The organism is Paenibacillus cineris (assembly GCF_018333335.1).
GTDB lineage: Bacteria > Bacillota > Bacilli > Paenibacillales > Paenibacillaceae > Paenibacillus_AQ > Paenibacillus_AQ favisporus.
The window spans coordinates 3,570,614-3,628,284 of the sequence record NZ_BORU01000001.1 but is presented as its reverse complement, the minus strand read 5'-3'; the positions used below and the strand labels follow the sequence as shown (position 1 = coordinate 3,628,284).

General features: G+C 52.4%; 58 protein-coding genes (2 of these 58 running past the window's edge). 51 read left to right on the top strand and 7 right to left on the bottom strand.

The genetic code is table 11. The annotated features are described in order from the left end of the window. Nucleotides 1-579 carry the 3' portion of a type I glutamate--ammonia ligase gene (glnA, locus tag KI379_RS16810; protein ID WP_076171222.1) on the top strand. 750 nt of this gene lie to the left of the window's left edge, so the window shows 579 of its 1,329 coding nt (coding positions 751-1,329); its start codon lies off the left edge, out of view; its stop codon occupies nucleotides 577-579. A 154-nt stretch (nucleotides 580-733) separates the two neighbouring features. After that, on the top strand, nucleotides 734-859 hold the full coding sequence (locus KI379_RS16805) for a sporulation protein YjcZ (RefSeq protein WP_143811875.1): 126 nt from the start codon (nucleotides 734-736) through the stop codon (nucleotides 857-859). Between the two features lie 115 nt (nucleotides 860-974). Here KI379_RS16805 and KI379_RS16800 read toward each other — a convergent pair whose 3' ends face one another. Further along, nucleotides 975-1,328, bottom strand: coding sequence for a DUF1259 domain-containing protein (locus KI379_RS16800; protein WP_212984260.1), 354 nt, complete (start codon nucleotides 1,326-1,328; stop codon nucleotides 975-977). Nucleotides 1,329-1,548: 220 nt separating this feature from the next. Here KI379_RS16800 and catA point away from each other — a divergent pair, with 220 nt between their 5' ends. The 6 genes from catA (at nucleotide 1,549) to KI379_RS16770 (ending at nucleotide 8,760) form a co-directional block, all read left to right on the top strand. After that, nucleotides 1,549-2,199, top strand: a complete 651-nt coding sequence (catA, locus tag KI379_RS16795; RefSeq protein ID WP_212984259.1) for a type A chloramphenicol O-acetyltransferase — start codon at nucleotides 1,549-1,551, stop codon at nucleotides 2,197-2,199. 227 nt (nucleotides 2,200-2,426) lie between these two features. Then, on the top strand, nucleotides 2,427-3,779 hold the full coding sequence (locus KI379_RS16790) for an extracellular solute-binding protein (protein ID WP_076171230.1): 1,353 nt from the start codon (nucleotides 2,427-2,429) through the stop codon (nucleotides 3,777-3,779). A 134-nt stretch (nucleotides 3,780-3,913) separates the two neighbouring features. Next, nucleotides 3,914-4,804 carry a carbohydrate ABC transporter permease gene (locus tag KI379_RS16785; protein WP_076171233.1) on the top strand — a complete coding sequence of 297 codons (891 nt, stop codon included), beginning with the start codon at nucleotides 3,914-3,916 and terminating at the stop codon, nucleotides 4,802-4,804. 15 nt (nucleotides 4,805-4,819) lie between these two features. After that, nucleotides 4,820-5,698: a carbohydrate ABC transporter permease gene (locus KI379_RS16780; RefSeq protein WP_084203932.1), complete on the top strand. Its 879-nt coding sequence runs from the start codon at nucleotides 4,820-4,822 to the stop codon at nucleotides 5,696-5,698. Between the two features lie 67 nt (nucleotides 5,699-5,765). Then, the gene (locus KI379_RS16775) at nucleotides 5,766-7,595 is read left to right on the top strand and encodes a sensor histidine kinase (protein ID WP_212984258.1); all 1,830 of its coding nucleotides are present in this window, start codon (nucleotides 5,766-5,768) and stop codon (nucleotides 7,593-7,595) included. Then, complete coding sequence (locus KI379_RS16770; protein ID WP_212984257.1) at nucleotides 7,570-8,760, top strand: response regulator transcription factor; 1,191 nt, start codon at nucleotides 7,570-7,572, stop codon at nucleotides 8,758-8,760. Before KI379_RS16775 ends, KI379_RS16770 begins: the two co-directional genes overlap by 26 nt. Nucleotides 8,761-8,855: 95 nt before the next feature. Here the strand turns inward: KI379_RS16770 and lexA are convergent, their stop codons facing one another. After that, nucleotides 8,856-9,482: a transcriptional repressor LexA gene (lexA, locus tag KI379_RS16765; protein ID WP_076171240.1), complete on the bottom strand. Its 627-nt coding sequence runs from the start codon at nucleotides 9,480-9,482 to the stop codon at nucleotides 8,856-8,858. A gap of 239 nt (nucleotides 9,483-9,721) precedes the next feature. Here lexA and KI379_RS16760 point away from each other — a divergent pair, with 239 nt between their 5' ends. The 5 genes from KI379_RS16760 (at nucleotide 9,722) to KI379_RS16740 (ending at nucleotide 12,632) form a co-directional block, all read left to right on the top strand. After that, nucleotides 9,722-10,102, top strand: coding sequence for a LysM peptidoglycan-binding domain-containing protein (locus KI379_RS16760; protein WP_076171243.1), 381 nt, complete (start codon nucleotides 9,722-9,724; stop codon nucleotides 10,100-10,102). 101 nt (nucleotides 10,103-10,203) lie between these two features. After that, complete coding sequence (locus KI379_RS16755; protein ID WP_212984256.1) at nucleotides 10,204-10,386, top strand: DUF896 domain-containing protein; 183 nt, start codon at nucleotides 10,204-10,206, stop codon at nucleotides 10,384-10,386. A gap of 253 nt (nucleotides 10,387-10,639) precedes the next feature. Continuing rightward, entirely contained in the window at nucleotides 10,640-11,155 is a 516-nt protein-coding gene (locus tag KI379_RS16750) for a hypothetical protein (RefSeq protein ID WP_076171250.1), read from the top strand. Between the two features lie 39 nt (nucleotides 11,156-11,194). After that, complete coding sequence (locus tag KI379_RS16745) at nucleotides 11,195-11,989, top strand: HAD family hydrolase (protein ID WP_212984255.1); 795 nt, start codon at nucleotides 11,195-11,197, stop codon at nucleotides 11,987-11,989. 229 nt (nucleotides 11,990-12,218) lie between these two features. Further along, nucleotides 12,219-12,632, top strand: coding sequence for a FixH family protein (locus KI379_RS16740; RefSeq protein ID WP_076171256.1), 414 nt, complete (start codon nucleotides 12,219-12,221; stop codon nucleotides 12,630-12,632). Between the two features lie 90 nt (nucleotides 12,633-12,722). Here the strand turns inward: KI379_RS16740 and KI379_RS16735 are convergent, their stop codons facing one another. Further along, nucleotides 12,723-13,262, bottom strand: a complete 540-nt coding sequence (locus tag KI379_RS16735) for a 1,2-dihydroxy-3-keto-5-methylthiopentene dioxygenase (protein WP_076171258.1) — start codon at nucleotides 13,260-13,262, stop codon at nucleotides 12,723-12,725. Between the two features lie 205 nt (nucleotides 13,263-13,467). Between KI379_RS16735 and metH the strand changes: the two genes are divergently transcribed. The 22 genes from metH to KI379_RS16625 all read left to right on the top strand — a co-directional run bounded on the left by metH (nucleotide 13,468) and on the right by KI379_RS16625 (nucleotide 37,966). Then, a complete protein-coding gene (gene metH, locus KI379_RS16730; protein WP_373309592.1) occupies nucleotides 13,468-16,884 on the top strand; it encodes a methionine synthase in 3,417 nt (1,138 codons plus the stop codon). A 102-nt stretch (nucleotides 16,885-16,986) separates the two neighbouring features. Next, on the top strand, nucleotides 16,987-17,919 hold the full coding sequence (gene rnz / locus KI379_RS16725; RefSeq protein ID WP_212984253.1) for a ribonuclease Z: 933 nt from the start codon (nucleotides 16,987-16,989) through the stop codon (nucleotides 17,917-17,919). Between the two features lie 461 nt (nucleotides 17,920-18,380). Then, nucleotides 18,381-19,169, top strand: coding sequence for a TIGR01457 family HAD-type hydrolase (locus tag KI379_RS16720; protein WP_076171769.1), 789 nt, complete (start codon nucleotides 18,381-18,383; stop codon nucleotides 19,167-19,169). Between the two features lie 72 nt (nucleotides 19,170-19,241). Next, complete coding sequence (locus tag KI379_RS16715) at nucleotides 19,242-20,057, top strand: Fpg/Nei family DNA glycosylase (protein ID WP_212984252.1); 816 nt, start codon at nucleotides 19,242-19,244, stop codon at nucleotides 20,055-20,057. Next, nucleotides 20,047-20,904 carry a deoxyribonuclease IV gene (locus tag KI379_RS16710; protein ID WP_089547901.1) on the top strand — a complete coding sequence of 286 codons (858 nt, stop codon included), beginning with the start codon at nucleotides 20,047-20,049 and terminating at the stop codon, nucleotides 20,902-20,904. Before KI379_RS16715 ends, KI379_RS16710 begins: the two co-directional genes overlap by 11 nt. A 42-nt stretch (nucleotides 20,905-20,946) precedes the next feature. Then, nucleotides 20,947-21,288, top strand: coding sequence for a cyclic-phosphate processing receiver domain-containing protein (locus KI379_RS16705; RefSeq protein WP_212984251.1), 342 nt, complete (start codon nucleotides 20,947-20,949; stop codon nucleotides 21,286-21,288). Further along, on the top strand, nucleotides 21,285-21,605 hold the full coding sequence (locus KI379_RS16700) for a thioredoxin family protein (protein ID WP_105442235.1): 321 nt from the start codon (nucleotides 21,285-21,287) through the stop codon (nucleotides 21,603-21,605). Before KI379_RS16705 ends, KI379_RS16700 begins: the two co-directional genes overlap by 4 nt. Next, the gene (locus KI379_RS16695; protein ID WP_212984250.1) at nucleotides 21,602-22,375 is read left to right on the top strand and encodes an ABC transporter ATP-binding protein; all 774 of its coding nucleotides are present in this window, start codon (nucleotides 21,602-21,604) and stop codon (nucleotides 22,373-22,375) included. The genes KI379_RS16700 and KI379_RS16695 overlap by 4 nt, the downstream gene beginning before the upstream one ends. 7 nt (nucleotides 22,376-22,382) lie before the next feature. Beyond that, nucleotides 22,383-23,453, top strand: a complete 1,071-nt coding sequence (locus KI379_RS16690) for an SAM-dependent methyltransferase (protein ID WP_212984249.1) — start codon at nucleotides 22,383-22,385, stop codon at nucleotides 23,451-23,453. 217 nt (nucleotides 23,454-23,670) lie between these two features. Next, nucleotides 23,671-25,155: a serine/threonine-protein kinase gene (locus KI379_RS16685; RefSeq protein ID WP_212984248.1), complete on the top strand. Its 1,485-nt coding sequence runs from the start codon at nucleotides 23,671-23,673 to the stop codon at nucleotides 25,153-25,155. 34 nt (nucleotides 25,156-25,189) lie between these two features. Continuing rightward, nucleotides 25,190-26,218, top strand: a complete 1,029-nt coding sequence (locus KI379_RS16680; RefSeq protein WP_212984247.1) for an SAF domain-containing protein — start codon at nucleotides 25,190-25,192, stop codon at nucleotides 26,216-26,218. A gap of 82 nt (nucleotides 26,219-26,300) precedes the next feature. Further along, nucleotides 26,301-27,014, top strand: a complete 714-nt coding sequence (locus KI379_RS16675; protein WP_212984246.1) for a hypothetical protein — start codon at nucleotides 26,301-26,303, stop codon at nucleotides 27,012-27,014. Continuing rightward, nucleotides 27,011-27,856 (top strand): hypothetical protein, encoded by an 846-nt coding sequence (locus KI379_RS16670; RefSeq protein ID WP_143811874.1) that lies wholly within the window; start codon nucleotides 27,011-27,013, stop codon nucleotides 27,854-27,856. The genes KI379_RS16675 and KI379_RS16670 overlap by 4 nt, the downstream gene beginning before the upstream one ends. Further along, a complete protein-coding gene (locus KI379_RS16665; RefSeq protein ID WP_212984245.1) occupies nucleotides 27,857-29,764 on the top strand; it encodes an ATPase, T2SS/T4P/T4SS family in 1,908 nt (635 codons plus the stop codon). Then, nucleotides 29,754-31,826: a hypothetical protein gene (locus tag KI379_RS16660; protein WP_212984244.1), complete on the top strand. Its 2,073-nt coding sequence runs from the start codon at nucleotides 29,754-29,756 to the stop codon at nucleotides 31,824-31,826. Before KI379_RS16665 ends, KI379_RS16660 begins: the two co-directional genes overlap by 11 nt. A 14-nt stretch (nucleotides 31,827-31,840) precedes the next feature. Next, nucleotides 31,841-32,323, top strand: coding sequence for an ABC transporter permease (locus KI379_RS16655; RefSeq protein ID WP_192715504.1), 483 nt, complete (start codon nucleotides 31,841-31,843; stop codon nucleotides 32,321-32,323). Nucleotides 32,324-32,352: 29 nt separating this feature from the next. After that, the gene (locus KI379_RS16650; protein ID WP_212984243.1) at nucleotides 32,353-32,766 is read left to right on the top strand and encodes a hypothetical protein; all 414 of its coding nucleotides are present in this window, start codon (nucleotides 32,353-32,355) and stop codon (nucleotides 32,764-32,766) included. Beyond that, nucleotides 32,759-33,313, top strand: a complete 555-nt coding sequence (locus tag KI379_RS16645; protein WP_212984242.1) for a hypothetical protein — start codon at nucleotides 32,759-32,761, stop codon at nucleotides 33,311-33,313. The genes KI379_RS16650 and KI379_RS16645 overlap by 8 nt, the downstream gene beginning before the upstream one ends. Continuing rightward, nucleotides 33,300-34,292 carry a hypothetical protein gene (locus KI379_RS16640; RefSeq protein ID WP_212984241.1) on the top strand — a complete coding sequence of 331 codons (993 nt, stop codon included), beginning with the start codon at nucleotides 33,300-33,302 and terminating at the stop codon, nucleotides 34,290-34,292. The genes KI379_RS16645 and KI379_RS16640 overlap by 14 nt, the downstream gene beginning before the upstream one ends. 148 nt (nucleotides 34,293-34,440) lie before the next feature. Continuing rightward, on the top strand, nucleotides 34,441-35,994 hold the full coding sequence (locus KI379_RS16635) for an ABC-F family ATP-binding cassette domain-containing protein (RefSeq protein ID WP_076171317.1): 1,554 nt from the start codon (nucleotides 34,441-34,443) through the stop codon (nucleotides 35,992-35,994). A 102-nt stretch (nucleotides 35,995-36,096) separates the two neighbouring features. Next, nucleotides 36,097-37,128: a thiazole biosynthesis adenylyltransferase ThiF gene (locus KI379_RS16630; protein WP_212984240.1), complete on the top strand. Its 1,032-nt coding sequence runs from the start codon at nucleotides 36,097-36,099 to the stop codon at nucleotides 37,126-37,128. A gap of 148 nt (nucleotides 37,129-37,276) precedes the next feature. Beyond that, the gene (locus tag KI379_RS16625; RefSeq protein ID WP_212984239.1) at nucleotides 37,277-37,966 is read left to right on the top strand and encodes a response regulator transcription factor; all 690 of its coding nucleotides are present in this window, start codon (nucleotides 37,277-37,279) and stop codon (nucleotides 37,964-37,966) included. A gap of 43 nt (nucleotides 37,967-38,009) precedes the next feature. Here KI379_RS16625 and KI379_RS16620 read toward each other — a convergent pair whose 3' ends face one another. Both KI379_RS16620 and KI379_RS16615 read right to left on the bottom strand, forming a co-directional pair. Further along, a complete protein-coding gene (locus KI379_RS16620; RefSeq protein WP_089547886.1) occupies nucleotides 38,010-38,528 on the bottom strand; it encodes a C40 family peptidase in 519 nt (172 codons plus the stop codon). A 270-nt stretch (nucleotides 38,529-38,798) separates the two neighbouring features. Beyond that, nucleotides 38,799-39,440, bottom strand: coding sequence for a thiamine diphosphokinase (locus KI379_RS16615; protein WP_076171326.1), 642 nt, complete (start codon nucleotides 39,438-39,440; stop codon nucleotides 38,799-38,801). 178 nt (nucleotides 39,441-39,618) lie between these two features. Between KI379_RS16615 and KI379_RS16610 the strand changes: the two genes are divergently transcribed. Next, nucleotides 39,619-40,272, top strand: coding sequence for a trimeric intracellular cation channel family protein (locus KI379_RS16610; protein WP_212984766.1), 654 nt, complete (start codon nucleotides 39,619-39,621; stop codon nucleotides 40,270-40,272). A gap of 21 nt (nucleotides 40,273-40,293) precedes the next feature. Continuing rightward, nucleotides 40,294-40,758: a low molecular weight protein-tyrosine-phosphatase gene (locus KI379_RS16605; RefSeq protein ID WP_089547884.1), complete on the top strand. Its 465-nt coding sequence runs from the start codon at nucleotides 40,294-40,296 to the stop codon at nucleotides 40,756-40,758. Nucleotides 40,759-40,953: 195 nt separating this feature from the next. Here the strand turns inward: KI379_RS16605 and KI379_RS16600 are convergent, their stop codons facing one another. Then, entirely contained in the window at nucleotides 40,954-41,685 is a 732-nt protein-coding gene (locus KI379_RS16600) for an alpha/beta hydrolase (protein WP_212984238.1), read from the bottom strand. Nucleotides 41,686-41,944: 259 nt separating this feature from the next. On the opposite strand from KI379_RS16600, the gene pdhA reads away from it, so the two are divergent. From pdhA to KI379_RS16540, 12 genes are all read left to right on the top strand, one after another. Then, entirely contained in the window at nucleotides 41,945-43,012 is a 1,068-nt protein-coding gene (gene pdhA, locus KI379_RS16595; protein WP_076171332.1) for a pyruvate dehydrogenase (acetyl-transferring) E1 component subunit alpha, read from the top strand. A 54-nt stretch (nucleotides 43,013-43,066) separates the two neighbouring features. Next, a complete protein-coding gene (locus KI379_RS16590) occupies nucleotides 43,067-44,047 on the top strand; it encodes an alpha-ketoacid dehydrogenase subunit beta (RefSeq protein WP_076171334.1) in 981 nt (326 codons plus the stop codon). 32 nt (nucleotides 44,048-44,079) lie between these two features. After that, on the top strand, nucleotides 44,080-45,399 hold the full coding sequence (locus KI379_RS16585) for a dihydrolipoamide acetyltransferase family protein (RefSeq protein ID WP_105442252.1): 1,320 nt from the start codon (nucleotides 44,080-44,082) through the stop codon (nucleotides 45,397-45,399). 3 nt (nucleotides 45,400-45,402) lie between these two features. After that, nucleotides 45,403-46,824, top strand: coding sequence for a dihydrolipoyl dehydrogenase (lpdA, locus tag KI379_RS16580; RefSeq protein ID WP_116229890.1), 1,422 nt, complete (start codon nucleotides 45,403-45,405; stop codon nucleotides 46,822-46,824). A 296-nt stretch (nucleotides 46,825-47,120) separates the two neighbouring features. Continuing rightward, nucleotides 47,121-47,990: an AraC family transcriptional regulator gene (locus KI379_RS16575; protein WP_181908926.1), complete on the top strand. Its 870-nt coding sequence runs from the start codon at nucleotides 47,121-47,123 to the stop codon at nucleotides 47,988-47,990. Nucleotides 47,991-48,154: 164 nt separating this feature from the next. Then, complete coding sequence (locus KI379_RS16570; RefSeq protein WP_244879314.1) at nucleotides 48,155-49,429, top strand: ABC transporter substrate-binding protein; 1,275 nt, start codon at nucleotides 48,155-48,157, stop codon at nucleotides 49,427-49,429. 63 nt (nucleotides 49,430-49,492) lie between these two features. Beyond that, complete coding sequence (locus tag KI379_RS16565) at nucleotides 49,493-50,380, top strand: carbohydrate ABC transporter permease (RefSeq protein WP_116229893.1); 888 nt, start codon at nucleotides 49,493-49,495, stop codon at nucleotides 50,378-50,380. 16 nt (nucleotides 50,381-50,396) lie between these two features. Beyond that, nucleotides 50,397-51,272, top strand: coding sequence for a carbohydrate ABC transporter permease (locus KI379_RS16560; RefSeq protein WP_212984237.1), 876 nt, complete (start codon nucleotides 50,397-50,399; stop codon nucleotides 51,270-51,272). A gap of 250 nt (nucleotides 51,273-51,522) precedes the next feature. Beyond that, complete coding sequence (gene thyA, locus KI379_RS16555; protein WP_076171348.1) at nucleotides 51,523-52,317, top strand: thymidylate synthase; 795 nt, start codon at nucleotides 51,523-51,525, stop codon at nucleotides 52,315-52,317. 37 nt (nucleotides 52,318-52,354) lie between these two features. Next, entirely contained in the window at nucleotides 52,355-52,843 is a 489-nt protein-coding gene (locus KI379_RS16550; protein ID WP_076171350.1) for a dihydrofolate reductase, read from the top strand. Nucleotides 52,844-53,121: 278 nt separating this feature from the next. Then, nucleotides 53,122-54,609 (top strand): glutamate synthase subunit beta, encoded by a 1,488-nt coding sequence (locus tag KI379_RS16545; protein WP_212984236.1) that lies wholly within the window; start codon nucleotides 53,122-53,124, stop codon nucleotides 54,607-54,609. Nucleotides 54,610-54,722: 113 nt separating this feature from the next. Beyond that, a complete protein-coding gene (locus tag KI379_RS16540; RefSeq protein WP_212984235.1) occupies nucleotides 54,723-55,166 on the top strand; it encodes a GNAT family N-acetyltransferase in 444 nt (147 codons plus the stop codon). A gap of 122 nt (nucleotides 55,167-55,288) precedes the next feature. On the opposite strand, the gene KI379_RS16535 is transcribed toward KI379_RS16540, so the two are convergent. Further along, complete coding sequence (locus KI379_RS16535) at nucleotides 55,289-56,074, bottom strand: TioE family transcriptional regulator (protein WP_212984234.1); 786 nt, start codon at nucleotides 56,072-56,074, stop codon at nucleotides 55,289-55,291. A 214-nt stretch (nucleotides 56,075-56,288) separates the two neighbouring features. On the opposite strand from KI379_RS16535, the gene KI379_RS16530 reads away from it, so the two are divergent. Further along, the gene (locus tag KI379_RS16530; RefSeq protein WP_212984233.1) at nucleotides 56,289-57,260 is read left to right on the top strand and encodes an ATP-binding cassette domain-containing protein; all 972 of its coding nucleotides are present in this window, start codon (nucleotides 56,289-56,291) and stop codon (nucleotides 57,258-57,260) included. Further along, nucleotides 57,257-57,671, top strand: the 5' portion of a protein-coding gene (locus KI379_RS16525; protein WP_212984232.1) for an ABC transporter permease. Its footprint extends 407 nt past the window's final position; 415 of the gene's 822 nt are visible here — the first part of the coding sequence; its start codon is at nucleotides 57,257-57,259; its stop codon lies off the right edge, out of view. Before KI379_RS16530 ends, KI379_RS16525 begins: the two co-directional genes overlap by 4 nt.

Here is a 57,671-nt window from a genome sequence, read left to right as displayed (position 1 = left end):
GGCAACGAGAACGCCTTCTACGACGAGTCCGACGAGCTGGGCCTGAGCGCCACCGCCCGCTATTACATGGCAGGCGTGCTGAAGCATGCCCGCGCTATGGCAGCCATCACAAACCCGACGGTCAACTCTTACAAGCGCCTCGTTCCAGGTTATGAAGCTCCGTGCTACGTGGCTTGGTCCGGCAGCAACCGCAGCCCGATGATCCGGATTCCGGCTTCCCGCGGTTTGAGCACACGCGTTGAAGTTCGTAACCCGGATCCTGCAGCGAACCCGTACCTGGCGCTTGCCGTTATGCTGAGAGCAGGACTTGATGGCATCAGCAACGAGCTGAAGCTGCCGGCGCCGATCGACCGCAACATCTACGTGATGTCCGAAGAAGAGCGCATTGAAGAAGGCATCCCAAGCCTGCCGGCCGACCTGAAGGAAGCCCTCGGCGAACTCATCCGCGACGAAGTCATCATCGACGCGCTCGGCGAGCATGCCCTGGCTCACTTCTACGAGCTGAAGGAAATCGAATGGGATATGTACAGAACACAAGTTCATCAATGGGAACGCGATCAATACATCACGCTGTACTAAGAGTGGACAACCCCTGCACCTGACCGGTGCGGGGGATTTTTTTGAGGCTGACAGGCCCCTGCCCAATCTCACTGTTCTTACCATTTAGCCTATACCTCTTTATGCTTTTCGCCATATGAATATGGTGTACCTTATAAATCAAGGAGGTTATCACATGAGCGATGGCGTTGGAGGCGTTGGAGTAGGATACGGTTATGGTGGTTTGTGGGGCGGAGGCGTAGGAGCAATCCTGGTCCTCTTCATCCTGCTGGTCATCATCACAAAAGCCTTTATTTACTAAAATAAAGGAACTGAAAGCCCGTTGGCATCTGCCGGCGGGCTTTTCTTGTCGTGACCGGCATCATCCTTTCAGCGATGCACACAGATCACTTTTTCAGCACATGTAAAGCCGCTCTTCATTTTCTGGCAAACGTAACGGGGTTCTCGACGGTTTCCAAATGAAGGTACATCAATCTCGGCTTTTCAAAGAGCCAGTGATTGTGGATGGCGGTCACTTTAAAACCCTGCTTGCGGGCGGCACTGGTAAAGCGCTGGACTTCCGACTGAAGCAGCGTGATTTCCGCTGTGTTGAGCGTTGTGCCGTTTTTCAAAGATTGAATCGTGATTTCGTGTTCGGTTTCATAGTTTCTGCCGAGAATTTTGGCATTCAGCTTTCTCTCGATCATGATGGAGCAGCTTTTTCCGTCCGACATGCCTTTTCCCCCGAGAATGGCGGCCAATCGGTCGCACAGCGATTTGGAGATGTTCATAAACGGATTTCTCCTTCCCTCTCTCGTTGCTCTAACTTATGCAATAGAGCGGTTGGAAGGTAAAGCAGGAGTCTATAACTCTATAAAATTGTTTTGTTGTCCTGCGAAATTGGATACAATGGCATAGTAACCAATCCTGTATATGGAGTGAGTGTCGTGGTGAAATCCGTTGATTTACCCTCCTAAAATCGCGAAATACACATTTTAGGAGGGTTCATACATGAAATTTATTCCGATCCAAACCGGGCAGTGGGACAGACAGCCTTATTTTGACCACTATTTCAAACAGAACCGGTGCACCTTCAGCATGACAGCCAACATCGAGATCACCTTGCTGCTGGGCGAGCTGAAGAAAAGGGGGATGAAGCTGTACCCCGCCTTTTTGTACATGCTGTCCAGAATCGTAAATGCGCATGTGGAATTTCGGATGGATATTCGGGAGGAGCAGGTTGGCTACTGGGAGCAGATGAGTCCGTGTTATACGATTTTTCATCCGGAAAACCATACCTTCTCCGCGATCTGGACGGAGTACAGCAGCAGCTACCAGAGCTTTATGGAACTTTACCGGGAGGATCAGCTCCGTTATGGGGAGAGCATGGGGCTGTTTACGAAAAAAGACATGCCGCCTCATACCTTCTCCGTATCCATGATTCCATGGGTCAGTTTTACCGGCTTTAACCTGAATCTGGATCATGGCGGAAACTACCTGCTGCCGATCATCACGGGGGGCAAGTATTTTCGGGAAGGGAAGCACGTTCTGCTCCCGGTTTCGCTGCAGGTGCATCATGCCGTCTGTGACGGGTACCATGCCGGGATGTTTCTGCAAGAGCTGCAGCAGCTCGCCGACACCTGCACCGATTGGATGGATTGAGGGATGTACACGCTATAAATGAGGATGAAAGGATTCTCAGGGGACCCTTACAGGGTTCCTTTTTTTGTCGATTGTTCAGCAATGCCTCGTTTATAATATTGCATTGTCTGGGGCAATCATTTAAGGGGACCTTTAGAAATTAAACCTATTTCCTGAATTTCTCACCTCCCTTTTCGAGTCGAATCGCGGCATAATGAACCCATACCAAACAAAAAGGGGATAACAAGATGGCAAAGATGTCGAAATTATTAAGCATCGTGCTTACAGGCACCTTGGCGCTTAGTCTTACAGCTTGTGGAAGCGGTAACAAGGAGGATTCTGGCAGCAGCGCATCGGGCGCGGCCGGATCCAATAGCAGCACATCCGACACATCGAAGGATAAGAACATTACGATTACTTTCCAAAACATCTATCCGGACCCGACGGATCCGAAGAACAAGATCATGAACAAGATTGTGGACCAGTATGAGAAGGATCATCCGAATATCAAAATCGAACTGGATTCGCTCAACACCGACCAGCAGAAGCTGAAGCTGAAAACGCAGGCGGCCTCCAAGGAAATTCCGGACATTACGGTCGTGAACCCTGCGGCGCAAATGCAGCCTTTTGTCGATGCCAAGCTGCTGGCTCCGCTTGATGATATGCTGGCCGAGAACGGTCTGAAGGACACGTTCCAGGACGGGCTGCTTGACTGGTACAGCTTTGACGGCAGTACTTATGCGGTACCGGACGGCAACAACATCGGCGTGGTGTACTACAATAAAGAACTGTTTGAAAAAGGCGGCGTGAAGGTTCCAAGCACGTTTGAGGAAATGGTCGACGTCGTTAAAACGCTCAAATCCAAAGGCATTCAGCCGATGGCCATCGGCGAGAAAGACACCTGGACGGGTTCGTTCCTGTTCATGAACATGCTGCTCCGCACGAACAACGGCCCTGGATTCCTGAAGGACGTTCTCGACAAGAAAAAGACATTTGAAGATCCAGCCTTCGTAGAGGCGGTAGATGCGTTCCAGAACCTCGTGCAGGCTGGAGCTTTCCAGGAAGGTGCAACATCCTTCGACTACAATGCCGGCGAGAACCTGTTCAAAACCGGTAAAGCAGCGATGTACTACATGGGAACGTGGGCAACGGGCGGCATTGAATCGTCATCCGTTAACGGCAAAGTCGGCGTCTTCAAATTCCCGACGATCGGCGGCAAGGGCAACCCGGACGAATTCATGCTGGCACCAGGCAGTGGTTTCGCTATTGCGGCGGACAGCAAGCATCTTGCCGAAACGAAGGAGTTCCTCAACTACTTCATGCTGAACTTCCCGAAAGAAGCCTTTGAAGCTAAAGGCGCGGTCGGGATCGGCCAGAAAGTGGACGGCGACTTCAAGGCTGCAGGATATTCCGACATGGCTATGGACGTGCTGAACATGTTCAAGGATGTCAAAGGCGGAGACCTGGCGTTTGACAACACGATGAATCCGGGCACGGCCCAGGTTCACCTCTCCAGCATTCAAAACCTGTTCGCCCAGAAGAAAAATTCGGCGGACGTGGCCAAAGAGCATCAAGCCGGGTTCGAAGATAACAATCAATAATCAACGGATACAAATCCAGCTTTTTATAGAGAGAACAGGTATTTAAACATGAAGGGGACGCATTTCGGATGCCGTTCCCTTCAATTCCCATGAGGAATATTGCAGCCAAGAAGGAGAAGGAGGAGAGGTAAGTCGTGAACGTGCTGAAGGTCTCCCGCTGGACGATTGCCGCGTTTGTGCTTCCTTGCTTAATCATCTATATCGGTATTGTGTTTGTTCCCATCCTCGTATCCATGTACAGCGGTATGCTGGACTGGAACGGGATCGGCGAATCGACGTTCGTGGGTCTGGCCAATTTCAAAAAGCTGCTGTTCCACGACTCGGTATTTTGGCCGTCGGTGCGGAGAACGTTGATGTTTGCGGTGTTCTCCATGGCCGAGATTCCGATCGCACTGCTTGTAGCCATACTGCTGAAGCGTTACGTGCGAAAACCGAATTTTTTGGTTTCCAGTTACTTTTTACCGGTCATCTTGTCCGTCGTCGTCGTCGGCCAGCTGTGGAAAACGATCTATAACCCGGCTTCGATGGGCGGTATGCTGAATCAAATCCTGGATGCAGTCGGACTGCATTCCTGGGGCAAAGCCTGGCTCACCGATCCTTCGGTCGCCATGTATTCGCTGTATTTCGTCGCCCTGTGGCAGTACCTGGGTTACCACACCCTCATTCAATTTACAGGCATCTCGAATGTCCCGGACGATGTGTACGAAGCGGCCCGTATCGACGGTGCCGAAGGCTTTAAAGCGGATTGGCACATTACGTTTCCGCTGATTGTCCCGATTTTCAAAATTTCCATCGTGCTGGCCTTCATCGGCTCGCTGCAGGCTTTCGACATGATCATGGTCATGACGGGCGGCGGACCGGCGCATGCCACAGACGTCATTTCCACACACATGTACAATATGTCGTTCACGTCCATGAAATACGGTTACGGCAGCTCGATCGCCGCATTCCTGGTGGTGCTCTGTCTGGCCGCCACGTTCTGCATCAACTTCATTTTCAACAAACTGGAGAAACGATACTCGTAAAGGAGGAAACCGCCAATGAACACAAGCACAGCCGTCGCTTTGAACAAGCAGGTGGCCGTAACCAGACGCAAACGGTTTTCCGTTACGAAGGCCATCGTGTTTCTGGTGCTGGGCATTCTGTTTGTAACCCAGGTGTATCCACTGTTGTGGCTGCTCCTGTATTCCTTGAAATCCAATGAAGAAATTTTGTCGGGCAGCTTCTTTGCCCTTCCACATTCGCCGCAGTGGGCCAATTACAGCGCTGCGCTGGAGGGCAACTATTTCCGCTATTTGTTGAACAGCATCTTTGTCACATCCGTGACGATGATTGCGGTCATTATTCTCAGCTCCCTGTGCGCCTATGCGATCAGCCGTTTCCGGTGGCGCTTTGGCGGGGCGGTCATGGTCGTATTCTTGATCGGGATGATGATCCCGATGCAGGCGACGCTGCTGCCGCTCATGATCATTTTCAAAAACATGCATATTCTGAATACGCATCTGTCGATCATTTTGCCGTATGTGGCATTTTCCATGCCGATCGCCATCTTTATTCTTAGCGGGTTCATGAAAACCATTCCGCATGAAATCGAAGAATCCGCGGTGGTGGACGGAGCGGGGATCGGACGCATATTCTCGAGCATAATCCTGCCGATTTCGGTTCCGCCGGTAATGACGGTGTGTATCCTGACATTCATCAACATCTGGAACGAATATATTTTGGCTGCGACGTTTATCTCATCGGAAAAGCTGAAAACACTGCCGTTCGGCGTCAACAGCTTCGTCAGCCAATACTCGGTCAACTACGGGGCCATCGGCGCATTTCTTGTGCTGGGCGCGCTCCCGGTCATCATTATCTACTTCCTGCTCGCCGACAAGATCACCCAGGGTATGGTAGCAGGTGCAGTAAAAGGTTAGTAGGGCAAAGACGGTTTCTGTGATAGAATGACAAATGGATGACCGGATACGAAAGGGGAATGTATCTGTGGGGCGACATTTTCGTTCGATTCACAGCCGTCTTTTTCTGCTGTTTCTATGCTGCATGACCGGCATATTGATATTGATCAGCGTCGTGTATTATTACCGCACCATTTCCATTATTCATACCAAGGTGAATGATATCGCCGAGAAGAACATTTCGCAGACCGCCGGACTGTTCAACTCGCTGCTTCAAGGCTACAACAGTCTCTCCAAGTCGCTCAACAGCAACTACGAGCTGACCCGGCTGCTTCAAGAGACCCATGTAAAAGAGACCGTCGCCATCGAAAACGAACGAACGATTACGAATATTATCGGGGCGGCTTACTATTCAAGGAACGATATTACAGGCATCCATATTCTGACCGACAGGGGCAAAGTGTACAGCTATGAGCGCCAGTTCGCCGGGGTCATCGACAACAATTACGCCCAGACGTCCTGGTACAACGAGCTGAACGCCTCGTCGGGCAATATGGTCTGGCTCGGGATGATGCCGGGTTCGCCGATCAACACGCTGCAGCAGAAAGAGAACGTCTTTGTGTTCGGCCGGAAGCTGTACGATCTGAACACGCACAAGCAGCTTGGCATCATGGTCATCGAAGCGAATCCTTCGTCCATCATGGAGGCGATGTCCAATGTGACGATCAGCCCGGGCAGCCGCGTGTACCTGATCGATCAGAACAACAACATCATCGCTTCGACCGGTAAAAAAGGGACGGAGGCGCCGCACTTTGCCAGCATTCCGAAACCGGGTGCCGAGGACGGTATTCTGGTGGATGACAGCTCAAGCCAGCTGGTGGTCGCTGCCAATACGCCTATGGCGGGCTGGACGATCTACGGTTTTACCCCGAAGCACGACATTCAGGCGGAAGTGAACCAGACGACCCAATACCTCGTTATCGTTCTAATCGTGCTGATTATCGTCTCGACCGTTCTGGCCACGCTGGTATCGCGCAACATTGCTTCCCCGCTGAAGCTGCTGATCCGGGAAATGAAAAAGGTGGAGATGGGCAATTTCAGCGGTTCGGTTAATGTCGACTCGTTTGACGAAATCAACAGCCTGGTGTCTTCCTTCAACCGGATGGTGCACCGGATGGATGAGCTGATTGAGACGATCAAGGTCACGACCGTCAGCGAGAAAAACGCGCAGCTGCAGGCGCTGCAGTCCCAGGTGAATCCGCATTTTTTGTACAACACGCTGGACATGATTTACTGGATGCTGGATGAAAAAGGGAATGAACGCCTCAGCAGGGTCATTCTGTCACTGTCGCAAATGTTCCGTTACAGCAGCAACTGGGAGGAGGCTTCCCGGACGACGCTGCGTCAGGAATTGGAACAGATCCGGCATTATTTGACGATTATCGAGAACCGGCTGGAGGATAGGCTTGTACCGAAGATCGATGTGGATCCACAGTGGATGGACGTCACGCTGCCGAAAATGACGATTCAGCCGATTATTGAAAACGCTGTAAAATACGGACTGGAGCCGCTGGATCGGCAGGGCATGCTGCTCGTTACGGCGGAGCAGGTCATGGACGATCTCCATGTCGTCGTTCGGGATAACGGGAAGGGAATGAACGAAGACACGCTGATGCGGGTCAGAAGCTTGCTGGAGGGCGGCAACCGCACGTCGCCCGAAGCGGAGGACAGAGACGGCCCCGTGCTTCGCCGTGGCATCGGTTTGAGCAATGTGCATGAGCGGATCCGAATGATGTTCGGCAGTCCGTACGGTTTATACTTGGACAGTCAAGAAGGGGAAGGAACGACGGTAACCATCCGTTTACCAATCCGGCACCAAGGAGGAATGGAAGATGAACATTTTAGTCGTGGACGATGAGCATGTGATCCGTGACGGAATTAAGCGCACCATCCACCGGGCATATCCGCAGCATTATGTTCACTTGGCGGCGAATCCGGAGGAAGCGGTTCAGCAGCTGCGCAAACACCGGATTGATCTGGTGCTGACCGATATCCTCATGCCGGGAATGACGGGCCTTGAATTGATGCAGCTGTGCCAAGGCAGTTATCCGCATATCAAATGGGTCATCATTTCGGCTTATTCCGAGTTTTCCTACGCCCAGGAAGCCGTCAAGCTTGGGGCTAAGGACTATATGCTCAAGCCGATCGGGAAAGAGCTGCTGCTCTCCATGATTTCCGGACTTGCTCAGGAGATGGATCGGGAGAATGAAATCGTGCGCGAGGCGGAGCTGCTGAAGTCTAACCTGAAGTATTTGCGTGAGGCTGTGTTTCAGCGCTGGGCGAGCGGACTCGATACTGGGCGCCTTGACGTCGCGTCTATAATTGAGAGCTACCCCGCATTCCAACTGGTGATGGTTAAGATGGAGAGCGACGCGCCGGTGCATCTGGAGCATTTTATTATTGAAAATGTGCTTGGTGAGCTGATTGAAGCGCACGGCTGCGGATTTGTGACAAGCATGGACGAAACGAGCCTGATCGGCCTCGTCTCCTTGGGAGAAGAGGGAGGCATGAAACGTCTGACGGATGAGCTGCGCGCTAACTTGAAACGATGCGTCAAGGTGCCTTTCCAGATTCAGTCGACGGGACTTATCACAGACATTCACCGGGTGCCGGAGGAAGTGCGGCGGATGCGCCAGGAATCGGCATCGCTGGAGTACGAATACAACAACCCGGGAGGTAACCGAGCGATCGAGGTTGCGGTGCAGTACATCAAAGCGCACTATCATACGGATCTGTCCCTGGAAAAGGTAGCTTCGGTCGTGTTCCTGAATCCGGTCTACTTCAGCCAGCTGTTTAAGCAGAAGACGGGAAGCGGCTTCAAGGAATACGTCACCAATCTGCGGATCGAACAAGCCTGCAAGCTGCTGCTGCAAACGCATTTGAAGCTGGCCGACATTTCGGACAAAGTCGGATATGTGGACGTCAAGCATTTTACCCAGGTATTTCGCAAAAAAACGGGAAAAACCCCGACGGAGTACCGTCTGGAGCAAACGGCGGATTCCCGTGAGGTGTGTCCCACCTGAATCATCCTGCCTTGATCCCAACGCCGAAAAGAGCCCTTGACCTTCCTGAGTAAGGAAGAGCAAGGGCTCTATTGCTGCTTGTCCAGCATCATCTGCTAGTGAATATCGCGGAACAGCCCGACGACTTTGCCCAGAATGGTGACATGGTTCAGACGCAAAGGTTCGTAAGCCGGGTTCTCCGGTTGAAGCCGGATATGGTCCTTCTCCTTGTAAAACGTCTTCACGGTTGCTTCATCCTCATCCGTCATGGCAACGACGATGTCCCCGTTATCGGCTGTCTGCTGCTGTCTCACGATGACGTAGTCACCGTTATGAATGCCAGCCTCGATCATACTGTCCCCAACGACGGAAAGCATAAATACTTTCTCATCTCCAACATAGTGCTGCGGCAGAGGGAAGTAATCTTCAATGTTCTCCGTTGCCGTGATCGGAACCCCAGCTGTAACCTTGCCTACTACGGGAACTCTGGCGATCGTATGCGTGAACAGATTGCTGCTCTCGGATTCTTCTTGTCCCAACAGTTCAATGGCACGAGGCTTCGTAGGGTCTCTGCGGATCAAGCCTTTCTTCTCCAGTCGGTCCAAATGGCCGTGTACAGTCGAGCTGGAAGCCAACCCTACCGCCTCACCGATCTCTCGGACGGACGGAGGATAACCCTTGGCGCGGACTTCATTTCTGATAAATTCCAATATCGCTTGCTGCCGGCTAGATATCTTTGACATTCCCCATCAACCCCATTTAGTAACGTTTGGTAAAATTATAACATAGAACTGCCGTTCGTACAAACATAAGTTCTAAATGATTTTGCTTTGATGGAGCGGGATTTTCGCGGCTTCTGAATGAAGGAAGCCCGCCTCTAAAAACATAGGAACAATTGTTCGAAAAAAGTATTGAACAAAACAAATGTTCGTGTTATATTGTTCTCATAAAACAAGAACAAACGTTTGGAGGCGTAATATTTATGCTGAAACACACTACATACCAAAGTATTTATAATAACTCATCCGTTAACCCATCCATCAATGAAGCTATAGCATCTCCTTGGTTGAAGAAAGTCCAGTCCTTCGTGCCTGGCCCTGCCTTGATCAAACTGATCCTGGCGGCCCTGATTATTTTGGTGGGATGCACAGGTGTCGTTCGCGTATTCGCGGGAACCTCGGATGATGTTCGGTTAGAGAAAAATGTCATCGTTCAGCAAGGCGATACGCTGTGGGGAATCGCTTCTGCCCATAAGCCGGAAGACATGGATATCCGCGCATACATTATGGCGGTGAAGAAGTATAACGATTTAACCAGCAGCGAAATTCAAGCCGGAGAAGTATTGGCACTCCCACAATATTAATAGAAGATAAATGATCAAGAGCTTGGAAAGGTGTGAACCTTGACAAGCTCTTTTTATCATGGCAAAGTTAGGTATGACTTGAATATTGGAGGAGTAATTGTATGGATATCGACAGCGTTGTAGAGAGAATTAATAAGCTTGCGCGCAAGCAAAAGGAATCCGGTTTAACCGAAGAGGAAATCGAAGAACGGGCCAAGCTTCGTGAGAGATACCTTCAGAATGTCCGCAGAAATTTCAGACAGCAGCTGGACTCGATTGAATGGGTGGATGAAGAGAAGAAATAACACCCGCTGCTGGATTAGACTCATACATTCGATTATGGTATAGACTGACTCAAGGTTTTGTATGGCTCACTACCGAGAACAGAATGCTTCTATGTAAGCGCACCAGGTTTCCTTCATTTGCTTTCTATTATATAGAATGTGAAATTACAGGAATAATTGCTGTAAGCAGTATTGGGCCGTTATATATGAGGAAGTTCAACGCAAAACTTTCGTTCAAACTATATAGCCGAAAGCATTTTGAGGAGGTTCGTGAATGGCCCGTTCATGGGAAAGACAGGTAAGAAAAAATTCAGCGCAGCTGAACAAGCAGAGAAAGAAAGAGGGAAAGCCATCCATCTATAGCACGGGAGGTCCATCGGCTGACATTTATAAAGGAAGAAACTATGTACTTCCGATTACGATGGTCGCTCTGGCCGCGGTTTACTTCCTGCTCGGAATGCTCGGACAGGAGGGTACGGCGGGAAACAGCGGCATGACCTGGATCATTATGGCCATGTACGTGTTCCTGGGCTTGATGATCTTTTTGCGCAGACCTTTCCTGCGCGTGGAGAAAAACGCCGTATCGACGATCAAGTTCAACCGGGATCGGCGACTGACCGCAGACAATATCGCCAAGATCAAGCTGGCCAAAGGCTCTGTCGTGATTGAGCCGAAGGGCAAAGGCGGCAACTGGGTGTTCACGCGCCTGATCAACCGCTACGATACCGATGCCATAGGGGAACGTCTGGAGCGTTTTGCGCAGACCCACAATATCCCTTTGGAAAAATAAACAAATATAAGAGATAGCAGATGGAGAGGATGGAAGAGGATGCCGGTACAAGCTGTTTTTTTCGATTTGGACGATACGCTGTTGTGGGATGAGCGCAGCGTGAAGGAATCCTTTGAAGCGGTATGCGAGACGGCCGCCAAGGCGAAGGGCATTGACGCCAAGGAGCTGGAGGAAGCGGTCCGCAATGAGGCAAGGGCGTTATATCAATCCTATGACACGTTTGCCTTTACCCAAATGATTGGAATTAACCCGTTTGAAGGACTGTGGGCCAACTTCAGCGCAGGCGAACAACCTGAATTTCGCAGACTTGAGGAGCTCGCTCCAGGCTACCGCAAGGAATCATGGCGGCGCGGTCTGCTGAAGCTTGGGGTTGACGATGAACAGCTGGCCGGAGAATTGGCCGAGCAATTTGCCGCCGAGCGCCGCTCCCGACCCCATGTATATGAAGAGACCTTCCAAGTACTGGACGAATTGAAAGGAAACAAGAAGCTGCTTCTTCTGACGAACGGCTGTCCTGCGCTCCAGCAGGAGAAGATCGCTGGGGTTCCTGAGCTTGCCCCATATTTTGACGAGATCGTCATTTCGGGTACATACGGCAAAGGCAAACCGGATCCGACCATCTTCGAACATGCGCTTTCATTACTTGGATTAACACCGGAACAGACGCTCATGGTCGGCGACAAGCAGACAACCGACATCAAAGGCGGAAACAGCGCCGGACTGACCACAGTGTGGATCAACCGCACCGGAAAAGTAAAAGATCCGTCCATTGAGCCTGATTACGAAATCAAGCATCTGTCTGAACTGCATCGCATCATCGCCGAACGTTCTTGAGTCGGTCTTATATGCTAGCCTGCCCAGAGGGGAATCCCTTCGTCCGGCAGGCTTTTATTATACCTTGTGTATATGAATGCCCCGTTTGATGAGCAAGCTTGACCCTTTCCGGTCAATTTGTTCCATTTTGTTAACAGATGGATGGTTTGGGTGAGGCGATAATTATGTATAATGATGAAGAATATGGACAAACAGCTTACATAGATAGACGTATAGGGAGTGACTTCGCTTGAGAAAGTACGGTTTTGTTGCTTTGCTGCTGCTGGCGGTATGGAGCATAGCAGGCTGCGGCAGCGGCGGCGGTGGTCATGCGGGCATGGACATGAGTGAGAGCATGATGGATCCGGTGCAGGTGGATCTTAGCTGGACGCCGGAGCAGGCCAAGGTAGGTAATCAAGTTACCATCGAGGTGAACGTAACGCAAAAGGATAAACCCGTCGATAAGGCCGATGAGGTTATGATTGAAATCTCGAAGGAAGGCGACAGCAGCAGCCATGAAAAGGTGGCCGCCCAGAATGCCGGCGGAGGAAAGTATACGCTCGATAAGACCTTCGATCAGGCGGGCACCTACAGCATCACGTCCCATGTTACGGTAGGACCACAGCATACGATGCCGACGAAAAAGCTGACCGTGACGGAATAATCAGCATCATGATTCGTTTGATAACGATAAGCAACCCCCGTTCTTCCTGGCGAAGGCGGGGGTTGCTGCGTATATCGCTATATTTATGGATTAGGACTGAAAGCTTGGGTCCTGAACCGGATGGGCGACCCAGCCGTTTTCCTCGATAAAGAGGCGGACGGCGATAATTTTACGATTGTCCATCAGCGTAAAGAAGTGGTTTGTATTTTCCGGAACGGAGATGACATCACCGGCTTCGAGCTCTACATTGAAGTAGCCGATGTCGCCTGCGCCCTTGATTACGAATATGCCTTTGCCGCCCACGATCGCCCGGATTTCGTCTTCGGTGTGGGTATGAACCTCTTCGAATTTATTCAGCAGGTCTTCCAGGTTCGGCGTAGCGTCGGACAGCGTGATGACGTCCCAGATCTTGTAGCCGCGGCGGGCCGCCAGATCACGGATCTCCTCATCGTAGGTGTCCAGGATTTGCTTTTTCTGCTCGTCGTTCAGTTGAAAATTGGTTTGAAGCTCCAGAGGCAGCTTGGAAGCATCCCATTTTTCATAAAGAACGTTTTGATTGTTGAGGAACTCACGAACATTATCGTCGCCGGTAATCCGTTCGTTCGTATTGCGAATCACGATTTCAGCCATCTCTAAACCCTCTTTTCCACTTGGATTAATTCATATTATAACGAACGATACTTTTGTTGTCGATTATATATTACACGAAAATCAGGAGCAAAACCCTGCCTTAAGGCATTTCTTGCACTTTTCTAATAAGGGCTATTCTGATAAACTAAGATTTAACGTTTGGCAGGGGGGACATACAGTGAACAGACCTGACTTGAAGGAATTAATGAAAGAACGAATATTGATATTGGACGGTGCCATGGGTACCATGATCCAGCAGGTCGACCTTGGCCCTCAGGATTTTGGTGGAGAAGAGCTGGAAGGCTGTAATGAAATGCTGGTCATTACCCGTCCCGATGTGATCGAACAGATCCACGAGAAGTATCTGGAAGCCGGGGCGGATCTCATAGAGACGAATACGTTCGGCGCTACCTCGGTCGTATTGTCTGAATACGATATTCCCGAGAAGGCGCGGGAGATTAATCTGCTTGCTGCGGAAATTGCCCGCAGAGCGGCGGATAAATTCAGCACGCCGGACAAGCCTAGGTACGTGATCGGCGCGATCGGCCCGACGACGAAGACGCTGTCGGTAACCGGGGGCGTAACTTTTGAAGAGCTCGTGAGCAGCTATGAGGAGCAGGCGGTTGCCCTGATCGAGGGCAAAGTCGACGCCCTGTTGCTTGAAACGAGCCAGGATACACTGAATGTTAAGGCCGGCAGCATCGGAATCCGGAATGCCTTTGCAAGCACTGGGATCACGCTGCCGATTATGATTTCCGGTACGATCGAACCGATGGGGACGACCCTAGCCGGGCAGAACATTGAAGCGTTCTACATTTCACTGGAGCACCTGAATCCGATTTCGGTCGGCCTTAACTGTGCGACAGGTCCTGAATTCATGCGCGATCACATCCGTTCGCTCGCCTCCATGGCCAAAACGGCGGTCAGCTGCTATCCGAATGCCGGCCTTCCGGATGAGAACGGGCATTACCATGAATCTCCGGAGTCTCTGGCCCGGAAGATGGAAGACTTTGCGGAGCAGGGCTGGCTCAATATTGCCGGAGGCTGCTGCGGAACGACCCCGGATCATATCCGGGCATTGAACGAGGTCATGAAGGGTTACCAGCCTCGTCAAATGGAAGGGAGCCATCCGCCGGCGCTGTCCGGAATTGAGCCCGTGTACATTGAGTCGGACAACCGGCCATATATGGTGGGAGAGCGGACTAACGTGCTCGGCTCCCGCAAATTCAAGCGCCTGATCGTGGAAGGGAAGTACGAGGAAGCTTCGGAGATCGCCCGGGCCCAGGTCAAAAACGGAGCGCACGTCATCGACGTGTGCGTGCAGGATCCGGACCGGGATGAAGCGGAGGATATCAAACAGTTCCTGGAGCTGGTGGTGAAAAAGGTCAAAGTGCCGCTCATGATCGACACGACCGATCCGAAGGTCATCGACCTTGCGCTCAAATATTCTCAGGGCAAAGCGATTATTAACTCCATTAACCTTGAAGACGGTGAAGAAAAGTTCGAACATGTGGCTCCGCTCATCCACAAATACGGGGCTGCCGTCGTGGTGGGGACCATCGATGAGAGCGGGCAGGCCATTGACCGAAACGACAAGCTGAATGTGGCCAAGCGATCCTACGATCTGCTCGTTCATAAATACGGCATTCCCGCTGAGGATCTGATTTTCGACACGCTGGTGTTCCCGGTTGGTACCGGTGATGAGCAGTACATCGGTTCCGCCAAGGAAACGATTGAAGGGATCCGTTTGATCAAGGAAGCGATGCCGGAGTGCCATACGATCCTTGGCATCAGCAACGTCTCGTTCGGTTTGCCGGAAGCGGGCCGCGAAGTATTGAACTCCGTTTTCCTGTACGAGTGTACGAAAGCGGGCCTGGACTATGCCATCGTGAATACCGAGAAGCTGGAGCGCTATGCCTCGATTCCAGAAGCGGAGCGGAAGCTGGCCGAAGATCTGATTTACAATACGAACGATGAAACGTTGGCCGCGTTTGTGGCGGCGTTCCGTAATAAAAAGGTCGAGAAGAAAGAGAAAATTTCGAACTTGTCGCTGGAAGAACGGCTGGCTACCTATATCGTTGAAGGCACCAAGGAAGGGCTGATTCCCGACCTGGATGCTGCGCTGCAGAAGTACGGCGCCTTGGAGATCATCAACGGGCCGCTCATGGACGGCATGTCCGAAGTCGGTCGTCTGTTCAACAACAACGAGCTGATCGTGGCGGAGGTGCTGCAGAGCGCCGAGGTGATGAAAGCGTCCGTGTCCTATCTGGAGCCTTTTATGGAAAAGAACGAAACGTCCGTCAAAGGGAAGATGCTGCTGGCCACCGTTAAAGGCGACGTGCATGATATCGGTAAAAACCTGGTCGAGATTATCCTCTCGAACAATGGTTACCAAATCGTCAATTTGGGTATAAAAGTACCACCGGAGACGATCATCGAGGCTTACCGGAAGGAGCAGGCCGATTTGATCGGACTATCCGGTCTGCTGGTGAAATCCGCACAGCAAATGGTCGTGACCGCGCAGGACTTGAAAAATGCCGGCGTGAAGGTGCCGATTATGGTTGGCGGAGCGGCATTGACCCGCAGGTTTACCAAAACGCGGATCCGGCCGGAGTATGAAGGCATGGTCGTGTACGCGAAGGACGCTATGGACGGGCTTGACCTGGCAAACAAGCTGATGGATCCGGAGCAGCGCAGTCTGATGCAGGCTGAAATGGACGCGGAGCTCGAAGCGCTTTTGGCGGAAGCTGAAAAACCGGTTGAGCTGCCGGAACTGACCCGTGCGGCCAAGTCCAACGTGTCGACGGATGTCCCGGTCTTTAACCCGCCCGATTTGGAGCGGCACATCATCCGCAACTATCCGATCAGCCACATCATCCCATACATGAACATGCAGATGCTGCTTGGACATCATTTGGGGTTGCGTGGTCAGGTCGAGCAGCTGCTGGAGAAAGGTGACGAAAAAGCGCTGGATTTGAAAGCAACCGTCGATGACGTACTGGATCAGGCCGCCCGCGAGGGGATTATCCAGGCGCATGCGATGTACCGCTTCTTCCCTGCGCAGTCGAGGGGCAACGACATTGTCATTTACGATCCGGAGGATCATACCAAGGTACTGCATACGTTTACGTTCCCGCGCCAGAACGTGGCACCGTTCCTCTGCCTCGCCGATTTCCTGAAATCGGTCGACAGCGGCAAGATGGACTATGTCGGCTTCCTGGTCGTCACCGCGGGACAAGGCATTTCGAAGCTGTCTTCGGAGTGGAAGGATAAAGGGGACTATCTGAAGTCGCATGTCCTGCAATCGGTGGCGCTTGAGACCGCCGAAGCGCTGGCCGAGCGCGTTCACCATATGATGCGTGATACGTGGGGCTTCCCTGACCCGGCCGATATGACGATGAAGCAGCGTCACGGGGCACGGTATCAAGGCATCCGCGTCTCCTTCGGATATCCGGCATGTCCGGATCTGGAGGATCAGGAGCCGCTCTTCAAGCTGATGCAGCCGGAAGATATCGGCGTACATCTGACCGAAGGCTTTATGATGGAGCCTGAAGCTTCGGTGTCGGCGATGGTGTTTGCCCATCCGGAAGCACGGTATTTTAATGTCGACAAGGTAAAATAATATATATTCGGTTCATAGCCGAACCGAAGCAAATGTCAGCAAAACCCTCCGATTGTTCGGGGGTTTTTTGCTGGCGCATTCTTGGAAAGAAGGTATAGCGTTATGGAACTGGAGTTTTTGGGTACCAATGCGGGGGTTCCTTCCCTGCAGCGGAACGTGACATCGATGGCGCTTCGGATGTACGAGGAGCGGCGCAGCTTCTGGATGTTCGATTGCGGCGAAGGCACGCAGCATCAAATTCTGCGGTCTTCATTAAAGCTGAGCAAGCTGGAGAAAATTTTCATTACCCACCTGCACGGTGATCATATATTCGGTCTTCCCGGGCTGCTCTCCAGCAGGTCCAACCAGGGCGGCACCACGCCCTTGCAGCTGTACGGACCGCCGGGGATCAAAAAATACATAGACACGTCACTTACCGTCAGCCAGTCGCGAATCGAGTTTGAACTTGAGGTGAATGAGCACACGGGGGGAGTCATTTTTGAAGACGGGGAGGTCCGGGTTGAATCCCGTCTGCTGGAGCACCGCATTGACAGCTATGGATACCGGATCATGGAAAAAGACAAGCCAGGCAGCTTGGACTTGAAACGGATGGCCGAGTACGGGTTAAAACCGGGGCCGATTTACGGCCGTTTGAAGCGCGGGGAGAGCATCGCCTTGGAAGATGGCCGGGTGCTGACACCGGCAGACGTGCTTGGTGCGCCGAAGAAGGGGCGCGTCGTTACGATCTTGGGCGATACCCGCCCTTGTGCCAACGTTCTGCCGCTGGCCGAACAGGCGGATCTGCTCGTTCATGAGGCCACGTTTCTGCATGAGCTTCATGAGACCGCACACAACTACCATCACAGCACGGCGCTCCAAGCCGCAGAAGCTGCCCGCGACGCGGGGGCCAAGGAGCTCATAATTACGCACTTCAGCTCACGTTACAAGGATATGGAGCACCTGCAGCCTCTATTGGCGGAAGCCAGGTCACTCTTTCCAAAAACGCTGCTGGCCGAAGAATTGGTGCTGTTTCCGGTGACCCGCCACGAAGAATAGTGAAGACATAGGGCAGGCGATAATGGTATGAAGGCTCCGGGCGAGCCTTTTTTCTTTAAGATTATAGAATTTATAAATTTCAGCGAAGCTGAACCATTCTATAATCGCAAGAAAAACTTCAGCTAAACGCGGTCTGTCTTCTTTGAAGGTACGTCGATAGACGTTTTTCTTACTGCAGCGGTTCATTTCCCGGATAATCATTATTTTCCGGGAAAGCGCAGGAAATGACACAACTTAGCACAATTGGACTTCCCGTGATAGGTTTCAGGGTAAACGCATGACGAAATAATGGAGATAAACGTCCTTGTCGTCGTGCTTCCGGTTGCCACATTCCTCCGTTTTCTTTTACAATGGAACAAGCTGGGTTACAGGAAGCCTGAAAATCGACCGCTGCAGCGGGAACCAGGCTTTTCGCAGCCAAAAGTTTTACTAGATGAAACGAGGTATGTCCATTGAACACGCTGAAAACTACCCGCGGTCTGCTGATTGACCTGGACGGAACGTTATATCATGGGAAACATATGATACCCGGAGCGGACATTCTGATTCGAACGCTGCAATCGCGGGAAATCCCTTATTTATTCGTGACGAACAATTCTTCGAAAACGCCGGAAATGGTGGCTGCTCATTTGAACGAAATGGGTGTTCCCGCCGACAAAGAGAAGGTTTGCACCTCGTCACTGGCCGCTGCGCGGTATATCGCTGAAGAATCTCCTGGGGCCAGAGTGGCTATGCTAGGGGAAGATGGGCTTCGGCAGGCTTTGATTGAGGAAGGGCTCAAGCTCGTCGACGATGCGCCTGAATTTGTCGTGCAAGGGATCGACCGCTCTTTTACTTACGATACGCTCGCCCAGGCCGTTCGCTGGATCCGTGAAGGCGCCCGTTCTGTGCTGACCAATCCCGACCTTCTGCTTCCTTCCGATCACGGGCTTGTCCCGGGGGCCGGATCGCTTGGAGCAGCAATTGAAGCGGCTTCCGGTGTCAAACCGGTGATTATCGGGAAGCCTTCGAGCCACTTGATGAAATATGCTACGGATCGGCTGCAGCTATCCCCGACCGAAGCCACTGTGATCGGTGATAATATGCGTACGGACATTGCGGCAGGGGCTGCCGCGGGATGTCAGACGATTTTGGTCCTGACGGGGCTGACGACGGAGAGCAACTTGCAGATGCACGTCGATGCAGCCGGCATCTCTCCGGACATCATTTGCCGTGATCTGACCGAGCTGACTCAGCTGTTGTGTCCTTGACACCTTCAGGGACCGTTTTATATACATTTACACGAACATCCGTGATGGATTTTGAAAGGATAGATGAACAAGATGCCGGAACTGCCGGAAATGGAAAATTACCGAAGATTGCTGTCAGAACTGATTATCAATGCTCCGATTACGAACGTGGTCGTCAACCGGGAGAAATCCATTAATGTTCCCGTTGAAAGCTTCAAAGAGGAGCTGCTTGGTACGAGAACGATTTTTGTGGAGCGGCGCGGAAAGCACCTCATTTTCCACCTGAACAACGGCCGCAGGCTGCTCCTGCATCTGATGCTGGGCGGCTTGATGTATTACGGAACCGAAGAGGATCGCCCGAAACGTTCTACCCAGATTGAAATTTCGTTTGGGGACCGGACGCTGTATTTTATCGGCCTTCGGCTAGGCCATCTTCATCTGCATTCGGCAAAAGAAGTCGATGAGCTGTTCGCTCCCCTTGGACCGGAACCGCTGGACCGCCGGATGACCCCGGAAAAGTTTGCAGGAATATTGCAGGGGCGGCGCGGATCTTTAAAATCGCTGTTGGTCAACCAGCATGTCATTGCCGGCATCGGAAACTGCTATGCGGATGAAATCGCGTATGAAGCCGGACTTCTGCCTTCAGTGAAGGTTCAGGACTTGACGGAAGCATCGGTTGCGAGGCTGTATGATGCCATGCAGAAAGTGCTGCGGGAAGCCCTTGAAGGCGGGGGCTATATGGATACTCCGTTTATGGTGGGAGACCAGTTAACCGGCGGCTATGACGACCAGTGCAAAGTGTATGACCGTGAAGGGGAAGCATGCTACCGTTGCGGCGGTACGATCAAAAAATCCGAATTAAACGGGCGGAAGGTCTTTTATTGTCCGTCCTGCCAGCATGAGCAGTAACCAGCTGCTCATCGGCTGCCATGTCAGCACGCGCGGCGGTTATGGGAGAGCTGCCCGGCGGGCATGGGAGATCGGAGCGAGATCGTTTCAATATTTTCCGAAAAATCCCCGCAGCATGTCGATCAAAACGCTGGATGTATCTGCTGCGGCGGACTGCCTTACCTTTTGCCGGGAGCACGGCATGCCAAGCATCGCCCACACCCCGTATCCGATCAACATCGCAATCGGCGACAGCCGGGGCCGGGAGCTGTACGAGCTGACCGTCAAGTCGCTGCAGAACGATCTGATCATCGCCGAGGCTTGCGGCACGGTCGGCATCGTGGTCCACTTCGGACATTTCAAAGGGCGCGATGCATTACAAGGCTACAAAAATATAATACAATGTTTAAACGAGACGCTGTCAGGCTGGCAGGGCAGCGCGAAGATTTTGCTGGAAAACCAGGCCGGCACCCCGGGCTCAATGGGCATTACGCTTGATGAGCTGGTAAACATCAGGCGGCTGAGCGATTACCCGGAGAAAATCGGCTTTTGCCTGGATACTTGCCATGCATACGCATCAGGCGTGTGGGATCCGCGTACGACGGATGCGCTCGTTGAGCGGGGCAGAGAGCTTGGATACTGGAGCGATCTGGCCGCAGTCCACCTGAACGATTCCAAATACCCGCTCGGGTCGGGAAAAGACCGCCATGAGCGGATCGGTCAGGGGTATATTGGCGAGGAAGCCTTTCAGGCGCTGCTGTCATATCCGGAATTCCATGGCAAGGCGCTCGTACTGGAGACGGACGCAGGCGAAGACGGTACGCACCGCGGAGATATCGCCAAGGTGAAAAGCTGGCCGATCGAATAGCCGTTTCGTTTTGTTTTTTTTTAGGGAAGGGGGGACCCGAGCGTGATCCATCTGTTTTTGGATGACTACCGCCGCTGTCCGCAAGGCTTTACCCTCGCTCGCAATGCGGGGGAATGCCTTCTGATGCTCAAGGAGTGCGAGGTTGGCATATTATCGCTTGATTTTGATTTGGGACCCGGGGAAATGACCGGCAAGGACGTGGTCAAGCATATGATTACGGACGCCTTATTCCCGCAGGAGATTTATTTGCATACGTCGAGTATGTGGGGGAAAAAGGAAATGTATGAGCTGCTCTATCATCATAAGCCAGAGCATGTCGTGCTTCATAATGGCCCAATGCCTCCGGATGTGCTTGAGCGGATTGCGGGAGGGGAAACGCAATGAGGCATCTAAGTGAGCAGGAGCTGCTTAAGGAGCTTTGGACTAAGGGGCAGCCGCTGGCCGTCTTTTTGTATACTCCTTTCTGCGGCACGTGTAAAGCAGCCAGACGAATGCTTGAAGTGGCGGAGCATTTGCTGCCGGAGGGCATCGTGGCGGATGCGGATGTGAACATGCTGCCGCAGGTCGTTCAGCAGTATCAGATCCGCAGCGTGCCTGCGCTCCTCGTCACCGACGCGAACCGCAGCGCCAAGCCGTCCATACGGTACAGCATGGGCTCCGTGGAGGACCTGCTGCAGGAAATTAGGGGTGTGATATCATGATTTCGATGAAGGACGTGACGCTGAGAAGAGAGGACAGCCTCATTCTTGACCATGTGTCTCTCGAAATAAAACCCGGAGAGCATTGGGCGATTCTTGGGAGAAACGGCTCGGGTAAAACGACGATGCTGGAAATGATGACGGGTTATCTTTTTCCCAGCTCGGGTACAATTGAAGTACTGGGTAATATATATGGCGAGTGCGATGTCCGGGAAGTGCGCAAAGAAATCGGCTATATCAGCCCTTCGCTGATCGAAAGGCTGTCGCTCAGCGACCCGGTATGGGAAGTAGTGGCCACCGGAGCGTACGCTTTTTTGCGGTTTTATCAGGAGATTCCGGCGGACGTAAAAGAGAAGGCTTATAGTCTGCTGAAGGATATGCACTTGGGAGGACATGCGGGGCATCCCTTCGGCACGCTCTCTCAGGGCGAACGGAAAAAGGTATTGCTGGCACGCTGCTTGATGGCAGAACCCAAGCTGCTGATCATGGACGAGCCATGTGCGGGCCTGGACTTATATGAGCGGGAGAAGATGCTGGCCGAGGTCGACCGGCTTCGCCAGCGGAATATGACCGTGGTGTATGTGACCCACCATGTGGAAGAGATCGTGCCTCTATTCACCCATGTGGCGCTGATCCGTGACGGCAAAATTGCCGGTTCCGGTCCAAAGCAAGAGGTGCTGACTAACGAATTGATCAAGCGGACTTACGACATTCCTGCCAAACTGGAATGGGATGAAGGACGTCCATGGATTAAAGTGATTTCTGGAGGGTAAACCCATTTTGACTGATCATAACTTATCGAATAATGAAAATAGCGAGGAATCGGGAGATTCCATCTCAAGATTTATATGCACGGCAAACCACGGCTTCGCTCCTTATGCCCAGGAAGAGCTGCGCCGCAAATTCGGCCGCCTGAAAAGCCGCGTGCTCGTGTCTGGAGAGGTGTTCCTGTTAACGCTAAATGAAGAAGCCGGCCGGGCCGTAGACATGATTATCAGCAGCCCGCCGATCTTTCTGCGTCACATCCAGCCTGTGCAGCTGGAGCAAAATGCAGATGACATGGATCAGGCGGTCCGTGAGGTCAGCGCCTTCCTGCGAAACCGGAAGGAGCTTCATGGCGCAGCCGTGTCGCTTCAGGTTCGGAAAGCCGACGACAGCCTGTGGCAGGACAGCGCGGGCAAACTGCGAGAAACGCTGGCCGAGATGCTGAGTGACATCGGGGCGGATTTTGTCGTGCAGAATCCGGAGTGGATCATTTCTATTTTTGCTGCTGGAAGCATGCTGTACGCCGGGGTTTCACGGCCATCCGACAACTTGTCGGACTGGAGCGGCGGAGCAATCCGCTTTCAGCGTGAGGAAGGACAGATCTCCAGGGCCAAATTCAAGCTGCTCGAAGCCGAGCACAGCTTTGGCATCGATTTCACCGCTTTTCACACAGCGCTTGATATCGGAGCGGCGCCTGGAGGCTGGACGTCCTTTTTGCTGGAGCGCGGTTTACAGGTTACAGCCGTGGACCCGGCGGTCATGCATGAGTCGCTGCAGGGGCATCCCTCGCTGCGGATCCTCCGGAAAAATGCCTCAGAAGTACAATTCAAGGATGAGGAATTTGATCTTCTTGTATGCGATATGAGCTGGAGTCCGAAACAGATGGTGAAGCTGGTGAAGGAGCTGCTGCCAAGCCTGGCTGAAGGAGGAACGGCGGTTGTAACGGTGAAGCTGATGCATAAAAAACCGATGGCATTAATTGATGATGTCATTTCGTCGTTCGAGCAGGCTGAGATGCAGGTTCAGAGAGCCAAGCAGCTGTTTCACAATCGGGACGAGATCACACTTTATATGATTAAATATTAAGGTTGTTAATGCTGTAGTACTAGTTTGTCAATAATTGGCGCAATGATGCAGTTTGGAAAATATTTCTTGCGCTATCCGACAATTTATTTTATACTGGTACCAAAATTAACCAAACGATAATATAGGGAAAGCATCCCGGAGTACGATCGTGGCCCAGGTCACGCCGTCATCCAGAGGGTGCTTTCCTTTTTTGTCGTTCAGAAAGGTTGTGTATACGATGAGTCATCCTTCCAGGCTGCGTCCCGGACAAAGGATTGGAGGGAGGTATGAAGTAATCGCCAGCATTGGTGAAGGGGGTATGAGCCGGGTATACCTGGCAGCGGACCTGAAGCTTCCAGGCAAGCAGTGGGCCGTCAAGGAGACACCGTCGAGGCCCGAGCTGCTTCAGGGCTTGCAGGATGAGGCTGAGCTTCTCATCTCATTGAACCATCCCCGTCTCCCGCGAATCGTCGATTTTTTCGCATCGGATGAAGAAGGGTTCGCTTATTTGGTCATGGACTTCATTCAGGGTGTCACGCTCGAGAAGTATTTTAAGGAGAACCAATACAGGCTCCCGGCTGGCACTATTCTGCAGATCGCAAATCAGCTGCTGGAAGTGCTGGAGTACCTGCATGAGCATGAACCCGCGGTCATTTTTCGCGACTTGAAGCCATCCAACATTATGCTTGCCCGCCAGCTGGAAGTCCGATTGATCGATTTTGGGATCGCCAGAAATTACAAGCAGGATCAATATCAGGACACCGTTAAGCTCGGTACGGTCGGATTTGCGGCCCCGGAGCAGTATGGATTGGGGCAAAGCGACGCAAGGTCGGACTTGTACGGCTTGGGCGCCTTGATGCTGTATTTGTCCACCGGCGGCAAATGCAGCGAATGGAAGGAAGGGGTACAGGAACTGATCCGCCCCGATATTCCGAAAGGCATGATCCCTATTATCCGCCGCTTGCTGAGCATTGAACCCGAAGACAGGTACCAATCGGCCAAGGAGGTACGTTCGGTCCTGGATTCCATCGGGATGCTGGGTACAGGACCGGTGGGACTGAAAGCGGGGAGGAAGCCGGGATTTCCGGGAACGCTGGTGATCGCGGTCATGGGGGCCGGCAGCGGCACGGGGACAACCCATACGGCGATTGCCGTCGCGCATTATTTGGCCCGAAGCTACGGCAAAGTGGCCCTTGTCGAGATGAATCTGCAATCTCCGGCGTTCGGCCGGATTCAGAGAATCGCGGCCGGCAGGACAGATCGCGTGCAAACGGGTGAGCGCAAGTTTGAGGTGCAGGGCGTGGATTACTGGCGGCAAACCGGGAGGGCTGACGTGATCTCCCTGCTTGGTGGAAGTTACGACTTTGTGGTGATGGATCTGGGAGCTTATTTCGGTAATGACCGGCTGGAGGAATTTCTGCGTGCGGATATTCCCATTATTGTCGGATCGGGAGCGGAGTGGAAGCACCAGGATTTGGTCGGGCTCGTCCAGCAATTGTCCAGTCATCCGCAGCATAAGTGGATGTACTTTCTTCCGCTCGCACCGCAGGACGCTGTGCACCGGCTGCGGCGTACGCTGGGCACGTCCCGGGTATTTTCCATCCCGCTTCAAGTGGATCCTTTTGATCAATGCGATGAGATGGACCGGGCATTTGTCCGGATATTCCAAGGGCTGCTGCCGGTCGCGGAGCGCAGACGAAAGTTCAGGTTTGGCTTAAGCTGAGAGGCGACGATGAAGGAGGGAGTAATCGGGAAGTATGTCAAAGTTAAGGCAGCGAACGAAACACTTGATTTATGCAGGCCTGGCAGGCGCTTCGGCGATGGGGCTGCTGTTTGCAGGCTATGCGGTCTGGAACGCGATGGAGCACAACAAACGGGAGGGAGCGATAGAGCGCCACTACCAGCGGCAAATCGCCGATTTGGAGCAGGCTCAGCTCCAGTCGCAGAAGTCAATGGCATCCGGGTGGACTATCTCCCGCGATGTTGCTCCCGGAGAGACGATCAAGCAGGGCGATCTGATTCAGATCAGGCTTCCGCTCGAGGCTGCCCCTGGCAACCTGATCACGGACAAGGACGGAGCTGCGGGAAGGACGGCCAAGATCGAGCTGGGCAAAGGTACGCCTCTAACCGAAGCGATGCTGTATGAAGGCCAGCCGACCGCACCGGATTTAAGAAACCGGGAGATGAAGGCGGTCTCACTGCCCTCCAACCTGAGGCAAGGGGATTCCGTCGACATACGGATCCAGTTTCCTTCCGGTCAGGACTACATCGTGCTGTCCAAGAAAAAGATAGATAAGCTTGCTTCGCCAACGATGTGGATCAAGATGAACGAGCAGGAGATTTTGTCTTTGTCGAGCGCCATGGTGGATGCCTATTTGCATGATGCCGCATTATATGCGCTCACTTACGTTGAACCGGAAATGCAGAGCAGGGCGGTCCCGACCTATCCGGTAAATAAAGCCGTGATGAAACTGATCGCGAGCGACCCTAACATCGTAAATAAAGCGGAGCAGACGCTGGCTGAGGCCGTGCGCACAGCGCTGGAGAGCGACCTTGCCCGCGCAGATGCACAATCTCCAGGGAACGGCTCATTTTCGGCGTCGGAATATTCTTCAGGGTCTGGTCAGGCCTCAGGATCTTCCTCTAGCACGCCAAGCTCGTTCCAAACGAACGGTTCAACCCCTGCCGGGGAGTCAGAGGACTCGTTTACGTTGGACCAACCACAGCAGAACAAGCTGCTTGAACAGGCAGTGAAAGAGGGTGGAAGTTCAACGGATCAACCATAGTTAAGAGCAGCCGGAGCTGTATGTAAGCAAAGCAACACGATTCGTGAACTTTTGAAAATATCGACTGGCCAGGGGTGATGAGGTGAAGACGTGGATCTTTGCCGGGATATGTGACAAGAGCGAGCTTCTGCTCTATGTGTGCATGCTGCTTCGTGCGGCAGGGCAAAAGGTATTGCTGGTGGATGCGACCGAGAAGCATAAATATCCGCTGTATATCGGACAGCTGGACAAACCGCTGTCTTTGACGGAATTTTCCGGCTTTGATGTCGCTTCGGGTTTTGCGGATGAATCCGAACTGAGGGAACATCTCGCGTTAGTCGGGACATCGATCGAGCAATACGACGTAGTTGTATTTGATATGGAGCAGGCGGAATTTTGTCCCCGTGATTCCTGGGAAAGCGCCGCTGCGTTGGTATGGGTCAGCGATTATGAGATTTGGACGCTGGAGCAGGGAAGGGATTGGTTGGAAGACCTGCTACGCGGGCATTTCGGCAGTACGCCGCTGGAGTTCTATAAAGTGTACGTCCGGGCAGTGGATGATTTTTTTGACGAAGGGTACGCGGAAGGATATTTCGGCAGCCTCCCTGTGCTATGGAAGGAAGCATCTGTTGTCATCCCGTGGGTCGAGACGGATTATGCCTTGAAGCTGCAGAACGATCATACCCGGAAGGTACGGATCAGACGCCTAAGCCGAATATATAAAAAAAATCTATGCCTGCTGATGAGACTTCTGACAGATATGGAACCGAAAACAATTCATCGCGCCTTACGGAGCGCAGAAAGGAGCAAAGTATGAGTACAGTAGCATTTTGGAGCCCGTTAGAGGGAGGGAGCGGAAGTTCGGCGCACGCAGCAGCGGCTGCGGCTTGCCTTGGTTTGGAATATCGCCTGCGCGTCCTTCTCGGTCACGGTGGTACGGCGGGGGAACGTGTGGAAGGGGCGTTCCGAAGCAGCAGGCTGGTGCTCGACCATTCCCTCGTGTCGTTTCACGATCACGGTATGGACGCGTTGGAAAGGCTTGCGGTTAACCGGCGTTTATTCAGGGACAATTTCCGGGATTACACGATTCCTGTGCTGCCTGAGCGTCTCGACCTCGTCCAGGGAAATGACCGTCGGGGAGGAACGCTGCCGGGTTATCGAGGGCAATCGGTGCAGTCCATCGTAACGATCGCCAACCAATGTTATGATCTGGTGCTGCTGGATGCCGGGTGCGGGATGGTGGCAGCCGGGGATCCGGGGGACGGGACGATGCTGGAGCAGGCGGATCTGATCGTCATCAGCCTGACGCAGAGCGTTCAGGGATTGGAACACTTTTTCAGCGGGAGACACTATCCCGACCAGTTAAAGGATAAGCCGGTTATCCTTGTCCTTGGGCGCTACGACAAAGAATCCCACTGCACGCTTCACAACATTAAACGCAGATTCGGGTATAAGGGCATTCTTCATGGTGTTCCTTACAATACGGATTTCATGGATGCGTGGAACATGCATGGTGTCATGAACTATATGCAGCGCAGCCGCAATCTAAACGATCGGCACCCATCGGCACACTTCTACGGCAGCATAAGGCAGCTGGCCAAAGACCTGATGAATATGCTTGAAATACCCGCTTTGAAAATGGTGGGAAGGGGAGCTTGAATGTTTTCCGGACCGCTGTTCAACATATTGTTTATGGCAATCATTCTATTATTTGCAGCTCTTTTCATTTACTTGAGATGGCTTGATCTGCGCAAACGGCCCCCTGTATCCGGGACAACCGGCGTTGAATTTACGATCGAAGCGATGACATCGTTCGTCAAACAGACCCTTCACGAGCTGACCCACAGTCAACTAACCGACCTGGGACTGCATGAAGAAGAATACAAGCGCAGGCTGAATCAGCGCAGTGAGCTGCGCAAAGCGCTGAAGAACTGCATTTCCGGAGATGTTCATGAAAAGCAATACGTGAAGCAGTTTATGGCCGATTTGCTGGTCAAAAGTTATGGCGTGACGGAGGGCAACATAGATCAGGCGATTCCGTTTGCGGATCCGAGGCTTTTGAGCGTACAGGATCAATTCGAAATTATCTTTTATTTATACAAACTGCAGTATGGCCAGGACGCGCTGTCAATGATGCTCGAACTGCACGGTCTAGCCGAACTGCGCGTGCTTCCTGGTTATGGCGATGAGCCAGTTTATGCTGTAACCGCCAGCGATGTGGAACAAATGTATGCCAATGAATCCCGAAGCCTGACGTTTTCGGAGAAGCTGGAAATTGTCGTTCAGCGTATTTACCAGCAGTTTAAAGGGTTTTCGGTCATCGATGAGCTCAGGGATCAACGGATTGACGGTGTGAGCGGCGGTGTGAGCGGTATTTTGGCTGACGAGTCATTCGCCGCCTCCTATGGACTGGACCCACTGCGTATGCTGCAAGCTTCGGTTCAGCCGGATCGTAAAGCCAGAATGACCGAAAGCGTGTGGATATTTTACAGGGGCAAAACGATTCATATGGCCTGTCTGTCCTTCGGGACAGAGCTTGAGCTGAAGCGTGTCTGCCAGAACATTTATAAATACAATCACCCCGGCCAGCTGTCGGAAGCTAACGGCTACAAAGTAAACGAAATGAAGGACGGGTCGCGCGTCGTGGTGGTCAGGCCGCCGTTTTCGGAGTCATGGGCTTTTTTCGTCCGTAAGTTTGACATCCGCAGCGCGACGCTGGAGCAGCTGGTCACCGGGGACAACGCCCAGCTTCCGATCCAAATGCTGCGCTATCTCATGAAAGGGAGCCGAATTACGGCCATCACAGGAGCCCAGGGCTCGGGTAAAACGACGCTGCTGATGGCGATGATCGAGCATATCTACCCGACCTATACACTCCGGGTGCAGGAAATGGCGTTCGAGCTCCACCTCCGGAAGATCTACAGCCGTAGAAACATTTTATCGTTCCGGGAGACAGATCGCATTACCGGACAGGAAGGATTGGACCTTCAGAAAAAGACGGACGGCACGGTCAATATATTGGGCGAGGTGGCCAGCGACGGGGTTTCCTCCTGGATGATCCAAATGTCTCAAGTCGCCAGCTTGTTTACCGTATTTACACATCACGCCAAGACGTTCCGCGATTTGATCTTCTCCCTGCGGAATTCCCTGCTGAAGAGCGGCGTGTTTCACCATGAAGCCGTTGCTGAACAGCAGGTGGTTCAAGTCATCAACTTTGACATTCATTTGAAACGGGATGCTGCCGGCAAACGGTACATCGAACGGATTACCGAATGCATTCCCAAGGAGAAGGAGCCGCTAGGCATGATTGAAGGGGGCGCCCACGGGAGTGTCAGGAAGATGCTAGGCCAATTTATGCAACTGCAGGCGGAGTATTACCGCCGCGTTCATGACCAGAGCTCCTTTTCCTTCCGGAACATCATCGAGTTTCGCGACGGAGGATATGTGGCTGCAGAACCCATTTCCGAGAGGAACTTCAGGGAAATGGCCGAGCAGATGAGTGTGGAGGATGCGGTCATGTTCAAGGAATTTGCTCAGACGAACTGGGGGAATGGATATGGGAGTTAGGCGTCTGCTGTTCCTGGTTCTGATCATTTCTCTGGCGTTGTTTGCGGTAGTCTATGCCGTCATGATGTGGCTGAATAACAGGTCGAGGAGGAACCGGCTGGAGCTGCTGAGCGATCCTACACGTCCGAAGGATGAATTGATGCTGCGCAAACGATGGCAGCAATTTCTTCAAACCGCTTATATCGTAGGTTGTTCTGTACCACTTCTTTCAGCCTATATCCGAAAAGTAAGGAAACGGGTAAGCGGCGTTCATGCGTATGAGGAGTTTTATCTCCGCCATGAGGTCATGAATGTTACGCTATCCATACTGGGGACACTGGGTATTTCAGTTGCGGTGCTGTTTTTGCTGAACCCAAGCTTAAGTTTCCTTCTGCTGGTTCTGCTTACTGCGGTGGTGATCAACAGCCTGTTGATCGACATGGTGGTTAACCGGCTGGAGCGGCGGCTGCTCGTCCAAATGCTCGATCTGTTTTCGGACATCCGCCACCGGTATCATCAGCACGGGATGGTGGATGAAGCGCTGCAGGAGGCGGATGAATCGGCAGATGACGAGGCAGGCCTTCATACCCGAAAAATTGCCGAGGCGCTGATCAGCAACAATCCTTCCGAAGAATTGGAAAAGTACTATGAAGCTGCACCCAACCGTTTTTTAAAAGCATTTGCCGGTATTTCTTACATGATCATGGAGTTTGGCGACAAGGTGAAGGAGCAGGGCTCTATCTATTTGCAGGGACTTAGCGGTCTGACGAAGGAGATCCATCTGGAAATTTTGCGGCGAAGCAAGCTCGATTATCTGTTAAAAGGCCTCAACGTGATCGCGTTAGTTCCCCTGTTTTTTACCAAGCCGATCGAGCGATGGGCCAGAAGCAGCTTTCCGGCGATGGATGAGTTTTATATGAGCAAGCTCGGGTATGCGGCCAAAATCCTCATTTACATCGAGATTATCCTGTCGTTTGTTTTGCTGCAAAAGCTTCAGCAGAATGATGAAACTACATACCGGGCGGGAAGAAACAGCCGCCCATGGGAGAAAGCAATATCGCGTTTTCCGTTATTCCGGGTAATGGCCACATGGGCCGCCCCCCATCCGGGAAGCGCTGATTATTCCAAAGTGGTCCGCTTGATGAAGGAAACCGGAACCGAGCTGACCTATGAATGGTTTTACATCCGGCGGGTCGTCTACAGCCTCATTGTATTTGCGGTTACGCTGACGATGACATTGTATCTTCATCAGATGTCCAGGCACCACATCATGTACGATCCGGTGGTTCAGGACAGCTTCTTCGGGCAGACGACCATCACCCAGCAAGAGGAAGGCAAGCGTCTCAGCAGCCGGGATCTAGATGTCATGAGAAGGGTGAACATGTCGCCGGAAGCTACCTATGCGGAGATTGCCGAACAGCTGCAGGCTGACAGCAAAGGTTTCGGCAAAGACGAGCTTGTAGACTCGGCTAACCGGATCCTCGGTAAGCTTCAGGCCTATCACAACGAGTATTTTAAATGGTGGGAGCTTGTGTTGTGCCTCTTCGCCGGCATGCTTGGATACGAATGGCCTTTCTGGCTGCTTCTGTTCCAGAGAAAGCTCCGCTATATGGACATGCGGCATGAAGTCTACCAGTACCAGACCGTCATTTCGATGCTGAGGGAGATGGACCGGATTTCGGTGGAGGAAATTTTAGAGTGGATGGACCGTTTTGCCGTCATATTCAAAATTCCGATTCAGAAGTGTCTCATTCATTATGACCACGGCGGGGAAATGGCTCTCCAGCAATTGAAGGAGGAGGTGCGGTTCACCGAGTTTCAAAGAATCGTGGACAAGCTGCTCCTTTCTGTGGAGAAAATACCGATCAGCCAGGCTTTCGACGATTTGGAAGGCGAGATGTCCTTTTATTTTGAGCAGCGAAAACAGGATTATGAGCGGATCATTGATACAAAAGCGGGTCTTGGCAGGCTGATCGGCTTTGCACCCATGTACTCCTTGATTTTCATCTATTTGGTCATCCCGCTGATTGCGATGAGCTTCATGCAGATGAACATCTATTACGAGCAAATTCAAAAAATATAAGGAGATGTAAACCTATGAACAACGCGTCCAGTGCATTAAAAGTAGCCGCAGGCATTTTTCTGACGATCGCCCTCATTACGATTGTCGTCATTCTGTTTATATCGGCGCAGGAAGCCACAAAAACCGCGCAAAACAATTTCTCGGACATTCAGACCGAGCTGTCCCAGGCTTCGTTTACGGTTTACGACGGAACAAGCATCAGCGGTTCCCAGGTGACGAATGCACTGCGAAAGTTCAAGGATAAGGACCAATTCGGCATTTTGGTGAAAACGGGCAAAAACAGGCAGGGTCAGTGGTACGGCAATCAGCTCAACATCAGCGCCGATATTGCGAGCGACACTTACGGTTCGGTGATCAATACAGGGCAGCGTGTAGGAAACTTGACGGAAACCGCCAACGAGTCCAGCAATGAGTATGTCAACCCGAGCGGAAAGTTTAAGGCAAGCATCGTGAAGGACAGCTCCAATGTGGTACGGGGACTTATATTTGAGCAGTAGGCAGGGACGGTGAAGGAGTGGCTTAGGTTATGAATCAGCATGCAGAAAGCATGATTTCCGTCAGTTTAGCCTTCATTTTGTTTATTAGCGCCTGCATCTTCGTTCTAGGCTTAACCGGAGAACTGAACCGTGCCGTGAACGGGGCAGGGCGCGCCGCCCAGGGACAGTTGAGAAGCGTACAGCCCGTTTTGGAAGAATCGCATGAGGATTGGGTGAGCGGCTCTCAAGTTGTGTTCAGTATGATGGGGCTTAACGATCCGGATGTCCGGATTTCGGTTGACGGTGTAAATGTTCCCGGAGGTCCGTGGGAGGATGGGTTTGATTTCTCAATGATCGAGACCGGCGCGCTGTACTCCGTTGCTTATGAGTGGGACGGCTCCGGCATCCTGACCGGCATCCATTTTGCAAAGTCGGAGAATAGGGAGAGGACCAGGCATGAGTAACGCCATCTCGAAGTTTGCGGCGGTGCTGCTGGCCGTGGTCGTCATGTACATTTATCCGGCAGCGGAAGCTTCGCAGCGGCAGGACGACCTGTCCCGCATCGTCGTCTATAATGCAGTGACGCAGTTCGTGGATGCCGTAAGGAACAAGGGCTATATCAGTCCGGTGATGTATGAGCAGTTTCTGGAAGAAATTCAGGCGACGGGCAACGAGTTCGACGTGCAGATGGAGCATCTTCACAAGAAATATCATCCGGAATATACCGACGCGGCTGACCCGGGTACGTTTCAAAACAAGTTCAGAACCGTTTATGACGGATATTATACCTCTGACATTATGGATTATATATTTCCCAACACTACGGTTCCCAAAGACGATGAATCGAGAGTCTACAAGCTCACGGCCGGAGACTTTTTTAAAGTTACGGTCAAAAATGTGAACCGGACGGCGGGAACGGTGATGTTCGATTTCGTTACAGGGGCATTAACCGGTGAGGCCGCAGTGATCGTTTTTCCGTACGGAGGCATGGTACTTAATGAAGATTACTGATTTTTGCCTCGTATTCATCGTCATATTTTTTCCGGTCTTTTTGATCGTGGGTTACCATGTTCAGGATCAGCAGAATGTTCGTTTTACCGAGCTGAAGTACGTTACAGCCTTGAGAACAGCCGTTCAGGACGCGGGGAGCATGCTGAACGTCAATGAGCGGCAGGAGTTTGAGTCAGGCTACGGCTCGGCGAAATTTGTTAAAGCGGATAAGGAGCTGGCCCTTGATACGTTTTACCATACACTGTATGCCAATTTGGGGATCGAAGAGGATGCGGCTGCCCAGCAGGTGCTGGACCGTTACATTCCGGCCGTAGTTGTGATCGATTATGACGGATTCTGGGTGTACGCGGAGGAGGAATATAAGGGAGCTGACGGCATGGCATATGCCAAGCATCTATGGCTTCCGAAAAAGCCGTATAGTTACAGCGACCGGGCAGGCAATCTGGTCCATTTTACGCTCGATAATGTCGTAGAAGCTTATCAAGCCGGCTCGGGTACTTGGATCAGGGGACTTCAAAGGGAGCTCGGACCGACTTCGTCCATTCCTTTGCTGCAAGATGGGGTCCGGTATGAGCAGGTAAGAAGAACGACTATCGTACAGGCGATCGAGGACGACCTGGCGAATGTCATTAACAGGCATAATGAAAAGGCAGTCCGAAACGGTGCATCGTACGTGTTTACGCTTCCGCTCATTTCACAGGAGGAGTGGAATAACTCGATCGACGATATCGGCATCTTGGCGTTTATCCAAGGCATCCCTATCGGCGAGCAAGCATTGAACAATTACGCGCTGGGCAGCGGCCGTTTGGTCAAGTCGACCGTTATCAAGGCGGGGGTGGATCACCGAACAGGTATCCGTTATTATTCCAGAGGCGATTGTGCCGGTGATTTGGACGCTGCGGAGACCTTCACGAGCGCCAAAGAAGCGGCTGCAAACGGTTATTTTGAGAAACCGTGCACACGGGCTTTTGAGCCGTAATGAGTTCTTCAATTAAGAAACCATGATTTCGTGGATTTCTGTTTTACGGCCGGCTCCTTCTTATGATAAAATGATGTCTTGAATGTCATTTCAATGACTTGATGCTAAAAATGAATTTTTATCATAGATAGGAGCGCAAAAAGCAGCTATGAGCTTATTGACAGTCGAAAACGTCTCCCACAATTTCGGGGAACGCACGTTGTTTAAAAACGTATCCTTCCGCCTCCTGGCCGGCGAACATGTAGGTCTCGTCGGTGCCAACGGTGTCGGAAAGTCAACCTTGATGAATATTTTGACGGGGCAGCTGCTGAAGGACAGCGGCAAGGTAGAATGGACGCCGAAGGTCCGCTACGGTTATTTGGACCAGCATACGAAGCTGACGCCGGGTAAAACGATCCGCGATGTGCTTAAGGATGCCTTCCTGCCGCTGCTCGAGCTGGAAAAAGAGATGATGGAAATCACCGAGAAAATGGCCGATGCGTCTCCCGAAGAGCTGGAGCTGCTGCTTGAGCAGATGGGCGATATTCAGGAACAGCTGGATATCGGCGATTTCTACATGCTCGACGTCAAAGTGGAAGAGATGGCAAACGGTCTTGGCCTGAATGCGATTGGGCTGGACCGGGACGTAGCCGCCCTCAGCGGTGGTCAGCGCACCAAGGTGCTGCTGGCCAAGCTGCTGCTCGAGAAACCGAACGTTCTTCTTCTCGACGAGCCAACCAACTATTTGGACGTGGAGCATATCGAGTGGCTGACCCAGTATCTGAAGGATTATCCGCATGCCTTTATCTTGATCTCCCACGATACGGAGTTCATGAACCAGGTCGTCGATGTCATTTACCATCTGGAATTCGCTAAACTGACCCGGTATTCGGCCAATTACGAGAAGTTTTTGGAGATGGCGGATATTTCGAAAAATCAGCATATCGACGCCTACGAGAAGCAGCAGGAATTTATCAAGAAGCAGGAAGACTTTATCCAGCGGAATAAGGCGCGTTATTCGACCTCCGGCCGGGCGAAGAGCCGGGAGAAGCAGCTGGAGCGCATCGAGCGGATCGATCGTCCGGAAGAAGCGGCCAAGCCGGTGTTTAACTTTAAAGAGGCACGGGCCAGCGGCAAGACGGTGTTTGAAGGGATCGATTTCGAGATCGGTTATACCCACGCCCTGCTTCCCAAAATGAGCATGACGATTGAGCGCGGAGAAAAAATCGCTATCGTCGGCTGCAACGGCGTCGGCAAATCGACGCTCCTGAAGACGATCATGGGTAAAATCCCGCCGATCAGCGGCAAAACGTACCTTGGCGATTTTCTGTATCCGGCCTACTTTGAGCAGGAGGTCCGCCCCGGCAACATCACGCCGATTGACGACGTATGGAATGAGTTCTCGTCTTTGAACCAGCACGAAGTCCGTGCTCACTTGGCCCGCTGCGGCCTGAAGAACGAACACATTACGCGTCCGCTCAATATGCTCAGTGGCGGCGAGCAGGCGAAGGTGCGGCTGTGCAAGCTGATGATGCGTGAAGCGAACTGGATCCTCTTTGACGAACCGACAAACCATCTCGACGTCGTGGCCAAAGCCGAGCTGAAGCGCGCCCTTCAAGAATTTAAGGGGACGGTGCTGCTCGTTTCCCACGAACCGGATTTTTATGAGGATTGGGTCACCAAAATTTGGAACGTGGAAGAGTGGTCCGCGCAGCGGGCTTAACTGCCTTGTGAATATCGAGCACTCGCAACAAACAATAACCAAAAGCATATGATAGCCGCTTTCCTTCGGGATTGCGGCTTTTTATGAAAGGAACGATGAGCGATGCAACATACAGGAGACCGTTACTCCCGGCAGGAGCGGTTTGCCCCCTTGGGCAGGGAAGGCCAGCAGAGGCTGGCGGGCAGCCACGTTCTCATAATCGGCGCGGGGGCGCTTGGCACTTCGATCGCCGAGACGCTGGCCCGTTCCGGGGTGGGCCATCTCACGATCGCCGACAGGGACTACGTGGAATGGAGCAATCTTCAGCGGCAGCAGCTGTTTTCCGAGGAAGACGCCCGGCGGCGGCTGCCGAAGGCGGTAGCGGCCAAGCAGCGTCTGGAGGCGATCAATTCGGAGATTGTCATCGACAGCCACATTATGGACGTGCGCGTCGATGAGCTGGAGGAGCTGGTCCGCGGAGTGGATCTGATCATGGACGGTACCGATAATTTCGATACCCGTCTACTGATCAACGATCTGGCTCACAAGCATGACCTTCCCTGGATATATGGGGGCTGTGTCGGCAGCTATGGCATCACCTACACCATTCTTCCCGGCAAGACGCCATGTCTGAACTGCTTGCTGGGCACAGTCCCGCTCGGTGGAGACACCTGCGACACAGCGGGCATCATTCCACAGGCTGTACAGATGGTGACGGCCCACCAGACTACGGAGGCTATGAAGCTATTAAGCGGGCATCCCGAGGCGCTATCGAACAAACTGGTGTCCTTTGACCTATGGCGCAACGAGTGGATCACAATCGGCGTTGACCATGCAAAAATGGAGGATTGCCCGACCTGTGGACATCAGCGGACATACCCCTACCTGTCAGCTTCAAATCTGGAGAAAACCGACGTGCTCTGCGGGCGCGACACCGTCCAGATCCGTCCCGGAAGCAAGCGGTCTCTCGATTTGGCGGAAACGGCCGACAGGCTGTCCAAGCTCGGAGAGGGCATCGTCGACGCCAACCCTTTTCTGGTATCATTTCAATTGGAATCGAAGCGGATGGTCATCTTTGCCGACGGGAGGGTGCTGGTGCACGGCACCAAGGATATTCCCGAGGCCAGGTCGCTGTATCATCGGTATTTTGGGTAAAAGGTATCATTTTTCAAATTCAGACCATTCCGTACTCCGGAATGGTTTTTTATTTTGTGGCCACCCTAAAGGGAAGCAATCGGCGTGCTCGCCGGAGCAAGTGGTACTGACCGCACGTCATTAATACTAAAAAAGTCGGTGGGCTGACATGCACGAAAGCATCCTGGCTATGGGGCTGGCGAGGGAAAGTGAGGTCGTTGACGCTCTTCTGGAAGAGCGGTTCGAAATATATATTGCCGGGGACGAAGAAGAAGCTGCTCAATACGCGCGCAGCCATCCGGTCGACCTGCTGCTCATGGATTTGACCGACTCCGCTGTGCCTTTAACCCGGCTCATTCGCACCGTCCAGCGTGAGCAGAAGGGCCGGCGGTTCCCCGCCGTCGTTTTGACGCCGTCCGATATGGACCTGCCTGTGTCCAGGCTTTTCCGAGCAGGCGCAAACGACGTGCTGAAAAAGCCTGCCGACACCGACGAACTGCTGGCCCGGATCCGCAATTTGCTGTCGCTGTTCGGGCTGATCGAAGAGCAGTACGGACAGACGGTCACGATTGCCGACCTGGACATCGAACCCAAGAGCCGGACGGTAACGCGCGGTGGAACCCCTATTGAACTGACCGCAAAAGAATATGACCTGCTGCTGTACCTGGCCAGGCACGTCAACCAAGTGTGCAGCCGTGAAGACATCTTGAAGTATGTATGGGAATTCGAATTTCATATGGTGACCAATGTCGTAGATGTATATATCCGGCATTTGAGGAAAAAGGTAGACCGCGGATTTAAGCAAAAACTGATTCACACCGTGCGCGGAGTGGGTTATATAATAAAAGAAGGCCAATAGTCCTACAGGACTACCAGCCTTCCACGTTGATTTGTATTATAACCTACAGTACGCGGCGTGCTTTCAGATAAGTTCTCTTCCAGTTGCCGGAGTTCAGATTGGAAATCGTTACGCCGGGAGAACCGTACGTGTGCAGAATTTTACCGTTGCCGGCATACACCGCCACGTGAGTTACGTTATGTCCGTTGGCTCTGCTGCCGCTGGAGAAGAATACGAGATCTCCGGGCTTCAGGTTTGCTTTCGATACGGCTTTTCCGACTTTGGATTGCGCCACAGAAGTACGCGGCAAGTTTACGCCGTACTTCTTAAAGATATGCTTCATAAAAGAAGAGCAGTCAAAATTTCTTGTTGTGCTGGTCGAAGCGCCGAACTTGTATGGAGTACCCATATATTGTTTACCGTAATTTACGACTTTTTGACCAGTCGTTGTCGATGTCGTTGCAACTTGAGTGTTAGCTGCAGAGGCTTCCGTTACCTGTGCGCTCGTTGCGATCATTCCACCAAAACCTATAGATGCACATAACCCTACGGTTACTACTTTTTGGATCAGTTGTTTGTTCATGTTGTATTACCTCCAAATTTCGTTTTCTCTCAAGCTCGTCTCCGAGTATAACAGCTTTGAAACAACCTAAATTCTGGATGATGTGTAACAAAACGTTGTGGCTGTAAGGGAAATGGGCTTTTATTAAAAAACGATTAAAAGTTACAAAAAATTAAGAAATACATTTACCCATCCTAGAAGCAAATAAAAAAACCCTTGATAAATCAAGGGTTTTCATTGTTTTTTGCAATTTTCATATCGGTTACAAAATTGTTGTCAAACAAAAGCTGCTTAATCATTGCTCTGGATGACCAGCAAGAGTCCGCCTTCCACGGTGATTGTGCCTTGGGAACCGGTTAATTGGTTGCTGATGCCGAGGGATTCTCCCATTTTAAGCGTGGCGTTGTCCAAGGGGTATTGGAATCCTGTTAATGTAATTCCGGTCACTTCGGGAGTCATAGGCAGCAGGGAAACATACTTATACCCTCTGTCCTGGACCTCAATGGAAGAGCCGGTGAGTGTCATATAATTGTTACGATCCAGCAGGGCGCAGGAGATGTGGTGCTGCAATACCCGGTTCATCATCTGGATATTGGCTAACGTGTGGTCGAGCCTCGATCCTGTCACTCCCATCAGCAGAATGATATCCGGCTGTTCTTTGATGGCAAGGTCCAGCGCTAGCTCCGTATCGGTCAAATCCTTGTCGATGGGATCGCAATCAATGAGCTGCTTGCTGCCGCTCCTAACCTTTTGCAAATCGGCCGGAGATATGGAGTCAAAATCACCTACAGCCAGATCAGGCTTATAATTGTTTTCTATTAAAAATAACGCTCCCCGGTCGGCACCGATCAAAAAGTCGGAAGGCCTGATTTCCTTCAAGTACTGCTTGTGCAGATCGCCTCCGGAAAAGATCAATACCCGTTTCTGTTCCATCCTATTTACCTCCGATTGTCGCATTGACGGCTCTTGGCAAGCCCTTTAATTCGCTGTTTATCGAAAGGGCTTGGAAGTTATTCTAGTATAAATCAGAATAGATGGTTGCACAATTCGGCCGGCAGCGGCTACAATGGATGACAGCATATGTTAGGGAGAGGTCAGAAATAAAGTGGACATGCACGTTTTTGAACTATTCAGCATTATCGGCACCATCGCTTTCGCCATGTCCGGTGCGCTCGTAGCCATGGAGGAAGAGTACGACATTTTGGGGATCCTGGTTCTCGGCCTGGTGACTGCCTTCGGCGGCGGGGTCATCCGCAATGTGCTGATCGGTGTGCCGGTGACGACGCTCTGGAGCCAGGGACTGCTGATCAAATTGGCGATCGTGGCGGTGATCGTCGCTTTCCTGCTGCCTGTAAACTGGATTAGGCACTGGAAGAGGGCGGAGGCGCTGCTGGATGCGGTGGGATTGTCAGCCTTCGCGATCCAAGGTGCATTGTATGCAGCCAACATGCATCATCCGCTCAGCGCGGTCGTTGTTGCCGCCGTGTTGACAGGCATTGGAGGAGGAATTATCCGGGACCTGCTCGCCGGAAGGAAGCCGCTTGTGCTTCGAGATGAAATATATGCCGTATGGGCGATGCTGGCCGGAGTAGCCATCGGACTGCATTGGATCCAGACTACACTGGAAGTGATCGTTTTGTTTGCGGCGGTGGTGGTGTTCCGGATGCTGTCTGTTTTCTATAAATGGAAGCTCCCGCGGCGTTCGCTGCAGCCATCTGCCCTACAGCCCGTCATCCGCGACGAACGGCACAAGGAATCAGCATAAAGCTAGGAGGACGAGACTGACATGATTTCCGTTTTATTTGTTTGTTTGGGCAACATTTGCCGCTCACCGATGGCTGAGGCGATCCTGAGACATAAAGTGGGCGAGGCAGGGCTGGATGGAAAGATCAGCGTGGATTCCGCCGGCACGGGGGACTGGCACCTCGGCAAGATTCCACATGAAGGAACCCGGCGGATGCTGGATCAGTACAAGATCAGTTATGCGGGAATGAAGGCGAGGCAGGTCGCGAGCAGCGATTTCGAAACTTTCGACTACATCGTCTGCATGGATGACAGCAACGCGACGAACCTGCGCAAGCTTCCGGGGGGAGAACAGGCGACCGTCCTGAAGTTTATGGACCTGCTGCCGGATCATGAGCTTCGCGAAGTGCCGGACCCTTATTATACGGGGAATTTCGAGCTGGTTTACGAATTGATGGACGCGGGCTGCCAGGTACTTTTGGACAAAATATGCCAAGAAAAGCTATAATAGAAAAGACACGCCCGAACGAGGCTATGATCAAAAAGGAAAGCGGCAGGCGCACTGCCGTTTTTTCAGGCTGGAATTGAAAGCGTAACCACTTGCGGGGATAAAAAAGGTGAACGTCGGCTGAGCTGTGGCTGCTGCATTAGCATTCATACCGGAACATGTTCACCTTTGTGCTGTTCAATAGAGGGTAATGGGTCAGGCGCGAAGAAAATAGAGCAGTGCATCCGGCAGTTCTTTTTGCCAGAAGCCCCAAATATGCTTGCCGTCTTTCTCGGTATAACGAACGGTTGCACCGCGGTCCAACAGCAGTTCTTTCATGCTTCGGTTAATCTCGACGAAGTTGTAGACTCCAAGGTCGCTCTCGAAATGGGTTTCCTGCAGGCCGACGATCATGTAGACATCGAGCCAGGACAAGTCATCGTTTTCGGCTACGATTTCCTGGGTGTCCGTATAGTAAGCGCCGGACAAGCTGATAATCCGGTGGAACATCTCCGGATAGTTCATAGCCAGGTGGAGCGAAACGCATCCTCCCAGCGAGTCGCCGGCCAGCACGCGCTGCCTGGGGTCTTGCCGCACGGGATATTTTTGCTCGATGAAGGGAATAATTTCTTCGGCAAAGCACCGGGTGTAGGCCTCGAACCGGCTTCCGAACGGCGCATATTCTTCGGTTCGCACGGAGGTGTCGACCTCGACGCCTACGACGATGAAGGGTTCGGCGAGATCATCCAGAATCAGCTGATTGGCGATGGTCGCGATCCGGCCGAAATTAAAAAATTCCTCGCCATCCTGGCAGTAGACGACCGGATAGCTGACGACCTCGTGGTAGCCGGGCGGCAGATACACGCGCAGGTTACGGCTTTCGTTCAAAAAGCGGCTCTCCAGTTGTTCCTTGTGAATGGTTCGTTTCAAGTATTTTGAATCCGTCATTCATGATCACCTTTCGTGCGGTTAATTTTTGCAATCGGGAAAACAATAAGTTACTATAACCCATGTTTGCCGATTTTGTACCTGTTCCAGTCAAAGCTTTCTGTCTGTTATACAAAATACATTCGCCTGTTATACATACAAAGCGCAAATATTTTGAAATTTAATCCGCAATAGCTTTGACGAAACGAATAAAACAGGTGTATAATAATTCTATAACAGCGGAACTTGATATTCAAATTTTTTTGTTGAGGTGAAGAGAATGAGCAAGGTTCCTTATGAAGTGTACACCGAGGAAGTCGAAGCGCTTTCCGTGCTTTCTCCGGACGGTGAAATTGTTAATGAAGCGAAAATGCCTAAACTTACTGATGATCAGTTAAAAGAAATTATGTACCGTATGGTATTTACACGTACTTGGGATGACCGTGCTGTTAACCTTGGACGTCAGGGCCGTCTCGGCTTCTACGCACCAGTTTCCGGTCAGGAAGCGACGATGGTCGGCAGTGAATTCGCGCTGGAGAAAGATGACTTTATCTGCCCGGGCTACCGCGACATGCCGCAGATCGTATGGCACGGACTTCCACTATACCAAGCATTCCTGTACTCCCGCGGACATCAAGAAGGCGGCCGCATTCCTGAGGGCGTTAACGTCTTGATGCCACAAATTATTATCGGTGCGCAAATTTTGCACGCGATGGGTATTGCCATGGGCTACAAGCTGAAGAAGCAGAAGCAAGTGGTCATTACGTACACAGGTGACGGCGGATCTTCCGAGGGCGACTTCTACGAAGGCCTGAACTATGCCGGACGCTTCAAACTTCCTGTCATTTTCTTCGTACAAAACAACGGCTACGCCATTACGACTCCTTTCGCAAAACAAACGGCAGCCTTGTCGATCGCACACAAAGCGGTTGCAGCCGGTATCCGCGGCGTAAAAGTCGACGGTATGGACGTACTTGCCGTTATTAGTGCTGTTCAAGAAGCTGCTGAGCTAGCACGCAACGGCGAAGGCGCAACTTTGATCGAAGGCGTAACTTACCGGTACCGTCCGCACTCCTTGTCCGACGATGCAACCAAATACCGCACGAAGGACGAAGAAGGCGAATGGAACGCGAAGGATCCGATCACGCGCCTCGGCAAGTACCTGGAGAAGAAAGGCCTGTGGTCGGAAGAAGACACGGCCCGCGTGAAAGAGGAAGCCAAAGCGAAAGTAAACGAAGAGATCAAAAAAGCGGAACAGACTCAAAAAATGACCGTTCCCGGCCTGATCGACAGCATGTTCGAACAAACACCGAAACATTTGGAAGAACAAAAGGCCGATTTCCAATAAATCGTTTGATCCGTTTTGCGTAGTTTAACGAATGTTTAAGGAGGAAATGAAGCAATGGCACAAATGAATATGAAGGAAGCAATCCGCGATGCGCTGCGCGTGGAACTTAAGCGTGACCCGAACGTGATTGTGTTTGGTGAGGACGTAGGTAATGTCGGCGGCGTATTCCGTGCGACGGAAGGGCTGCAAAAAGAATTCGGAGAGGAACGCGTCTTTGACACGCCTCTGGCTGAATCCGCGATCGGCGGCCTGGCTGTAGGCCTCGGGATCCAAGGCTTCCGTCCGGTAGCCGAAATCCAGTTTGTCGGCTTTATCTTTGAAGCGCTCGACCAAATGTTTGTACAGGCTGCCCGCATGCGTTTCCGTTCCGGCGGACGCTACAACGCGCCGATCGTATTCCGCACACCGTTTGGCGGCGGGGTTAAAGCGGCTGAGCTTCACACCGATTCCCTGGAAGGTTTGGCCGTTCAAACACCGGGTATTAAAGTGGTAGTGCCGTCGAACCCTTACGACGCCAAAGGCCTCATGATTGCGGCGATTCGCGACAACGATCCGGTGTTCTTCATGGAGCACTTGAACCTGTACCACGCGTTCCGCGCCGAAGTTCCTGAAGAGGACTACGTCGTTGAGCTGGGTAAGGCTAACGTGGTCCGCGAAGGTTCCGACGTGACGATCATCGCCTACGGCATGATGGTTCATACCGCTACGAAAGCAGCGGAAGAGCTTGAGAAAACAAAAGGCATCAAAGCCGAAATCATCGACCTGCGTACGCTGAATCCTTTGGATATCGATACGATCGTTGCATCGATCAAGAAAACAAACCGTGCCATCGTCGTGCAGGAAGCGCAAAAAACTTCCGGCGTAGCGGCTGAGGTCATTGCTCAAATCAACGAAAAAGCGATTCTTCACCTGGAAGCTCCGGTACTGCGCGTAGCTGGACCTGACACGGTATATCCTTTTGCCCAAATCGAAGATACATGGCTTCCTACACCGGCTCGAGTCATCGCTGCAGTCAACAAAGTCATGGAATTCTAAGAATCGCAGTCATTCAATAGGGAGGTAGTAACGTGGCAAAATTTGAATATCGGTTCCCCGAACTGGGAGAGGGCTTGCATGAAGGCGAAATTATCAAAATGCATATCAAGCCCGGCGATAAAGTAACAGACGACGACATCATTATGGAAGTGCAGAACGACAAGGCGGTTGTAGAAGTGCCTTGTCCGGTTAACGGCACAGTACAGGAAGTATTCACGAAGGACGGACAGGTGTGCCGTGTGGGCGAAGTAGTCGCCATTATCGATGCGGAAGGCGAAGTGCCTGAGCAGGAAGCTCCTGCCGGCGATCACGGTGCCCAAGAAGCAGACGCAGCAAAAGGCAGCGCGGATACAACTTCTTCCCCTGCAGCAAGCAGCCCTGCTGATGCCAAGGAAGGCGGCGCTGACCAAGCTCCGGCTCCTGCAGCTCCGAACAAAGAAGTGTTGGCTACGCCAAGCGTGCGCAAGTTTGCGCGTGAGCAAGGCGTTGACATCACGCAAGTGAGCGGAACGGGCAACAACGGTAAAGTGACTAAAGAAGACGTCGAAGCCTTCAAGAACGGCGGCGGTCAAGCGGCAGCGCCTGCAGCAGCTAAGGCTGAAGAGAAAGCAGCTGCACCTGCAGCGGCAGCAGCAGCTGCGGATCCGCGTGCTGAAGAAGAGCGCGTACCGTTCAAAGGAATCCGTAAAGCGATCGCTAACGCCATGGTGAAATCGGCTTATACAGCTCCGCACGTTACGATCATGGACGAAGTGGACGTAACCGAGCTGGTGGCATTCCGTACCCGCATGAAACCGATCGCCGAGAAGAAAGGCACGAAGGTCACTTATCTGCCGTTCATCGTCAAAGCGCTTGTGGCGGCCAGCCGTCAATTCCCTGCTCTGAACGCGACGATCGACGAAGAGAACAACGAAATCGTCTACAAGAAGTACTACAACATCGGTATCGCAACCGATACGGATAACGGTCTGATTGTACCGGTCATCAAAGATGCCGACCGTAAGAGCATCTGGATGATCGCTGACGCGATCCGCGACCTCGCGGCACGCGGCCGTGACGGCAAACTGGCTCCGGCAGAAATGAAAGGCAGCACGATCTCCATCACCAATATCGGTTCCGCCGGCGGCATGTTCTTTACTCCGATCATCAACTTCCCTGAAGTGGCGATCCTGGGTACCGGACGCATTACCGAAAAACCTGTCGTGAAGAACGGCGAAATCGTGGCAGCTCCAGTTATGGCCTTGTCCCTGAGCTTTGACCACCGCATCATCGATGGTGCTACAGCCCAAAACTTTATGAACTATATTAAATCACTGCTCAGCAACCCTGAGCTGCTGGTTATGGAGGTGTAAGATATGGTAGTAGGTGACGCTTCTCTCGATATCGATACATTAGTGATTGGTGCTGGTCCCGGCGGTTACGTGGCAGCCATCCGTGCTGCACAGCTAGGACAAAAGGTTCTGATTGTGGATAAATCCGAAGTGGGCGGCGTGTGCTTGAACCGCGGATGTATCCCTTCCAAAGCCCTGATTGCGGCGGCTCATCAATATGAGTCTGCCGTTCACGGCGAATCTTTCGGCGTAACTGCTGAAAATGTGAAAGTGGACTTTGGCAAAACCCAGGAATTCAAAAACGGCGTTGTGAAAAAGCTGACCGGCGGCGTTGCCGGCCTGCTCAAAGGCAACAAGGTTGAAATTTTCAACGGCGAGTGCATGTTCATCAACGAAAACGAGGCGCGCGTGTTCAACGAACACGAGTCCCCTCGCTACCGCTTCAAAAACTGCATTATCGCTACAGGCTCCCGTCCGATCGAGCTCAAAGCGTTCCCGTTCGGCGGCCGCATCCTGTCTTCGACCGAAGCGCTGAGCCTGCCTGAAATTCCGAAGAGCATGGTTGTCATCGGCGGCGGATACATCGGTGCCGAGCTTGGCCAAATGTACTCCAAATTCGGAACAAAAGTAACGATCATCGAAGGACTGGATTCCATCCTGAACGGATTCGATCCGGACATGACGAAGCTCGTTGTGAAGAGCATGACCAAAACCGGCGTGGAAATCATCACAAACGCCAAAGCGGAAAGCGCGACTCAAACCGACAACGAAGTTACGGTGAAATACTCCGTGAACGGCGAAACGAAAGAAGTGACTGCCGACTACCTGCTCGTTACGGTTGGTCGCCGTCCAAACACCGACGGAGAGCTTGGACTCGACCTGATCGGTATCGAATTGGATGACCGCGGCCTGATCAAAGTCGATCATCAGGGACGTACGAACAAGCCGCATATCTTTGCAATCGGCGACATCGTTAAAGGCCCTGCGCTGGCACACAAAGCTTCTTACGAAGGTAAAGTAGCGGCTGAAGCCATCGCCGGACATCCTTCCGTCGTGGACTACAAAGTCGTTCCTGCCGTAGCATTCGTCGATCCTGAATGCGCGAGCGTAGGTTACACTGAAAAAGAAGCAAAAGAAAAAGGCTACAAAGCAAAAGCAGCGAAGTTCCCGTTTGCGGGCAACGGACGCGCCTTGTCCCTCAATGCAGCGGACGGCTTCGTGAAGCTGGTGTTTGACGAGGAAACTCAGCTCGTGCTGGGATGCCACATCGCCGGGGTTGAAGCTTCCAACCTGATCGCTGAGCTGGGCCTCGCTATCGAAATGGGCGCCACGCTGGAAGATATCGCTTTGACGATCCATGCGCATCCAACGCTGGGCGAAATCGTTATGGAAACTGCCGAGCTTGCGCTGGGCAATCCGATTCACGTGATCGCACCACGCCGCTAAGTTATCATCATATATAGAAGTAACTCAAGGAAAGAGCCGTCTCATGCGGCTCTTTCTTTTTTGATTATTGAAGGGACTTCGTCATTTCAGGCGTTAGCGCCAAAGGAGCCGGATCCATTAACCTCTGAAGTAACCATCCTGAAAGGACAGTTTTGCAATCCACCCATATCATAATAAAAGTGGATAGGTTGTTTTTCTAATTATTGGGATCATCTGGGTGATGATGCTGACCGGTTGAGGATTTTGCTACAATGGAAAGAGCAGAACGTTTCATTCTAGGGAAGGTGGGGGATGTTATGGGAACGATGACCTCATTTCTGGAAAGAGGACTGATGGACGAAGATTTTCCGATTCGTGTGGTTCAGACAGAAGAAACGTTTCTTTTTGCGCCGCATTGGCATGAAGAAGTCGAAATTGTATATGTAGCCGAAAGCGGGGCGCGCATCGAACTGAACCATCACTTATGTGAGCTGAAGAAAGGGGAGATTTTGATGATCAAGCCGGGTGAAGTCCATTCTTTTCTGCCCGGCACCGGCAAGCTGCTGATTATCGTATTTCGCATGCATTTTTTAACAGGAACGAACCCATGCGGCCCGGATGAGCAGAGCTTAAAGTCGCTCGTTTCGCACAATACCGTCATTCCGGCACATCAAGTGCAGAAGGCCAATTTGGCGCTGATGATGAAAGCGATTGCTGAAGAAGAATCGGGCAGGCAGCCCGGTTATAAATGGTCCATGAAAGCAAGGCTGTACGACCTGATCGTTCGCTTGATCCGGCTCAAGCCGGGGCAAATGGAGGATGATTATCCAGGGGGCGCTTGCTCCGAGAGCAAGAAATTCGCCTTTATTGAGGCGGTGTGCGAGTATCTGGAAAGGCACTACGACCAGCCGCTGAAGCTGGATGACATTGCCGACCATACGAACTTTAACAAATTTTATTTATGCAAGCTGTTTAAGGAAGCCCGCGGCATGACGGTAATGGATTACTTGAATCAATACCGGATTGCACAAGCTAAATGGGAGCTGCTCGGCGGTTCGGAATCCATTCTGCAGATCGCTGTGCGGAACGGATTTAACAATCTGAACTCGTTCAACCGCATTTTTAAAAAGTACAATGGCTGCACGCCTTCCGAATTTCGCAAGCGAAGCGGCAGGACTGCGCAATAAATGAACAATCCAGACCAATATCCGATGAGCCCGGCCGGCAAAAATCCCATAAAATGATAACAAACTTAGATGTAAGCGTTTCCTTTTTTAATCGTGGATGAGGGGGGACTAGTTGTTATCCTGGGATTGACCAACATCAAGCGAAAAGCAAAGGACGGGTGCTCATGAGAAGAAATCATTGGGGATATACCTTTATGCTGAGTCTGCTGGGCTTGTCCATCCTGCTGGCCGGGTGTACGGTCTCGGGCAAAGGAACGGGCTCAAGCCAGGAAATAACCGTATGGAGCTTTACCGATGAGGCGAATTACGCCATTGACAAGTTTGAGAAGAAGTACCCCGGGGTCAAGGTGAACTTCGTCAACATCCCGGGCAACTTTTACATCACCAAGCTGAAATCCGCCTTGCAGACGGCTTCCAAGGCACCGGACGTGTTCATGCTCGAAAACGGGAATATCCGTGAGCTGATCGACGTTCCTTACCTGGAGAACCTGTCTGCGGCTCCGTACGATGCAAACAAGCTCATTCCGGAGCAGTATCCCTTCGTTCAAGCCAACGAAAAGGACTCTGAAGGGAACGTCAAGGCACTGGGTTACCAGGCGACACCTGGAGGCATTTATTACCGCCGGGACCTGGCCAAACAATATTTGGGCACAGACGATCCGGAGGAAGTCAGCAAGCAGATTGACTCCTGGGACAAAATTTTCGACATCGGCGAAAGGGTTGCCAAAGAAAGCGGAGGCAAAGTGCACGCCCTGGCGAATTGGAACGCCATTTCCGTCTCATACGAAGGCATTCCATGGGTTAAGGACAACAAGCTTGTCATCAACGAAGCTTACCTGAAGGTGCTCGATATGGTGAGGGAAGCCCGGCAGCGGCATGTGCTGGCCGAATTTGACGACGGGAGCGCCGGATATGCCGCTTCCATGCAAAAGGGCGAGGTGATGTTCTATCCGGGAGCGAGCTGGGCGCTGCAGTACACGTTTAAGGCGAATGCACCGGATACCTCGGGAAAATGGGGACTCGCGCACGGCCCGGCCTCATTCAGCTCTGGGGGAACGTATATCGCCATGTACAGCAAAAGCAAAAACAAGGATCTGGCGTGGAAATTTATCCACTTCTACAATTTCGATCACGAGTTTTTGACCGAGCTGGCCCATGACCAGGACTACTTTACGAGCAATCGGGTCGTGGACGACCAGCTGGCTCCGACGCTGACTTCTGCTTACCTGGGGAACCAGAAGCACTTCGAGTTCTTTTCCGAGGAAGCGAAAAACGTGCCCAGTTATCAGCGGACGCCTTTTGATACGGTGATCAACAATGACATTTACAAAAACGTGCTGCAGCTATACCTGAACAACAAGATGAAGACGAAGGAAGAAGCCATCCAAAGAATTAAACGGGACGTCAAGCTCAGGTACCCCGAGCTGGAGGTGGATTGACGCTTAGCGGCTGAACATTCGGCTGCGACAACGTTGGAACAACCTATACCAGGAGGTGCGTCCATGTTTGCCAAATCGATACGGAAGGACCATTACGGTTATTTTTTCATTGCACCGTTCTTTATCATCTTTCTGCTGTTCGGACTGTATCCGATTCTATACTCGCTGTATATCAGCTTTACGAACTGGGACGGGATCCGGACGCCGGAATTCGTGGGGCTGGGCAACTACATTGCGGTATTCCACGACCCGATATTTTACAAAACCTTTCTCAACACGCTGTTTATTTGGGGCGTGTCCGTCATCCCTCAGCTGACCGTTTCGCTTGTGCTCGCCTTTATATTAAACGAGAAGTTCGTCAAGGGAAGAAACATATTCCGAGCCGTCTACTTCTTCCCGCATATCGTCACCGCCGCTTCGCTGGGGCTGCTGGTAAGCCTGATTTTCGACTGGCAGTCGGGCGGGCTGAACCACTTTCTCGTCGAGAGCGGCATCATCCACGATCCGATCAACTGGAAGAACAACGCCTGGTTCATGCGGCTGATCGTGTCCTCGATTTTGTTCTTTCAATACTTCGGCTACTCCATGATCATTTATTTGGCCGGACTGCAGGGAATCGATCCTTCGCTGACCGAGGCCGCCCAAATCGACGGGGCCACGAAAAAGCATATTTTCCTGCACATCACGGTTCCGATGCTGAAACCGATCATTTTGTTCCAGGTCATCACCTCGATCATCGGCGGGATGCAGATCTTCGATCAGCCCTTCACCCTCACCAATGGCACGGGAGCGCCGGACCGCGCATCCATGACCAGCATCATGTACCTGTACAACGTCGCGTTTCAGAGCACGCGGTTTGGTTACGGAGCCGCCATCGCGTTTTGCCTGTTCATCATTATCATTCTGTTCTCCGTCCTGTCGTTTGTGCTGACGAACCGGAAGAAGGCTTGAGGAAGGAGTCGATAACATGGAAGCGATTAGACCGATCCGGCGGGAACTTCCGTATGCCGCCAAGCCCAAACGCCGCCTGTCCGCCGGCATGGTGCTGCTGTATATTTTTCTGATCGGGTTTGCCATCATCTGTATCATCCCGTTTTATCTCATGCTGATCTACTCCAGCCACAGCAATGCCGACATCGCCTCGTCGTTCATTTTTCTGCCGGGGAAGGATTTGTGGGCGAATTACAGCAACATGGCCGCAAAAATCAACATTTGGCGGGGATTTATGAACAGCTTTTTCATTGCGGGGTCCACGACGGTGCTGTCCCTGTACATCGGGGCGCTGACGGCTTACGGCTTCGCCAAATTCCGGTTTAAAGGCAACAAGCAGCTGTTCTTCGCTCTTCTGGCCACGATGATGGTGCCCGGGCAGCTGGCCCTGATCGGAGTATACCGGCTGTTCAGCACATTCGGCCTGCTCGACAGCTACGCGGCTATCATTCTGCCGGCGGCGGCGAACGCCTTTAACGTCTTTTTCATCAAGCAGTTTATCGACGGAAGCGTTCCGGACGAAATCATCGAATCGTCGCGGGTCGACGGTGCGGGCGAGTTCCGGACGTTCAACCAGATCATCCTGCCGATTCTGGGTCCTGCGGTTTCCGCACTCGGCATTTTTACGTTCATCGGCTCCTGGAACAACTTCCTCGGCCCGCTCGTCCTGTTCTTCTCGCAGAGCAAATATCCGCTGCCGGTTCTGGTCGCGCTCGTGCAGGGTTATTACGGGATGGACTACGGCCTGTTGTACCTGGGTGTGGCAATTTCCATCGTGCCGATCATCATCGTGTTTGCGGTCTTTTCCAAGCAGATCATCGGGAGCGTGGCGATTGGAGCCGTTAAAGGGTAACGCTGCATCTGTCATACGAAAAATCTCGAGATGATGTAACGGCAACAAGGCTTTGGCATGGGACGGTTCTTGGGGGAAGACCCCGGGAACCGTTTTTTGCAGTTAGTCCCGGTATGCGTTAAGCGGGCGGATTCTGGTCATTGGGGATGGACTTTTTTAGGTGTTTATCAACCATGCCCCCACATGGTAAACTAGAATATACACAATCAAGAGATATATAGACATTCGGCATGGAGAGGAAGGATACAAAGTGCGAAACTATTTGGAGCTGCTGCAGGACATACTGGAACACGGTACCCCCAAGGAGGACCGGACCGGAACCGGCACGATTTCCGTCTTCGGACGACAGCTGCGGTTCGATCTGTCCCAGGGCTTCCCGCTCGTGACGACGAAGCGCATCCATTTGAAATCGGTCGTCCATGAGCTGCTGTGGTTTTTGAGCGGCGATACGAATATCCGGTACCTGAAAGAAAACGGTGTTTCCATATGGGACGAGTGGGCTGACGAGAACGGGGATTTGGGACCGGTGTACGGCTCTCAGTGGCGGAACTGGGAGGCACCGGACGGCACCCATATCGACCAGATTGCGAATGTGATCGAATCGATCAAGCGGAATCCGGATTCCCGCAGACATATCGTCAGCGCATGGAACGTGGCGGAGATTGAGAACATGAAGCTTCCTCCTTGCCATTTCGTATTCCAATTCTATGTGGCCGGGGGCAAATTGTCCTGCATGCTGACGATGCGTTCGGTCGACACGTTCCTCGGACTGCCGTTTAATATTGCCAGCTACGCGCTGCTAACGCACATGGTAGCCCAGCAATGCGGGCTCGAAGTCGGCGAATTCATCTGGTCCGGCGGCGATGTGCATATTTATTCAAACCATTTGGAACAGGTCAAAACCCAGCTGGAGCGCGAGCCATTCGAGCTGCCTCAGCTTGTGATCAAACGGAAGCCCGAATCGATTTTTGACTATAAGTTCGAGGATTTCGAGTTCGTGAATTATCAGCATCATCCAGGCATTAAGGCGCCGGTCGCCATCTAGCCGGCTTTCATTTTATGTTGAAGGGGGCTTTTTGACCATGACAATGACGTTTATCTGGGCCATGGGCTCAAACGGAGTAATAGGGCGGGACAACAAGCTTCCTTGGCGGCTTCCGCGGGATATGGCTTTTTTCAAGGAAAAGACGATGGGCAAAACGGTCCTCATGGGCCGCAAAACGTGGGAATCCTTCGGCGGTAAGCCGCTGCCTGGACGCGACAACGTCGTCCTGACCCGCGATCCGGATTACGAGGCACCGGGAGCCCAAATCATTCATACGATAGAAGAAGCGGTTGAGCTCGGCAAGAATAAAGAGATCATGGTGATCGGAGGAGCCGAAATTTACTATAAGCTGCTTCCGGTAGCGGACTGCCTGATCGTCACCCGGATCGACGAGACGTTTGAAGGCGACACCTACTTCCCTGAAGTAGACTTCGGGGACTGGATTCTGCAAGAAGAGATCGAAGGGATCACGGATGAGAAAAACCCGTATTCCTACCGTTTCTGCACCTATATCCGCAAAAGTTAACCGAAATTCATGTTATCATGACATGTGATCTCGATGTGAAATAGTACAAATAATTATGCGGATAATCCATTTAATATTCAAAGTTTCAAATGATACTATAATTGAAATATCTATGTAGAATGAACTTGAGCGTATGATGCTCTAACACGAAAGCTGCGCCGTGGTCAGGGGATAATACATGCACAGGCTCGGGTTCAATCTATCTACGTGTCGTTAATGTGATAGATAGGAAGTAACTTTCAACAAGATAGAAAAGAACGGATGGGGGAAAATGCGTCATGTCAACACCAACAGGCTTTATGGAGTACAGCCGCCAGCTTCCGGCGGATCGCGATCCTGCAGAGCGGATTAAGGATTGGGAAGAGTTCCATAAACATATGTCCGAAGAAGAACTGCGCACCCAGGGCGCACGCTGTATGGATTGCGGAACACCTTACTGTCATACGGGAATCGATATGGCTGGAGGCACCTCGGGCTGCCCGGTCAACAATTTGATTCCGGAATGGAACAACCTCATCTACCGCGGCTTGTGGAGAGAAGCGCTGGAGCGCCTGCATAAAACGAACAACTTTCCGGAGTTCACCGGCCGGATTTGTCCTGCTCCATGCGAAGGCTCTTGTACCGTCGGCCTGATCGGCCAGCCGGTAACGATCAAGACGATCGAGCAGGCCATTATTGATAAAGGATTTGAAGAAGGATGGGTTGTGCCGAACCCACCGGAGAAACGTACAGGCAAACGCGTGGCGGTCGTGGGCTCGGGCCCGGCAGGACTGGCCGCGGCAGCACAGCTGAACAAAGCGGGCCACAGCGTGACGGTGTACGAGCGTGCGGACCGCATCGGCGGCCTGCTGATGTACGGCATCCCGTCGATGAAGCTCGACAAATCCGTCGTTCAGCGCCGTGTGGACCTGCTCGCAGCGGAAGGCATCCAGTTTGTTACGAACACCGAAATCGGCAAGGACATTCCTGCACAGCAGCTCGTTGACGACTACGATGCAGTCGTGTTGTGCGGCGGAGCCACCAAACCGCGCGAATTCAACATTGAAGGCAGCGATCTGAACGGGGTTCATTATGCCATGACGTATTTGAACGGTACGATCAAGAGCTTCCTGGACTCGGGTCTTGCCGACGGGAACTACATTTCGGCAGAAGGGAAAGACGTCATCGTGATCGGCGGCGGCGACACCGGTTCGGACTGCGTCGCAACAGCGCTTCGTCATGGCTGTGCAAGCGTAACGCAGTTTGGCACGCATGAGAAGGCGCCGCTGGAGCGCGATCCGATCAACAACCCTTGGCCGCAGTTCCCGAACGTATACACACTGGATTACGCTCAGGAAGAAGCGAAAGCGGTCTTCGGCAGCGATCCGCGCGAATTTTCCATCATGACTACCAAATTTGTGGGTGATGACGAAGGAAACCTCCAAGAACTGCACACCGTTCAAATTCAGCGCATGGTGGACGAAACCGGGCGTAAAATCTACCAGCCGATTCCGGGAACGGAGCGGGTATTCAAAGCGCAAATGGCGCTGATCGCCATCGGTTTCGACGGACCGGAGCAGACGATTACCGAACAGCTCGGACTTGAAACGGACCGCCGCTCGAACGTAAAGGCGCGGAAGGGTAAATACAACACAAACGTGGACAAAGTTTTCGCAGCCGGCGACATGCGCCGCGGCCAAAGCTTGGTCGTATGGGCCATCAACGAAGGCCGCGAAGCTGCCCGTGAAGTGGACAAATATTTGATGGGTTCGACAGTGCTGGTATAAGATCGTCGGCTTATAATCCGGGTATGATAGGACAGCAGCTCCGCATTGTTGGCGGGGCTGCTGTTTTTTCTGTATCAGGTCAAATACCGATGTAAGTTAGGAGGCAGCAATCGATGGGACAAATAACGGCTTATCTGGAAGAGGATCATGATTATTTGGTAGAGTTGTGGTACCGGGCGGTTCGTGAGACGCATGCTTTTTTAACTGAGGCAGATATCGCGTTTTACCGACGGATTGTAGACGAGCAGGCGCTGAAGCACGTGGAGGTGTGGGTGGAAAAGGATGACAGCGGCGTCCCCTTGGGCTTCATCGGGCTGGACGGCAGTATGGTGGAAATGCTGTTCGTCGATCCCGACCGGCATGGACAAGGCATCGGCACCCGTTTACTCCGGTATGCGGAGCAGCTGAAGGGAAGCCGGCTGCGGGTCGACGTCAACGAGCAGAACGACGGGGCATACGCATTTTATCAGCGGTATGGATTTATACGGACGGGACGGTCCGAGCTGGACGGCTCCGGATGGCCGTTCCCGCTCCTGCATTTGGAGCTGAAACGGTAAACGGGCAGGCTCAACCTGCCTCTTTAAAAACATCAAGCTCTCCTAAGGTCAGGGATTATCAAATCGGGAGCTGCTGATACATATGTAAGTTAATAAATGCATCCGAAGCGAGGGCTCCCTTTTCATGGAGCTTCGCCGGGTGCTTTTTCCGCTTTGGCTTTTTGGAAGTAATCAAACCACAAGCCTTTAATGTATTCTACCGGATCGATCAGTCCTTCTTCGATGCACAGCTCGACCAGCAAGTGAACCCCGAAGAACTGCCGCCGGTTTCGGTCATGGATACTCGATAACGCCTCCAGCGTCACCTTCTTCGCTTTTTCAACGCTGTGCTGCTCGACGCCATGCACAATTTCTTTCATGTTTTCCAGCACATAAACCGTCTTCCTTAATGTGCGAATCAGCAAAATTTGCCGGACATGCGTGGGGGTAAACAGCCTGTACCCGTTTTCGGGATCCCGTTCCGGCTGGATCAGCCCTTCTTTTTCCCAATGCCGGATCGCCGAGGGCTGCACATCCGTAAGCTCAGCTGCTTCGCCGATCGTCATGCGGCCCTTCAATCGTTTGCCCGAGACAAGCGGCAGTTCGGGATTTTGGAGTAAAGCCAGGGTCTGTTCGGCAACCGTTTTTTCATGCTGCAGACGAGCCTGCTCCTGATTGACGAGCCAGAAGGCTCCGTCCATGTCACGCTGTTGAATCAAGCGAAGCACTTCAGAGGAAATCCCGACCCCGAATCCTGAAAACATAGCCCGCAGGCAGCGGAAATAAGCCAGGTGCAGCTGGGTGTACAGGCGGTAGCCGTTATCCGACCGCTCCGGCTCGGGGACTACCCCCCAAGATTCATAATGGCGCAGGGCGCTTGTGCTGATATACAATTCCCTGGCGATTTCGATCGGCTTATAATAACGCATTTTCCTTTCCCCCTTTTGCGCTTGGACGATTTTCACTCCCCCCAAGGATAACATGCCGGCAAACACTGCACAAAAAGCTTTAAGTGACATGATAATGTTCCGTCACAGAGTTACTGTGAATTCCAGTAAAAATTTAAGCCAGCTTTCCCATTTGCATGAGTGTTATAAAATTTGGGTGTAAGTTGAATTTCAAGCGCTAGGTAGGAGGTAGAACATGAAACAAGAAGCAGCCGTTGACGTGCGCGGGCTAAAGAAAGCTTACGGCAAGGAGGATGTTCTGAAGGGATTGGACCTGCGGGTTGAGCAGGGAACCGTGTACGGCGTACTCGGCCCCAACGGGGCAGGCAAGACGACGCTGATCGGCATTTTGTCCACGCTGCTCGCACCGGATTCCGGTTCGGTCCGGATCTTTGGACTCGACGTCGTGCGGGAAGCCGATGCCGTGCGCCGAAGGATCGGGCTCACCGGACAATTCGCCGCGGTGGACGAGGGGATGAGCGGCCGCGATAATTTGGTCCTCTTCGGCAGGCTGGCGGGTTATTCCGCCAAAACGGCCAAAGTGCGGGCCGAACAGCTGCTGGATGCATTTGGCCTGACCGATGCGGCCAGGCGTTCGGCCGGAAAGTATTCGGGGGGCATGCGGAGGAGGCTGGATATTGCCGCGGCGATGCTCGTCGCCCCGGACCTTCTGTTTTTGGACGAACCGACGACCGGTCTGGATCCGCGGAGCCGCAGCGAAGTGTGGGATATCGTGCGCGCTTTGGTGGACCATGGCACAACCGTGGTGTTGACGACCCAGTATCTGGAGGAAGCGGACCAGCTTGCGGACCGCGTGGCAGTGATCGGCGAGGGCGCCGTCATCGCCGAAGGAACGCCCGCCGAACTAAAGGCTTCCATCGGCTCAGGCTCGATTCAAATCCGGCTGGCCGACCCGAAGCAGCGGGGAGAAGCCGAGCAGGTCCTGCGGCGCGTGCTTCAAACAGAAGCCAGGCTTCATGCGAATCCCGCCGAACTGTCGGCTCAAGTCTCCGATCCGCGGCAGGCTGCACTGGCGCTGACGGAACTCAGTGAGGCAGGTATTTATACGCACCAATATTCGCTTGGAGAGCCTAGTCTTGATGAGGTTTTTCTCACGCTGACCGGCAGGAGCGCTCAAGCAGAACCTTTGAAGGAGGAGAACCGATGAGCGAACCACAGTCCAGAATGCTGGCCGCCCTGAACCTGAGGGAGCGTCCGCCGCGGCCGAGCGCGCCGCAGGCGGTATGGACCTTTATTTGGCGCTCATGGCGGAAAACGAGCGGCAATGCGGCTTATTTAGCGATCGATTCGATCATTTTCCCGGCGGTCTTTCTGCTGATCTTTACGTATTTGTTCGGCGGCGCCATCTCCGGATCAACGGGAAATTACCTGCAGTATCTGCTGCCGGGCATGATGGTGTATACCGTCACCACCATGACGGTGTACATCGGCATCAATCTCAAAACAGATATCGAACGCGGTGTCTTCAACCGATTCCGAACGCTTCCGTTCTGGCAGCCCGCTGCGATCATCGGCACGATGGCCATCAACCTCATCTCCTTCGCCGTGGGACTCATCA

Coding starts and splice junctions, on each gene's coding strand:
- KI379_RS16805 (WP_143811875.1), top strand. CDS start 734: ATGAGCGATGGCGTTGGAGGCGTTGGAGTAGGATACGGTTATGGTGGT.
- KI379_RS16800 (WP_212984260.1), bottom strand. CDS start 1,328: ATGAACATCTCCAAATCGCTGTGCGACCGATTGGCCGCCATTCTCGGG.
- catA (WP_212984259.1), top strand. CDS start 1,549: ATGAAATTTATTCCGATCCAAACCGGGCAGTGGGACAGACAGCCTTAT.
- KI379_RS16790 (WP_076171230.1), top strand. CDS start 2,427: ATGGCAAAGATGTCGAAATTATTAAGCATCGTGCTTACAGGCACCTTG.
- KI379_RS16780 (WP_084203932.1), top strand. CDS start 4,820: ATGAACACAAGCACAGCCGTCGCTTTGAACAAGCAGGTGGCCGTAACC.
- KI379_RS16770 (WP_212984257.1), top strand. CDS start 7,570: ATGAACATTTTAGTCGTGGACGATGAGCATGTGATCCGTGACGGAATT.
- lexA (WP_076171240.1), bottom strand. CDS start 9,482: ATGTCAAAGATATCTAGCCGGCAGCAAGCGATATTGGAATTTATCAGA.
- KI379_RS16760 (WP_076171243.1), top strand. CDS start 9,722: ATGCTGAAACACACTACATACCAAAGTATTTATAATAACTCATCCGTT.
- KI379_RS16755 (WP_212984256.1), top strand. CDS start 10,204: ATGGATATCGACAGCGTTGTAGAGAGAATTAATAAGCTTGCGCGCAAG.
- KI379_RS16750 (WP_076171250.1), top strand. CDS start 10,640: ATGGCCCGTTCATGGGAAAGACAGGTAAGAAAAAATTCAGCGCAGCTG.
- KI379_RS16745 (WP_212984255.1), top strand. CDS start 11,195: ATGCCGGTACAAGCTGTTTTTTTCGATTTGGACGATACGCTGTTGTGG.
- KI379_RS16735 (WP_076171258.1), bottom strand. CDS start 13,262: ATGGCTGAAATCGTGATTCGCAATACGAACGAACGGATTACCGGCGAC.
- metH (WP_373309592.1), top strand. CDS start 13,468: ATGAAAGAACGAATATTGATATTGGACGGTGCCATGGGTACCATGATC.
- rnz (WP_212984253.1), top strand. CDS start 16,987: ATGGAACTGGAGTTTTTGGGTACCAATGCGGGGGTTCCTTCCCTGCAG.
- KI379_RS16715 (WP_212984252.1), top strand. CDS start 19,242: ATGCCGGAACTGCCGGAAATGGAAAATTACCGAAGATTGCTGTCAGAA.
- KI379_RS16710 (WP_089547901.1), top strand. CDS start 20,047: ATGAGCAGTAACCAGCTGCTCATCGGCTGCCATGTCAGCACGCGCGGC.
- KI379_RS16700 (WP_105442235.1), top strand. CDS start 21,285: ATGAGGCATCTAAGTGAGCAGGAGCTGCTTAAGGAGCTTTGGACTAAG.
- KI379_RS16695 (WP_212984250.1), top strand. CDS start 21,602: ATGATTTCGATGAAGGACGTGACGCTGAGAAGAGAGGACAGCCTCATT.
- KI379_RS16685 (WP_212984248.1), top strand. CDS start 23,671: ATGAGTCATCCTTCCAGGCTGCGTCCCGGACAAAGGATTGGAGGGAGG.
- KI379_RS16680 (WP_212984247.1), top strand. CDS start 25,190: ATGTCAAAGTTAAGGCAGCGAACGAAACACTTGATTTATGCAGGCCTG.
- KI379_RS16670 (WP_143811874.1), top strand. CDS start 27,011: ATGAGTACAGTAGCATTTTGGAGCCCGTTAGAGGGAGGGAGCGGAAGT.
- KI379_RS16665 (WP_212984245.1), top strand. CDS start 27,857: ATGTTTTCCGGACCGCTGTTCAACATATTGTTTATGGCAATCATTCTA.
- KI379_RS16660 (WP_212984244.1), top strand. CDS start 29,754: ATGGGAGTTAGGCGTCTGCTGTTCCTGGTTCTGATCATTTCTCTGGCG.
- KI379_RS16655 (WP_192715504.1), top strand. CDS start 31,841: ATGAACAACGCGTCCAGTGCATTAAAAGTAGCCGCAGGCATTTTTCTG.
- KI379_RS16650 (WP_212984243.1), top strand. CDS start 32,353: ATGAATCAGCATGCAGAAAGCATGATTTCCGTCAGTTTAGCCTTCATT.
- KI379_RS16645 (WP_212984242.1), top strand. CDS start 32,759: ATGAGTAACGCCATCTCGAAGTTTGCGGCGGTGCTGCTGGCCGTGGTC.
- KI379_RS16640 (WP_212984241.1), top strand. CDS start 33,300: ATGAAGATTACTGATTTTTGCCTCGTATTCATCGTCATATTTTTTCCG.
- KI379_RS16635 (WP_076171317.1), top strand. CDS start 34,441: ATGAGCTTATTGACAGTCGAAAACGTCTCCCACAATTTCGGGGAACGC.
- KI379_RS16630 (WP_212984240.1), top strand. CDS start 36,097: ATGCAACATACAGGAGACCGTTACTCCCGGCAGGAGCGGTTTGCCCCC.
- KI379_RS16625 (WP_212984239.1), top strand. CDS start 37,277: ATGCACGAAAGCATCCTGGCTATGGGGCTGGCGAGGGAAAGTGAGGTC.
- KI379_RS16620 (WP_089547886.1), bottom strand. CDS start 38,528: ATGAACAAACAACTGATCCAAAAAGTAGTAACCGTAGGGTTATGTGCA.
- KI379_RS16615 (WP_076171326.1), bottom strand. CDS start 39,440: ATGGAACAGAAACGGGTATTGATCTTTTCCGGAGGCGATCTGCACAAG.
- KI379_RS16610 (WP_212984766.1), top strand. CDS start 39,619: ATGCACGTTTTTGAACTATTCAGCATTATCGGCACCATCGCTTTCGCC.
- KI379_RS16605 (WP_089547884.1), top strand. CDS start 40,294: ATGATTTCCGTTTTATTTGTTTGTTTGGGCAACATTTGCCGCTCACCG.
- KI379_RS16600 (WP_212984238.1), bottom strand. CDS start 41,685: ATGACGGATTCAAAATACTTGAAACGAACCATTCACAAGGAACAACTG.
- pdhA (WP_076171332.1), top strand. CDS start 41,945: ATGAGCAAGGTTCCTTATGAAGTGTACACCGAGGAAGTCGAAGCGCTT.
- KI379_RS16590 (WP_076171334.1), top strand. CDS start 43,067: ATGGCACAAATGAATATGAAGGAAGCAATCCGCGATGCGCTGCGCGTG.
- lpdA (WP_116229890.1), top strand. CDS start 45,403: ATGGTAGTAGGTGACGCTTCTCTCGATATCGATACATTAGTGATTGGT.
- KI379_RS16575 (WP_181908926.1), top strand. CDS start 47,121: ATGGGAACGATGACCTCATTTCTGGAAAGAGGACTGATGGACGAAGAT.
- KI379_RS16570 (WP_244879314.1), top strand. CDS start 48,155: ATGAGAAGAAATCATTGGGGATATACCTTTATGCTGAGTCTGCTGGGC.
- KI379_RS16565 (WP_116229893.1), top strand. CDS start 49,493: ATGTTTGCCAAATCGATACGGAAGGACCATTACGGTTATTTTTTCATT.
- KI379_RS16560 (WP_212984237.1), top strand. CDS start 50,397: ATGGAAGCGATTAGACCGATCCGGCGGGAACTTCCGTATGCCGCCAAG.
- KI379_RS16550 (WP_076171350.1), top strand. CDS start 52,355: ATGACAATGACGTTTATCTGGGCCATGGGCTCAAACGGAGTAATAGGG.
- KI379_RS16545 (WP_212984236.1), top strand. CDS start 53,122: ATGTCAACACCAACAGGCTTTATGGAGTACAGCCGCCAGCTTCCGGCG.
- KI379_RS16540 (WP_212984235.1), top strand. CDS start 54,723: ATGGGACAAATAACGGCTTATCTGGAAGAGGATCATGATTATTTGGTA.
- KI379_RS16535 (WP_212984234.1), bottom strand. CDS start 56,074: ATGCGTTATTATAAGCCGATCGAAATCGCCAGGGAATTGTATATCAGC.
- KI379_RS16530 (WP_212984233.1), top strand. CDS start 56,289: ATGAAACAAGAAGCAGCCGTTGACGTGCGCGGGCTAAAGAAAGCTTAC.